Origin of the sequence: Corallococcus sp. AB011P (genome assembly GCF_003611605.1) — a bacterium.
Taxonomy (GTDB): Bacteria; Myxococcota; Myxococcia; order Myxococcales; family Myxococcaceae; genus Corallococcus; species Corallococcus coralloides.
Genome location: NZ_RAVX01000016.1, coordinates 1 through 57,431, shown reverse-complemented (window position 1 = coordinate 57,431; position 57,431 = coordinate 1). Strand labels below are relative to the sequence as shown.

The window sequence follows — 57,431 nt, the reverse complement described above, 5'->3', positions numbered from 1 at the left end:
CGAGCCCCCCGGAGCACGTCCTCGCGGTCCGCGAGCCCCAGCTCCGCCAGGCGCTGTTCGTACAGGTGATAGAGCCGAGCGAGAACCCGCGCGCGGGTACGGCGCTCCGGGGGCAGCACCTCCGCGGCGTCCTGGAGTTCGCGCGGGGAGAGCCGGCCGGCCTTCAGGTCCAGCAGCACGTCCGCCTCGGCGCGGGCGAAGGCGGGCTCGCGCACGTAGTCGCCGAACGGAGTGGGGCCCAGCGTGGCGCCCAGGCCGGCCACCACGGCGCGGGCCGCCATCGCGGGACAGGGCCGCCGGTTGAGCTCGCGCGCCCCACCCAGCGCGTGGACGAAGTCGTCCCACGTGAGCAGGTGGGTCCCCACGGCGATGCCCCGCGCACGCCGCTCCGTCCGCAGGGCAGCCTGGCGGCGCGCGGCATCAGGGAAGACGTGGAGTGTGCGGCCAGGGCGGGGCATGCGGGGCGAGGACTCTAGAACGGCCAGGGGCGCCGTTTTCATGCTCCTTTCTGCGCATTCCCACACCCTGGCCCGTTGTCCGCTCGCCTGCCGCCCTCGGAACCCGGGAAGTCCAAGGACGCGAGCCTTTCCGCCCGACCCGCGACAGCGCCGCTCCGGCTGGAGGCGCCCAGGGCCCTGAACCTGTCGGACAGTCGGACAGGTTCTGGAACACCGAGGCTGGCGCCATGGCGCCGGGGAAAACGGGCCGATGACACGCGGAGGACCAAGCCGGGGCGCGATGAGCCCACGCTACCCGGATTGCGGGAAAAGGGCGGAGCGCCCTTATGCTCCTCCGCCCCATGCTTGCTTCCTACCGGCCCCTCGCCACCTTCTGCCTGCTCCTGCTGGCGCCGCTGTCCCCCGCCGCCGCGCAGGACACCTCCGACGCGCCGCGCGCGCTGCGCTTCAACTGGACCCGCGACGGCATCATCACCGGCACCGCGGGCGCGCTGTGGATCTCCAGCGAGTCGGTGTTCAAGGACAACCTGGCCCCGGCGCAGTGCCGCTGGTGCGACCGTGCTCCGGACGGCACCGACCGGCTCAACCGCCTGGACCGCTGGGGCCGCGGCATCGCGGGCAACACGGAGGCGTCCCGCAAGCGCGCGGACACCTGGAGCAACATCATCGGGTTCGCGGGCGTGCCGCTGGGCCTCCTGGGCACCCAGTACGCCGTGGGACGCAGCAGTGGCGCCTCCACGGAGTTCTTCGCCCAGGACGCCACCATCATGGTGCAGAGCGCCGTCCTCGCCTCCGTCGCCAACCAGGCGGTGAAGTTCGCCGTGGGCCGCGAGCGTCCCTTCGTCCACGTCCTCCCGGAGGAGGAAAAGGGCCTCACCGCGCACCCCAGCGACAACAACCTGTCCTTCTACAGTGGCCACACCAACCTGGCCTTCTCCCTGGCCGTGTCCGCCGGCACCGTCGCCGCGATGCGCGGCTACAAGCACCAGGCCGTCGTCTGGGGCGTGGGCCTGCCGATCGCCGCCTCCGTGGGTCTCTTGCGCATGGGCGCGGACAAGCACTACCTCTCCGACGTGCTCACCGGCGCCGTGCTGGGCACCGCGTTCGGCGTCGCCGTCCCCCTGCTCCTGCACGGCCGCGTGGATGACACCGCGCCCGCCACCGCGCGGGCGTCCTCGGTGTCAATCAACCCAATGCTCGGGACCCAGATGGTGGGCCTGTCCGGCGCCTTCTAGTCACGCCTCGCCAGAAGTTCGCGAACACATCCTTCGCGGCAAAAGGCACGGACGGATGCAGCCGCGGCCCCCCGGAGTTCGCGCTCCTCTTCAGGGGGCCGGGGCGCGCTTCATGAACGACAGTGAGCGTGAAGGCCTGTCGTCGCTCGCGAAGCAGAGGAGCCTGGGGAATGGGCCATGAAGCGCCAGAGGCGCACTGCGCAGCGCCCCAGGGAAGCCCAGGAGTCCATGAAGCGCCTCGCCCACGATGCGAAATGCCCCGCGGAAGTATCTGCGGGAGCCGGTGGATGGAGCCTCACGCTGCGGGAGCCCCCCTCCGGAGACGAGGCGCCAAAACCTGTCCGACTGTCGGACAAGTTTCCCCAGGCAGCGCCCACCACGTCCCGCCCTGCGCACTCCCCACCGGCCCCACAGGGAGCAAGCCCCGGCTTGGATGACGACGCCAACTGCCCGCTTTCCAGCTCAACACGGAGGGCCTGCGCATCGAGGCATGGTGCAATCCCAAGTGGCCCGGTGTCTCCGGCGATGGGCGTGAGGCAGCAGAGGCCATGAGCATCAACGCTTGGGCGTACCTGTAGCGTCTCGTCCGGCTCGTTGGTTGGCGCGGGAGCGCCGAAGCCACGACTCTCCCCGCTGGGGTGTGCATCCGGCGCATCATCCAGCTCGGTGGCTGACGCGAAGCTTTCGGCGCCGCGCACCTCGACGCAAGGGCGTGCCTCCAGCGCCTCGGCTTGCGCGGTGGTGCCGGAGGCACGCTCCCCATCGCAAGGGCATTCCCCCTGCGCTTCGTCTTGCGTGGTGGCTGACGCGGAGGCGCTGGCGCCACGCTCCTCAACGCAAGGGCGTACCACCGGCGCGTCCTCCAGCCCGGTGGCTGATGCAGGCGCACCGAGGAGCCCTTCTTGAGTGAGGTGGGACGCAGGGGACGCAGGGGACGCAGGGGACGCAGGGGACGCAGGGGACGCAGGGGACGCAGGGGACGCAGGGGACGCAGGTACTTTGGGGGAGGGGGCAAACGCGTCCAGCACGCGCTCGTCGCACGCCTTCAGCAGCGCCGGCAGCTCGTGCTGAATCGCCCGCAAATTACGCTCCGAAAGGGCCCCCATCGCGAGGAAGGCCCACTCGCGCAGCGCCTCTCCGCCTATGAGCGGCAGCAACTGGGCGGCTCCTCCCAGGAAGGCCCGCTGCAGGGACTGAACGAGGAGCACGTGCCCCGGCCGCGCCGCCACCCGCGCTGCATGCCGCAGCAACTCGAATTCCGCCTGGGCACAGGTTGCACCCGACTCCCAGCGCGCCGCGTCCTGGAGCTGGAAGCATGTGCTCCCCAGCCGGTCCAGGTCGAGGTCCGAGGCCCTCGCGCAGCAGTCGGCCAGCAGCTCCACCAGCACCTGCCGCTTGAGGCTGAAGTAGCCCTCCAGCAGCCACCGGGCATCCGGGTTGCTCGCGTCATGCAGCGCCAGCCCCAGGTTCTCCAGCGTCAGCGACTCATCCAGCGCCACCGCGAGAGTCCTTCGTCCGGGGCACTGAACCACCAGCCCCCGTGCGGCCAGCCGCCGCAGCGCCTCACGGAGGGTTCCCCGGCACACGTCATAGCGGCGCGCCAGCTTCGCTTCGGAGCCGAATTGCCCGCTCGGGTGCAGCCGCCCCAGCGCGATATCGCGCTCGATTTGCGCCTCCACATAGGCCACGAGTCCTCCCCGTCCCATCCCCATTCCCCCTCCTCGTCCCAGCATCGCCATCCAACCACAGGGGTCTGACATGGATGTGCGGGCCCACCCTCCGCGTCGCTTGCCGGGCCAGCGCGCCCCCGGGCCGCATGGGGCGAAAACCTGTCCGACTGTCGGACAGGTTTTGAGGCAATCGGTCCCGGGCGGGCACCCCTGTCCGTGGCCCCAACTTGGTATCCGCGCACGCATGACGTTGTGCCCCTGTCGGTCCGGCGCGGCTTCGGGCTTCATGCGGCGGAAACCTGTCCGACAGTCGGACAGGTTCTGCGGCAACCGGCCCCGGGCGGACGCATCTGCTCGTGGTCCTGTCCTGGCGCCCGTGCACGCACTCCGTTGCAGTCCGTCGCAGTGGGGCGCGCGGCTTCGGGCTTCATGCGGTTGAAACCTGTCCGACAGTCGGACAGGTTTCGCGGCAGCCGGGCCCGGGCGGGCGCATCTGATCATGAACCGGCCTTGGCACCCGCGAATGCGCACTGGTTGCCATCCACCGCTGCGCTCCGCGAGGTGCGCGTCCTCGGGCTTCGTGCGGCGCGAACCTGTCCGACTGTCGGACAGGTTTCGCGGCAACCGGGCCCGGGCGGTCGGCTCTACCCGTGCCCCACCTTGGGGCTTCGCGCGTGAACGACGTCGCGGGCCACGGACACTCCTCGATGCGCGTGTCCGCTTGGGGAACTTCGGGTCGCGGCCTGGGTTGACGAACTGCTGGCACCCTCGCGGGCCACGACCCTTCGCCGGGCGCGCACAAGGCGACACTTCGGCGCCTCGGGTCCCGGACGTACCCTGCTGACATGGTAGTCAATCCGTTCACCTTCGTCGGACGGGTTCGTTCCGTGGGCTCCATCCTCACTGCTTCCCTTCCGTGCGTCCCGGGGCGGTGTCCTTGAGTCCGGCCCACGTGAAGGACGCTCCGCGCATCGAGCGCTTCGGGCCGGCGCTGCCCCCTTCCACGTTCACCGGCTTCGACGTGGCGGTGCTGGCCGTGCTCGCCATCGCCCTGATCTCCTACCGCACCCTCAAGACGCGCGCGGCCACGGGCCAGATGGTGACGCATACGATCACAATCGCGGCGAAGCTGGCGGAGGTGCTGTCCACCGTGAAGGACGCGGAAACGGGCCAGCGCGGCTTCCTCCTCACGGGCGCGGAGAGCTACTTCAGCCCCTATACCCTCGCGAAGAAGACGCTGCCGGAGAAGCTCGCGGAGCTTCGCGGGCTCATCGCCGACAGCGCCGTGCAGCAGCAGCGGCTGGAGCGGCTGGAGCGGCTGGAGCGGCTGGAGCGGCTGGAGCGGCTGGAGCGGCTGGAGCGGCTGGAGCGACTGGAGCGACTGGAGCGGCTGGAGGGTGCGGTCACGGAGAAGCTGGCGGAGCTGCAGGAGACCGTGGACCTGCAGCTGCGCGGTGAGGGCCGGCAGGCCATCGCCGTGGTGAAGGAGGATCGCGGCATGGCCGCCATGCGTACCATCCGCGCCACCGTGGAGGAGATGGCGCTGGAGGAACGCTCGCTCCTCACGAGCCGCTACGGGGAGTTCCAGGCGTCCGCCAACCTGTCCCTCGCCGTCACCCTGAGCGGATCCGCGCTGCTGTTCGCTCTGCTGGGCATCGCCGCCAACACCGCCGCGTACGGCGGCGCGGTGTTCGACCGGTCGCTCAAGGGGCACATCGTCTTCTCGGACCACAGCCTGGCCACCGACAGCCTCTTCGCAGAGGTGCAGCTCCTGTCGTGCCGCAATGTGCTCATCTACTTCAACCGCGGGCTGCGGGAGCGCGCGCTGGGATTGTTCGAAGAGTCCCTCTGTCACAAGGGGTTCCTGGGCCTGGGTGCGCGCGAATCGCCGCGCTTCTCCTCGCACGAGGCCTCGTTCACCCCCGTCGTCCCCGAGGACCGGCTCTACCAGAAGCGCTAGGGAGGACCCACCCGCCATGCCCACTCCGCGCCCTGCTCCGCCCGCTGGCCGCGTCGACGCCATCGTCATCGGTGCGTCCGCGGGAGGGGTGGATGCCCTGACACAGCTGCTGCCCGCGCTGCCCACGAACTTCCGGCCCGCGGTCCTCGTCGTCGTGCACCTGCCTCGGAGCCTCCCCAGCCTGCTGCCAGAGGTCTTCACCTCCCGGTGCACGCTGCCGGTGCATGAGGCGAGGGACAAGCAGCCCATCCAGCCCGGGACCCTCTATTTCGCGCCCCCGAACTACCACCTGCTCGTGGACCGGGACGCGAAGAGGCCGTCGCTCGCGCTGTCCGCGGACGCCCCCGTCCACTTCTCCCGCCCCGCCATCGACGTGCTCTTCGAGTCCGCCGCGGCCGTCTATGGCCCGCGCCTGGGCGGCGTCATCCTTTCGGGCGCCAACGCGGACGGGGCGCTGGGGCTCCAGGCGGTGAAACGCCGGGGCGGCGTCACCCTGGTGCAGGCGCCCGATACGGATCGCTCGCCCACCATGCCCCAGGCGGCGCTCGCGGCCGGGCCGGTGGACTTCGTGCTGCCTCTTGAACAGATGCCCGCCGTCTTCCGGGCATGGGGAGATGGCGGTGCTATCTGACCTGTCCGTCCTCAGCAAGGAGCCCCTGCCCGTGGCGTTCCGGGTGAAGTGCCTGCTCGTCGATGACCTGGAGGAGAACCTCCTGGCGCTCTCCGCCGTGCTGCGGCGTGACGACGTGGAGGTGTACTGCGCCCGCTCCGGCGCGGAGGCACTGGAGCTGCTGTTGCGGCACGAGTTCGCGCTCGCGCTCTTGGACGTGCAGATGCCGGAGATGGACGGCTTCGAGCTGGCGGAGCTGATGCGCGGCTCCGAGCGCACCCGCGACGTGCCCATCATCTTCGTCACCGCGGGCGGGGGCGACCCCTGGCGCACCTTCAAGGGCTTCGAGGCCGGCGCGGTGGACTTCCTCTTCAAGCCGCTGGAGGCCCACGCGCTGCGCGGCAAGGCGGAGGTCTTCTTCCAGATGCACCGCCAGAAACAGCAGCTGGCGCAGCAGCTGGACACGCTCGCGGAGACCCTGCGCCTCAACGAGATGTTCACCGCGGTGCTGGGCCACGACCTGAGAAACCCCCTCTCCGCCATCCTCACCGCGGCGGACCTGCTCCAGCGCCGCTCGGACGATGAGGCCGTGAAGAAGACGGCCACGCGGATGATGGCCGCCGGCAAGCGCATGGGCCGGATGATTGAAGACGTGCTGGACCTGGCGCGCGCGCGGCTGGCCGGCGGGATTCCGCTGCGCCGGGGGGAGACGGACTTCGGACAGCTGGTGCAGCGCATGGTGCAGGAGCACCAGACGGCGTGGCCGCGCCACCGCATCGAGGTGCGGCAGGACGGCGACCTCGTGGGGGACTGGGACGCGGACCGGCTGGCGCAGGTGGCCTCCAACCTCATCGGCAACGCGCTCCAGCACGGCGACACCGCGGAGCCGGTGCGCATCCTCGTGGACGGCACTCGCGACGACGCGCTGCACTTCACCATCACCAACGTGGGCGTCATCCCCGCCCACCTGCTGCCCTTCCTCTTCGACCCGTTCCGGGGCGGCCAGCAGCGCCGGGGCCGGGGAGAAGGCCTGGGCCTGGGGCTCTACATCGTCCAGCAGATCATCCACGCGCATCAGGGCGGCGTGGAGGTGCTCTCCGGCACCGGGCCCTACACGGAGTTCCGCGTGGAGCTGCCGCGCAAGGGCGTGGACGTCGTCAAGCTGTAGCGCCGTTGTCCGCGGGCACGCTGCCCGGCCCGTCCGACTCCTCCAGCGGCGGCAGCGTGTGCAGCCCCCAGCGCTGTCCCACCTGCCAGGAGACAACGCCGGAGACACCCCAGCCGGCGCGCTGCGCCTCGCGCCCCTCGAACTCCAGCCAGAAGACGGCGGTGTCCGGCCGCGCCGCCTGATCCAGACACGCCACGCGCGACAGCGTGCGCCCGTGCGAGTCCAGCGCCACGGCGAAGGGCTTGTGCGAATGGCCACAGAGCACCCACTTCGGGTGCACCGTGTCCACCAGCTTGCGCGTCACCGGATTGCCAATCCACGGCGAGGGCAGCGGGCGCGCGGTGGCCAGCCGTTCGTCGCGGGCCTTCTGCACGATGCCCCGGGGCCACTCGTGCACCAGCAGCAGGTCCACGTCCCGCAGCGCGGACACCTGCTCCACCTCCGGCGTGCGGAAGTAGCCCGCCTGCTTCGCCGTATCCAGCGACGTGGGCCGCTTCAGCGGCTGGTCGATGAAGCGCGGCGCGTGGATGCCGGACAGGTACGCCACGCGCAACGGGCCCAGGGTGCGCAGGCCCGCGCGGCCCAGGTAGTGGACGTCCGGGGCCAGCTCCCCTCCGTCGGGCAGGTCGTGCAGCGCCTCGAAGTCCTCGTTGTTGCCGCCAATGAAGTACAGCGGCCGCTTCACGCGGCGGATGCCGTCCGCGTACCCGGCGAACTCGGCGGGCATGGCGCGCTTGGCGGCCTTGCGCCGGTGGTCGTCCGCGTGGCGGAAGGCCTCCACGTCCCCCACCGCCAGCACCAGGTCCACCCTCCGGCCGCGCGCCTGCTCCAGCGCATCCAGCCACGCCTCCACCCGGTGGAAGCGGCCATGGATGTCACCCAGCGCGGCGACGAGGAGGGAGTCCTGCGGCATGTCCTTCACTCAAGGCCTCCCGCCCCGCCCTGTCGAGTCATCCGCCCCGGTCACTTTCCAGTGACGGACGTATGGCCGCCCCGGCTACGGGCAACCCAGCGGATAGGTGACCTCCACCACCGCACCCGGGGCCGGGGCGCGCAGCCGGTCGAAGACAACGGCGTTGGCTCGCGCGTCATGGGACCAGCCATCCGTCACGGGCAGCCCGTCCACCCGGACGACGATGGCGCCGGGGTCTTCCGGCAGCTCGGACAGGGGGAAGGCGCGGTTGGGCCCGAAGGCGCTCTCCGACAGCTTCTCCAGCGACACGGCCCAGTTGGGCGTGCAGATGCTGTCCACCACGCCGTTGAGCTTCCGGGCCAGCTCCATGTACCGGCTGCCGGAGCTGCTGGAGGTGGTGCAGGTGGTCAGGTCCTCCGGGCCCACCACGGCGTTGAAGCTCACCTTGGACGGGTCGTTCCCCTTCAGGGCCAGGAGGTAGGTTTCGTAGAAGGACACCGGCTGGGCGCTGAAGTCCTCCTCGTCCGACAGGACGATGATGGCCAGCTTCGCCTCCTCGCGCAGGAAGCCGCCGTTGCCGTCGTTGGCCTGGGGCGTGCGCGGGTCGTCCAGGCCGTAGAGCAGCGGATCCGACAGCGCGCGGTACGTCGCGTCCAGGCCCTGCTCGTTCCAGTGGCACACGCCCACGTGCGTGTTGGTGGCGAAGACGCCGGCCGCGTTGGGCGTCTCCGGCGTGATGATGCGCGGGCTGGAGCCGTCCACGGGGAACAGGCGCCCGTTCTCACCGCCCAGCGCGCCGCCGGGGCACTCGGACCAGCCGCCCGGGGACGGGTCCAGGCCGGTGGTGGTGACGCCGATGCGGTAGTCCACCTGCGCGGCGGTGGCCGCGGACAGGAAGGCCGCGAAGTTATCCCCCAGGCTCTGCTGCTCCTCCATCATGGAGCCCGAGTTGTCCACGACGAAGAGTACGTCCACGCGCGCCTCCGACTGCTGGACGAAGCGGTCCGTCTGGTCCGTCTTCGCCAGGCCCCGCCCCACGAGCCCCGCGTTGTAGACGGCGCCGTCCTTCAGCGTGAAGCGCACCGTCGCCGCGTCCTCGCCCTCCTCCACGGGCGCGTACTTCGCGGTGAGCTTCACGCGCCCGCCCGCGGGAATCGTGGCCGGCAGCGCGCCGGACACGGCGAACTCCTGGCCCGGCTGCTCCAGCTTCATGCCCGTCACCTTCACGTCCCCCGGGCAGTCGTTGTAGGCCATGAACTCGCGGGTGCGCGGTCCGCACGCCAGCCGGCTGATGCCGAAGTCCACCGTGGTGGGCTGCACGGAGAAGCACCCCTGCACGCCCCTGCCCACCAGGTTCACCAGCGGGTGGCCGCGCGTGGGGTGGCTCACCCAGCCCTCCGCGAGCCCCTGGAACTCCCCTTCGCTGGACGGGTGGAAGCGCACGAGGAGCGTGGCCTTCTTGCCGGGCTCCAGCACGCTGTTGGCTACCGTCGTCGCGCGGAAGGCCGGGTCCGACCCGGACGCGAGCTGGAGCCCCGCCAGGAAGCACGCCTGCGTGCCGGTGTTGCGCAGCGTCACCCCCAGCGCCACCTCCGAGCCCACCGGCACCTGGCCGAAGTCCAGCACCGACGGCAGCGCGTACTCGCACGGCGCGAAGTTCTTCCCCTCACCCGACAGCGTCACGCCGTCCGTGGCGCTGGAGGTGCGCTGGGTGGACGTGACGGCCAACTGCCCGCTGCTCGCGCTGCCCACGCCCGCGCGAGGGCTGAAGGTGATGCCCACCGTCAGCGTGCCCCCCGGCGCCACCGGCTGGCTCGACGGCGGCTGCGCGAGCGTGAAGTAGCCCCCGGCCTGCGTGGTGAGGTGGAGCCCGGTGACGGTGGTCTCCTCGCGGCAGCGGTTGTGCACGGTGGCGTCGCGCGTGGCCGTCATGCCGAAGGCCACCGGCCCGAAGTCCAGGTGCGCGGGCGTCACCTCCACGCACGACGCGCCGCCCTCGCCCGTCAGCGTCACCTTGGGACCGGGCGACGTCGTCTTCGGCTTGCGCACGGACACCTCCACGCGGCCGTCGCGCACCCGGCCGGCCGCCGCGGGCGTGAAGGTCACGCGCAGCTCCACCACCGCGCCCGGAGTCAGCACGTCGTTGGGGAGCGCGGGCGCGCTCACCACCTTGAACACACCGGACGGGTCCTCCAGGAGCGACGCGCCCTTGTAGCTGAGCGGCTCGGAGCCCAGGTTGCGCACGGTGATGCGCTCCTCGGCGGTGGCGCCCACCGCCACCCGGCCGAAGTCCACGCGCAGCGGCGTCACCTCCAGCGCGCCGGCCACGCCCATCCCCGTCAGCTTCACCACCGCGGGCTCGCAGCCGTCGCACACGGCCACGTGCAGCGCCGCCTCCGCGTTGCCCAGCCGCACGGGGCTGAAGGCCACCGGCACCTTGCGCGTCTCATGCGGCGCCAGCGTGGACGGAATCCCCGCGCCCGCGGAGAACTGATCCTTGTCCGCGCCCTCCACCGACACCACCAGCGGGCTCTCCACGTCGGAGGGGTTGCGCACCGTCACCTCGCGCATCTCCACCAGCCCCAGGTTCACGTTGCCGAAGTCGAGCGCCGTCTCCGGCACCTCCACCAGCGCCTGCACACCGCGCCCGCTGACGGGCACCTGCGTCGCCGCGCCGCCGGACGCGTCCGTGAACAGCTCCAGTTGCCCCTGCACCGCGCCCTCCACGTCGGGCGTGAAGCGCACTTCAATCTCGTGCTCCGCGCCAGCCGTCAGCGTGAAGGGTTCGAACACGGGGACGCTGACGTTGGGCAGCGACGAGCGCGCCCCCTCCACGCGGTACGACGCGCGCCCCTGGTTCGCCAGCCGCAACGTCATCGTCTTGGTGCGCCCCACCGCGGCGGGGCCGAACTCCAGGAGCTCCGGCCTCGCCGCGAAGCCAGTGCGTGCCTGCTGTGAAGTGGGTCGCTCACACGCCGCCGCCGCCGCCACCACCAACGCCAACACCAGCCATCGGAGTCCACGCATACAGAGTCCCATCCTTCCTACACGCGGCACCGGAGTCCCCCCACACAGCGCTGCACGTGGCTCCGGTCGGCTTGGAAAGGTGCAACCCTGGTGCCTGGACGTCCCAACGAGGCGCCGTCACACCGCCAACACGGCAAACGGGCGCCCACGCAGGGGAACGGCATTTAACGGGTAAAGCAGGAGATTCCACGTTTCGTGGAAGCGACTGCAAAAGCTTCACAAACGGTCGATGCCACACCGACCCCTTACCCTCGGGGGCCGTGCGACTTTCAGAGGGGACGAGTGGAGCGCGCAGGACGGCCGGGGTGCCCGTCTGGCTGTGGGGATGCGGGCGGAGGTCTGGGGTGTTTCTGCTGAACTTCTCCGGGCGTGCGCCTTTGCGTGCACCGGAACACCCTTTCAGTGATAAAGCGCGCCTCCATGTCCGAGCCCGACGTCATTTCCATCCGTGGTGCCAGGGAGCACAACCTCAAGACCGTCTCCCTGGACATCCCGAAGAAGAAGCTCGTGGTGTTCACCGGCGTGTCGGGCTCCGGCAAGAGCTCGCTCGCGTTCGACACGCTCTACGCCGAAGGGCAGCGCCGCTACGTGGAGAGCCTGTCCTCCTACGCGCGCCAGTTCCTGGGGCAGATGGAGAAGCCCCGCTACGACACGCTGCGAGGCCTGTCGCCCACCATCTCCATCGAGCAGAAGGCGGCCAGCAACAACCCGCGCTCCACGGTGGGCACCGTCACGGAGGTGCACGACTACCTGCGCGTGCTCTACGCCTCCATCGGTGTGCAGCACTGCCCCCAGTGCGGCCGCAAGGTGGGCAAGCAGAGCGCGCAGCAGATCGTCGATGAGATCATGAAGCTGCCCGCGGGCACCAAGCTCCAGGTGCTGGCGCCCATCGTCACGAACCGAAAGGGCGAGCACAAGGATTTGCTGGCGGAGGCGCAGAAGCGCGGCTTCTCCCGCGCGCGCGTGGACGGCAAGGTGCGTGAGCTGGAGGAGCGCATCGAGCTGGACAAGAAGTCCAAGCACGACATCGCGCTCATCATCGACCGGCTGGTGTTGAAGCCGGACCTGCGCACGCGCCTGACGGACTCCGTGGAGACCGCGCTGCGCGAGGGCAAGGGCACGCTCATCATCACGGACGAGAAGGGCACACTCGCATCCGACCGCGTGATGAGCGAGTTGAACGCGTGCCCCGCGTGTGGCCTGTCCTTCGGGGACCTGACGCCGGCGTCGTTCTCCTTCAACAACCCGCTGGGCATGTGCACGGACTGCAACGGCCTGGGCACGCGGCCGGAGATGGACGCGGACCTGCTGGTGCCGGACCAGACACGCAGCATCCGCGACGGCGCGATTGAGCCGTGGGCCAGCGGCATGAACCGCGGCGAGGGCTGGACGGCGGACTTCGTGGAGAGCCTGGCGTCCGCGTTCAAGATTGATCTGGACGTCCCGTACGCGAAGCTGACCAAGCGGGAGAAGGACGTCCTGATGAACGGCGCGAAGGGCAAGTCCTTCACCGTGCAGTGGGGCGACAACGGCCAGTACGACATGGAGTGGGAGGGCCTGCTCGCCCGCACCATGCGCAACTTCAAGACGACCACGTCGGAGGCGCGCAAGGCGGAGCTGCAGAAGTACTTCAGCGACAAGCCCTGCCCGTCCTGCAAGGGCGAGCGCCTGCGTCCGGAGAGCCGCGCGGTGAAGGTGCATCAGCGCACGCTGGTGGACCTGAGCCGGATGACCATCACGGAGGCGCGCACCTTCCTCACGCAGATGGGCCTGAGCGCGCAGGAGGAGAAGATCGCCCAGGAGCTGCTCAAGGAGATCCGCAGCCGCCTGTCCTTCCTGGTGGACGTGGGCCTGGGCTACCTCACGTTGGACCGCACCGCGTCCACGCTGTCCGGCGGTGAGAGCCAGCGCATCCGGCTGGCGTCGCAGATGGGCAGCGAGCTGACGGGCGTCATCTACATCCTGGATGAGCCCTCCATCGGGCTGCACCAACGCGACAACGGCAAGCTGCTCACCACGCTCAAGCGCCTGCGGGACCTGGGCAACTCCGTCATCGTCGTGGAGCACGACGAGGAGACGATGGAGGAGGCGGACTACCTGGTGGACTTCGGCCCCGGCGCGGGCGAGCTGGGCGGGCAGGTGGTGTCCCAGGGCACGCCCAAGCAGGTGATGGCGGACGAGAAGAGCCTCACCGGCGCGTACCTGTCCGGCCGCCAGGAGATTGAAATCCCCGAGTCCCGCCGCCCGGTGAACTCCAAGCATCAAATCTCCATCGTGGGCGCGACGGAGAACAACCTGAAGAACGTGGACGCGGACATCCCGCTGGGCATCTTCACGGCGGTGACGGGCGTGTCCGGCGCGGGCAAGTCCACGCTGATCAACGAGATCCTGTACCCGGCCCTGGCGCGCGCGCTCTACGAGAGCCGCGAGCCCATGGGCAAGCACAAGTCCATCAAGGGCCTGGAGCACCTGGACAAGGTCATCGACATCGACCAGCGGCCCATTGGCCGCACGCCGCGCAGCAACCCGGCCACGTACACCAAGGTCTTCGACGCCATCCGTGAAGTGTTCGCGATGACGCCGGAGGCCCGCACCTTCGGCTACGGCCCGGGCCGCTTCAGCTTCAACATCAAGGGCGGCCGCTGCGAGGCGTGCGAGGGCGACGGCGTGAAGCTGGTGGAGATGCACTTCCTGGCGGACGTCTACGTCCCCTGCGAGGTCTGCAACGGCAAGCGCTTCAACGAAGCCACGCTGCGCGTGCGCTACAAGGGCAAGAACATCGCGGAGACGCTGGACTTGAGCGTGCGCGAAGCGGTGGACCACTTCGGCGCGCACAAGGACATCATGCGCGTGCTCACGACGCTCACCGACGTGGGCCTGGGCTACCTGCGGCTGGGCCAGCCCTCCCCCACCCTGTCCGGCGGCGAGGCGCAGCGCATCAAGCTCGCCCGCGAGCTGGCCCGGGTGGCCACCGGGCGCACGCTCTACATCCTGGACGAGCCCACCACGGGCCTGCACTTCGAGGACATCCGCAAGCTCTTGTCCGTGCTCAACCGGCTGGTGGAGGCGGGCAACAGCGTGCTCGTCATCGAGCACAACCTGGACGTCATCAAGAGCGCGGACTGGCTCATCGACCTGGGGCCGGAGGGCGGCTCGGGCGGCGGCAACATCCTGGCCATCGGGACGCCGGAGGACGTGGCGAAGGTGGAGGCCAGCCACACCGGGCGTTACCTCAAGCACGTGCTGGGCAAGGCGCGCCGGGCCCGCATTGGCAAGCGCGTGGACGCGGCCTGAGGGGGCCCGGTAGGGTGGGGGCATGGCCGAGACCTCGACCGCCCCCACCTCCCAGCGCTTCCCGCCCCAGATTCCCTACATCATCGGGAACGAGGCCTGTGAGCGCTTCAGCTTCTACGGGATGCGGAACATCCTCGTGGTGTTCTTCATCGACTACCTGCTGCGCAACCACGTGCCGGAGTCGGGTGCGCGGGAGGCCCAGGCGAAGTACCTGATGCACCTGTTCATGGCGGGGGTGTACTTCTTCCCGCTCCTCGGCGGCTACCTGGCGGACCGCTTCTTCGGGAAGTTCCACACCATCTTCGTGCTGAGCCTCGTGTACTGCGCGGGGCACGCGTGTCTGGCGCTCTTCGAGGACAACGCCACGGGCTTCTACACGGGCCTGACGCTCATCGCGATTGGCTCCGGCGGCATCAAGCCGTGCGTGTCCGCGATGGTGGGCGACCAGTTCACGGAGACGAACAAGCACCTGGTGAAGAAGGTCTTCGCCATCTTCTACTGGACCATCAACTTCGGTTCGTTCTTCGCGTCGCTGTTCGTCCCCCTGCTGATGAAGAACTACGGGCCGGCGGTGGCCTTCGGCGTGCCGGGCATCCTGATGTTCCTGGCGACGGTCATCTTCTGGGCGGGCCGCAAGCACTACGTGCTGGTGCCGCCCACGGGCCCCAATCCGCACTCGTTCTTCAAGGTGCTGGGCAGCGCGTTCCGGGGCAAGGACGCGGCGGGCGGCACGTGGCTGGACAAGGCGAAGGCGGAGCACCCGGCGGAGGCGGTGGAGGGCGTGAAGGCGGTGTTCCGCGTGTCCGCGCTGATGCTGCCGTTCGTGCCCTTCTTCTGGATGCTGTTTGATCAGAAGGCGTCCACCTGGGTGGTGCAGGCGCGGTCCATGGACCCCAACGTGGGCGGCATCGTGTTCCAGCCCAGCCAGATGCAGTTCATCAACCCCATGCTGGTGATGATGCTCATCCCCTTCCTGACGGCCATCGTCTATCCGGCCTTCCAGCGGATGGGCTGGGAGCTGACGCCGCTGCGCCGCATGCCTCTGGGCCTGGTGATTGGCGCCGCGTCGTTCGTCATCGCGGGCTTCTTCCAGGTGGCCATGGAGGGCGGGACGACGCTGAACATCGCGTGGCAGCTCTTGCCGTACATCGTGCTGACGGTGGCGGAGATCCTGGTGTCCACCACGGGCCTGGAGTTCGCGTACACGCAGGCGCCCCGGGAGATGAAGGGCACCATCCAGAGCGTGTGGCTGGTGACGAACACGCTGGCGAACGTGGCGGTGGCCATCGCCGCGGCGCTCAACGTCTTCACGGGCTCCGCGCAGTTCTTCTTCTACGCGGCGCTGGCGGCCGTGGCCGGCGTGGGCATGGCGCTGGTGGCCCGCCGCTACGTGGTGCGCGACTACTACCAGACGGACGCGCAGGCCCCCATGGACGGCCGCAACCCGGGCGTCGAGCCGAAGCCGGCTTAAGGCCCCAGCTGCACGGTCGGGTCCGCCGAGGCAGACGCATGCGGCCCCCGGCGGGGCAGCTCCACCGTGAAGGTGGCCCCCTGCCCCGCCTCGCTTTCGACCCGGACCGAGCCGCCCAGCCTCTCCACCAGCTGGTTCACGATGTGGAGGCCCAATCCCAGCCCACCGTAGTGGCGCGACGACACCGCGCGCTCGAAGGCGCGGAAGATGCGCGCGTGCCGCTCCGCCGGGATGCCAATGCCCTGATCCCGGACCTCCAGGCGGGCCATCATGGCGTCCCCCTCCACCCGCACTTCAATGGGCCTACCTTCGCCGTACTTGATGGCGTTCGAGAGCAGGTTGGTGACGATCTGATCCAACCGCGACCGGTCCCACACACCCGGCATCGCCGTGCCGGCGTGGACCTGGAGCCGGGTTCCCGACGTGGCCAGCTCCGGGGCGAAGCGCGCCGCGACGTCCCGGACCAGCGCGGCCAGGTCCACCTCCTCGAACTCCAGATCGAGCTTTCCGGCCTGGATGCGTGAGACGTCCAGCAGGGTGTTGACGAGCTTCGCCATCCGCTTCGCCTGACGCTCGATGACCTCCAGCGAGTGGGTCACCGCGTCCACCCGCGCGGTCCCGAGCGCTCCTGTCCGGGCAAGGCGCGTCAAGCCCTGCACCGACAACTGGAGCGACGTGACCGGGGTCTTCAGCTCATGGGAGGCAATGGAGAGGAACTCATCCCGAAGGCCGATCGCCAGCTGGGCCTGCTGATAGAGGCGGGCGTTGTCCAGCGCCATCGCCGCGCGGCGGGCCAGCTCCTGGGCGAGCGCGAAATCCGCCGGGCCATAGCGGCCACCGCCCTCCATGCGGGCGAGCGTGAGCGCGCCGAGCGTATGGTCCCGCGCGAGCAGCGGCACCGAGATCCAGGACTGGAAATCGACGACCTCGGACAGGCCCTGCCCGTCCCGCACGCAGCCCAGCGACATGGAGGCGCACCCCTCCGGGCAGAACTCCGGTTCGCCCACGCGGAGCACCCTCCCCGGACCATGCTCGGCCTCCAGGTCGGGCAGCGCGCAGTGCATCCGCGCGGGCGCGGTGGCGCGCAGCGCCTTGGAGCGGGCCTCGGTGATGCGCTGGAAGGAATGCCCCCCGTCCAGCAGGTCCACCGCGCACCAGTCGGCGAACTGCTGGACGGTCAGCGTGGCCACGCTGCGCAGTGCGTCCTCGGGGGCGAGCGAGCCGGTGAGCAGCCCGGACGCTTCCGCCAGGAGCGCGGACCTGCCCTCCTGCTCCTCCGCGCGGGAGCGCGCCTGTTGCTCCCGCTGGAAGGTCTGATCGCGCTCCTGCTCGGTCCGGCGGTGCTCGGTGATGTCGATGCCGGTGCCGATGACGTACTCGATTGCTCCGGACTCGCCTCGCAGGACGTTGCTGGACCAGGAGATGAGGCGGCGCTCGCCCCTGCGGGTCAGCCAGTGATGCTCGGACTGCTCGAACCCCAGCCCGGCCGCGAGCACGGCGAAGTTCGTCTCGACCCGCGCCGCTTCGTCCGGTGGCAGGAGCCGCGTCCAGAAATACGCGCCGCGCAGCTCCTCGAAGGAGTAGCCCGTCACCGCCTGGCACGCCCGGTTGAAGCGGACAATCCTCCCTTGGGGATCCAGGACGATGACCAGCGCGCGGGCCGTATCCAGGACCGCCGAGCTGAAGTCCCGCTCATGTTGGAGCGCGCGCTCGCTGTCCAGGGTCCTCGCGAACAGCTGCCGGTGGACGAGCGCGGTTTGGAGCACGCCGCCGAGCCGCTCCATCATGCCCCGGTATTGCCGCGGCAGCCGCGGCTCGCGGTCGAAGTACAGCAGCATCAAGCTGGAAGGGGCCCCGGCGTCGTCGATGGGCACGGTCCACCGCACGAGCTCCGGCGAGGCCAGCTCCGGATAGGGCAGGTCTATCAACAGCGGCCCCGGAATCGGCAGCTGGCGGGAAGCCGAGGACAAGCCGCTCGCGCCCAGCAGCCCCACGTGCCCCCGCGCATCCGGATGGAGCCAGAGGGCGACCGCGCACCCCAGCCGCTCCGCGACGCGGTCCAGGAAGTCGTCGGCGGGCTTGCATGGATCGAGCAGATCAAGCGCCGCGACGGTGAGCTCCTGGAGCACGCTCAACAGCGCGAGCCGCTCCTCGGTGAGCTTGTGGTCCCCGTCCGCGCCGTGGTCCGCCATGCGCCACCTCACTCCCTCATCCAGGCAGGGCGACCACCACCGCTGTCTTGTTGTGGAACTGGGGGACCCCACCTCCCATGGCCCCCACCTCGCCCAAGGTCAGACAGCCCACGACCGGGACGCCCGCTCCAAGCGCGTCCTGGAACCTCGCGAGCTCGTCCCGGACGCCCTCCCCCAGGACGAGGTACCGGGAGACACAATCGAACACCACCGCGCCGCCCAGAGTGCCAGGGGTTGCCTCCCGGGCCAGGGTGGCGGCGCTGGCCGCGGCGTCGAGCAGGTCCGTGCGTTTGCCCTCCATCACGCGGACCAGGGAGCCGTCCGGGACCTCGGCGATGAAGCGCACCGAGCCGTCGGGTTCGACGGACAGGGGGTCGCGGATCACGAACTCGCCATTGGCCTGGGGAATCCCCAGCGGGTGGGTCATCGCGAAGCGGGGGAAGCTCCGCGCGTCCAGCGCGTCCCCCCGGCTCTCGGCCGTGTACCGGTAGACCTCGAAGGCGCGCTCGTAGTCGAGCTCCACGGCGGTCGAGCCCCGGGCCTTCGTGACCTGCGAGGGCGGACCATACGGAGACCAGCCGTGCTGGATGCCCACGCCAAACGGCTCCAGGGCATCGAAGGCAATCACGACCACCTGGTCCTGGTAGGCATGCCCTTTGGTGAACTGGGCCGTCTTCACGAACCGGACGTTGTTGCCCGCTCCGCCCCCCGCCCAACGGATGCCCGCGCCCGCCTCCTGTTGAGCCCCGCGCACGACCTCCGTCGAGTTGCCGCTCAGCGCGTCCGGCAGGACGAACAGCGTGCGCCGGTATCCGGGCGGCTTGGGAGGCAGCTTGCCGACGGCCTCGGCCACCGCCGCGCGCCCGGCCGCTCGCGGGCTCACACTGACTGGACCGCCCATGCCCACGCCGACGCGGAAGTCGTCGCCACGGAAGAGCGCGATGACCAGGCCCTGGAGCAAGAGCTCCGTTCCCGCGAAGACGCCCGCCGCGCAGCACCCGGCCCAGGGGATGTCCCCGAGCTCCGCGCCGACCGCGGACGCCAACGCCGCCGCGTCGTACTGGTCCGTGCACAGCACGAGCGCGAACGTGGGGGCGTCCGCGCCTCGCAGCGCCTCCTGGCTCGCCTCCCGCGCGGCGGTGGTGCAATCCGCCGAGCGGCTCTTTCCAATCTGGATCCGCATGGGCTTTATGAATCGATACCCACGCGGGAGCGGGCGTGCAGGGACGGCAGGGCCCATGAAAAACGCCGGAGCACCCAGGGGGCACTCCGGCGTTCGTGTTTCAGCAAGGCTGCCCTGTCCGGCTCAGGTGGCCGGGTGGACCAGGCCCTGCTGGGCCGTGGCGCGGCAGGTGTGCCCCCGGCCGACTGGGGTCAGGCATCGACGTTGAGTTCAACAGCGTCACCCTCGATCTCGATCACGTCTCCGCTCTGAACCTCGATCTCAAGTCGCTTCCGCCCATCCCGAAGGGAGAGGAGGCGGACCTCGTTGATCGACACGCTCGGGCCCCAAGGTTGTTCTCGGGGACAGCGAAGCAGCTTCGAGCCCGTGACATGAATTCCGGCACCGCGCGCAGCCGCCTCACTCAGCCGCACCCGAACGTGGGTCTCGCCCGACGCCCACTCCGTGGTCACGGCAACCAGCGTTGCATCGTGGAGCTGGTCCCACCCAATGTTCCCGATCTGCATGGCGTTCACCCTTGATGGAGCGCAGCGCGTTGAGCATCTTGATGCGCGGCCTCTACCAGACGGACGCGCAGGCCCCCATGGACGGCCGCAACCCCGCGGTGGCGCCCTTCCCGTCCTCCAGCCCGACGCGAAAGAAAAACACCGGAGCACCCAGGGGGCGCTCCGGCACCCGGGGTCAGGCCCGCAGGTGTTCGAGCACGGAGCCACGGTCCGATTCAGCGAACACGACCACCAACTCGTAGCTCTCCCCGGGCTTCCAGTCCTTCACGGCCGCATCGAGGACCTCCACATAGGTGTGGAGGTCCTTCGATGGCAGCTCAGGCAGGGCGTCATGCACCAGGACGACCCGACCCGGAGGGAGCCACGACAGGTCCCGAAGGCATTCGGAGAGCGCATCCCAGTTCCGGCCGAAGTAGTCCGGGAACCGGAGCGCCTCGGAAAGGCTCTGCATCAACTGCGCCTTGCCGACGACGCCCGCAGGCACCCTTCCCAGGTGGCTGTTCTCCAGTTGGAACCGCCCCGGGTCAACGAATCGGAAGCTCGTGGATGGCGTGCTCATGACGTCACGGTAATCCGTGTTCGGAGCGACACGCCTACAAGAAGCATCGGTTCGGAACTCCAGGGCTTCGTGGGCTGGCTGAACTGACGGACGAAAAACGCCGGAGCACCCTGGGGGCGCTCCGGCGTTCGTGCTTCAGCAAACCACCCCTGGCTCAGGTGGCCGGGTGGACGCTGCCCTGCTGGGCCGTGGGCGCCGGAGCCGGCGTCACTTCGTCCGTGCCGTGCATCATCCGCTTCAGCATGGGGGCGAGGAACAGCAGGATGACGCCCGCCAGGCCCGCGCCGATGACGATGGTGAGGAACACGCTGAACTCACCCATCTTCTCCGAGTAGCCACCCAGCACGCCGGACAGCTTGTTGGCCACCGCGTTCGCCAGGAACCACACGCCCATCATCGCGGAGACGACGCGCTGGGGCGCCACCTTGCTCACCATGGACAGGCCCACCGGCGACAGGCACAGCTCGCCCATGGTGTGGAAGAGGTACGCCATGATGACCCACCACGCCGCCGCCTTGCCGTCCGCCGCGCTCTCCTTGGAGGCGCCCAGCATGAAGGCGAAGCCCACCGACAGGAAGATGAGCCCCAGGGACATCTTCACCGGGATGCTCAGGTCCTTGCCCTTCGCCGCCAGCGAGCTCCACACCGCCGCGAAGATGGGCGCCAGCGTCACGATGAAGACGGAGTTGAAGTTCTGGAACCAGGTGGTGGGCACCTCCCAGCCGAACATGGAGCGGTCCACCTTCTGGTCCGTGTAGAGGTTCATCAGGCCGCCCGCCTGCTCGAAGCCCGTCCAGAACGCCACCACGAACAGCGCGATGATGAAGATGACGATGATGCGGTCCCACTCCTGGCGGCTGAAGGCGTGGTGCTTGCCGTCCGGCGTCGTCTTCTGCGCCTCGGTGGGGCGCGGCGCGGGCGCGAGGCCCACGTTGCCCAGGAACTTGTGCGCCAGCGTCATGAAGATGATCAGGCCCAGCGTCATGCCCACGCCGGCGGAGCCGAAGCCCCAGTGCCAGCCCACGCGCTCACCCAGCGTGCCGCAGATGAAGTTGCCCAGCACCGCGCCCAGGTTGATGCCCATGTAGAAGATGGTGAAGGCACCGTCGCGCCGGCCGTCACCCGCGGGGTACAGCCCGCCCACCATGGTGGAGATGTTCGGCTTGAAGAAGCCGTTGCCGATGATGAGGAAGCCCAGGCCCGCGTAGAAGATGGAGATGCCTGGGAGCGCCAACAGCAGGTGGCCAATCACCATCAGCGCGCCGCCCAGCATCACCGCCTTGCGCTGGCCGATGAAGCGGTCCGCGATGTAGCCGCCCAAAATCGGCGTCAGGTACACGAGGCCCGTGTACGTGCCGTAGAGGCTCAGGGCATCCGCCGTGGACCAGCCAAAGCCACCCCGCACCTTGTCGGTGAGGAAGAGCACCAGCAGGCCGCGCATGCCGTAATAGGACATGCGCTCCCACATCTCGGTGGCGAACAACAAATACAGGCCCGGGGGATGCCCCTTGCGGGCCTCGCCCGCGGCGACGGTGCTTTGCATGCCGTGAATTCCTCGAACGGATTCTTGGGAGGGGGAACGAAAAGTCGCGCGACTGTAACAGGAGTCCCGCCCTCGGCGAGGCCAGAGGACACCCCGCGTCCTTGGGAATTCCCGCCCCCTGCGCGAGCAGCCCTTCAGCCCCCCGCGCCCCGTCCGTTCGTGGCCGGGCGCGTCAGCCGATGCGTCTCGGCCAGCGGCCGCGACTCGCACCCGTGGTGGGGGTGGAGGCCAGGGGCTCCGCCTGCGCGGGGCGCATGGGCAGCCGGACCTCCACGCGCGTGCCCTTCCCCATCTGGCTGGTGATGTGGATGCGGCCGCCGTGCTGCAGGACGATGCGCCGGCTGAGCGCCAGGCCCAGGCCCGTGCCTTCACCCGCGGCGCGGGTGGAGAAGAAGGGCTGGAAGAGCCGCTCCAGGTCCTCCGGGCGGATGCCCACGCCGGTGTCCACGATGGTGACGAGCGCCTCGTCGCCCTGCTGGGCCGTCTCCACCAGCACGCGGCCGGCGTCGCCCACCGCGCGCACGGCGTTGTCCAGCAGGTTGAGCCACACCTGGTTGAGGGTGCCCGGGTCACCCCAGATGGGCTCCGCGCACTGGTAGGCGCGCTCCACCACGACGCCCGGCGGGATGCGCCAGCCCAGCACGTTGAGCGTGGAGTCGAGCGCCGTGTCCAGCCGCACCGCCACCGGCTTCTCCGCCGTGCGCACGAAGGACAGCAGCGACTCCGCCAGGTGGCGGATGCGCTGGCCGCACTCCTCCATCACCTCCAGCATCGCGGTGCCCAGGTTGGGGTCGCCGCCCGTCTGCTTCCCCTGCATGACCTCCTTGAGCGGGATGAGCGCGTTCATCAGCCCGTTGAGGGGGTTTCGCACCTCGTGCGCGAACCCGGAAGTGAGCAGGCCGATGGCCGCCAGCCGCTCGTTCTCCGCCGCGCGCACGGCCGCCTCGCGCAGGCGCAGCTGTGTCTCCACACGCGCCAGCAGCTCGCGCGGGCTGAAGGGCTTGCCCAGGTAGTCATTGGCGCCCGCGCCCAGGGCCTCCACCTTGGCGGACACCTCCTGGCGCGCGGTGAGCAGGATGACGGGCATGTCCACCGTCTGCGCATTGGCGCGCAGCTGCACCAGGAGATTCAGGCCGGACTGCACCGGCATCATCACGTCGGACACCACCAGGTCCGGCCGCTCCTCCATCGCGCGGCGCGCGCCCTCTTCCCCGTTGGTGGCCTCCAGCACCCGGTAGCTGGGCGCGAGGATGTCCGCGATGAAGGCGCGGATCTCCGCGTCGTCCTCCACCACCAGGATGCGGGGGGCCTTCGAGTCCGCGCGCGTGTGGTCCTGCGGCTCCGTGGGGCGCTGCGCCCCGGCGACGGTGGCGGCCAGCACGGTGGCGAAGCGGCCGGAGCTGCGGCGCTCGCGGCGCGTGGGCAGGTCCGTGGCGCGGCGCTCGCGCAAGTCCTCGCGCAGATGCCAGGTGCCCTTGGGCAGCCGCACGCGGAAGCTGGAGCCCTGCCCCGGCGTGCTCGACACCTCGATGCCGCCCGCGTGCAGCGCCAGCGTCTCCTTCACCAGCGCCAGGCCGATGCCGCTGCCCCCGAAGCGCCGCGTGCCGGTCGTGTCCGCCTGGGCGAAGCGGTCGAAGATGACGGCCAGGTCCGCGGGCGCCATGCCCTGCCCCGTATCCACCACCTCCACGTGCACGTCCGTCTCGTCCTCGCGCAGCCGCACCGCGATGCTGCCGCCGGCCGGCGTGAACTTGAGCGCGTTGGAGACCAGGTTGTGGAACACGCCTTCAATGCGCTCCGCGTCCGCGTGCACCGGCGACACCGGCCCGCCCTCCAGCGTGAGGGTGAGCCCCTGCTTCTCCGCCACGGTGCGGAAGGGCAGCAGCTGCGAGGACAGGAACGCGTGCAGCTCCACCGGCTGGTAGCGCAGCCGCACCTTGCCCGCCTCCAGCTGCGCCAGGTTGAGCAGGTTGTCGATGAGCCTCAAGAGCCGCTGCGTGCTCCGGTCCAGCGTCACCAGGTGCTGCCGCACCACCGTGGGCAACGACTCCGGTTCCTTCTGGAGCGCGTCCAGCGACAGCAGGATGAGCGTGAGCGGCGTGCGCAGCTCATGGCTCACGTTGTCGAAGAACTCCGTCTTCAACCGGTCCTGCTCCCGCTGCTTGACGAGCGCCGCCTCCAGCTTCTCGTTGGCTTCGGACAGCTCGCGCGTGCGCGCGACGACGCGGTCCTCCAGCGCCACGTTGCTGCCAAACACCTCGTCGTAGCGCTGCTGCAGCTCGCGCAGCGAGCCCATGTTCGCCTGGGCCTGCGCCGCGAGCAGCTCGTCCTTGCGCTTGAGCTCGCGCCACCGGTCCAACCAGCCGCCCAGCGCGAAGCCGCCCATGCCCAGCGACGCCACGGAGAAGAGCGCGTCCCCCCAGCCCAGGTGCGTGGCCAGCAGCCCGCACACCATGCCCAGCAGCAGGCCCAGGTAGTGGCCCCAGAGCGTGGGCGGATCCGTCCAGGTGAGGTGGTAGCGGCACGCATGGCCGCCCAGCACCTGGCACTCCGTCTCCCGCACCTCCGCGGGCGCCAGGCCCCAGATGGTGGGGAAGGACGCGAACTGGCCCATGCGCAGCTCGCAGATGTTGCGGTTCTGCTCCGGGATGCTGCTGCGGTAGGACAGCTTGAGCCGCTTGTGCTCCAGCAGGTCCACCGCGAACGCCCCCACCCGGTTGTAGCTGGGGGAGAAGTCGATGGTCTGCTTGTAGCAGGCCTTGGGCGAGCCGAAGGCTCGCAGCATGTAGAAGACGAAGCCCAGCGCCTGCGGCGACGCGGTGAAGAGGCCCGCCTCCCGCATGAAACGCGAGTCGCCGGAGTCCTCGCGCAGCGCCGCCGCCACGCGCTCCAGGAAGCGCAGCGAGACGTAGTTGGTGGGCTGGCGCATGTAGTCCAGCCCCAGGCTGAACCCGTACTCGCGCCACACCCGGGCCAACCGCTCCGCGCCAAAGCGGTGCTCGAAGTAGAGCAGCAGCGTGGACGTGGCGCGGACGCTCACCTCGGGGGCGTTGTCCGCGGACACATCCAGCACCTTCACCGCCGGCAGGCGTTGGGTCACGGCTTCGTTCCTTCGGTGACCAGCGTCACCGCGTACTTCAGTCCCTCCGGGTCCTCGAGCATGGCCAGGAAGTCGGCGCAGTGCGACTGGTAGGCCTCGAGCCCGCCCAGGACCGCCGCGCCCACCGGCGCCAACGCTTCGAAGCGCGTCTTCCAGTCGCGCACGAGCCGCGCCTCGGCGGCGCCCGGGGAGAGATAGAAGGGCATCAGGTGCACCCGCACGTCCGTGAGCCCCGCGCGGCGGAACTCAGAATACAGCTTGCGGCCCACGTACAGGTCGAACCCCTGCGTCGCCAGGGCCTCCACGATGCGCTGGGTGCCCACGCGCAGGTGCTCCGGGAAGGGCCAGTTCTGGAGGCCCAGCCCGTCGATGTCGGACACCACCACCCGCCCCCCGGGCCGCGTCACGCGGATGAGCTCCGCGAGCGCCACGTCCCGGTCCGGCAGGTACTCGAAGACGTACTGGCTCCAAGCATAATCGAACGCGTCCGGGGGCAGGCCCGTGGTGCGCACATCCGCCTGGACGAACGTCAGGTTCGGGCGGTGGGCGTTGCGCGCCCGCGCCTCCGTGATGCGGCCCTCGTGCAGCTCCACGCCGGTGACGTGGCCGCCCTCCCCCACCCGCTCCGCCATCAACTCCGCGATGCCGCCGGGGCCGCAGCCGGCGTCCAGCGCGCGGTCCCCCGGCTTGAGGCCCGTGCGGAGGAGGACGTCGCGCGTGTCCTGGGACTGCTCCTGCTCCAGCAGGCGGCGGGACTCGTCCGTGGATTCCATGAGGTACATCAGCGCACCTCCTGCTTCTGGACGGACGCCGGAGCCTCTGGAGCCTGGGCGGAGGCCCGGTGCTTCATGCGCCGCATGGGCATCTGCCGTTCGAAGAGCGAGCGCCAGGCCTCGCACCAGCGGCGCACCATGGAGCGGTGGAAGGTCCACTCGGAGAAGAGGCCCTGGTCCATGAAGCCCCAGGCGCCCAGCATCGGCACGTCCAGCGCGTCCACCATGCCCAGCGCCGAACCGCGGCCCCGCTCGCGCGCGTGCGCCATGCACCGCAGCGCCAGCGCCACCACCGCGTCCTTCGCGCGAGGGTGCTCCCGGTCCGCCACCACCAGGTTGAAGCCGTTGGTGACTTCAATGAGGCTCAGGCCCGGCGTGGCCTCGTCCTGGAGCGCCAGCGCGAGCGGGCCCTCGTTCCCATCCACCACGAACATGCGCCGCTCGCGGTGCAGGCCCGCCGCGCGGAAGCGCGCGCCCAGGGCGGACTCGGGGCCCGGGTCCGCGCCCAGGTCCTCGCTGAGCAGGCGCACCATCTCCCCCCGGCGGCGCAGGTATGACTCCAGCCACTGGCGGTCCTCCGGGCCCGCCTCGCGGACGGCCGGCAGCGTGCCCGCGTCCACGGTGGGCATCTGGGACAGGTCCGCGCGCAGGTAGTGGAACTGGCGCAGGTGGCACAGCCCCTGCCCTTCCAGCACGCGCGCCAGCCACGTGCCCAGCCGGTGCGGCCACCGGTTGTCGGTGCGCCACATGTAGCGGATGAACTCCACGTCCTCCATCGCCTCGCCCACCTCCACCGCGAGCGACGTGAGCTCGCTGGAGATCTGCTCGCTGCGCCGGAAGCCCGGCATCACGGCCAGGTGCTGCACCAGCCACGTGGCGGAGTACATGCGCAGGCCGTTGACGTGCCCCAACAGCCGGTGCGCGTCCGTGAAGACGAGCGAGCGCCCCAGCTCACGCGAGCGGCCCAGCCGCTCGTACGTCGCCTCCAGCACGGGCAGGACGCGGGACTCCTCGCCGAAGGGGTGGTCCGGGTGGAAGGTGTAGCGGGCGTCCTCCATCATCCGCCAGACGTCCGGGAAGCGGAACACCGCGCTGTCGCGGACCTGGGGCGCGCGCGCGGACACGAACGCGTCCACGATGGCGTCGCGCACCGCGCGCGGCATGTCCAGGATGCGCACGCCGCAGCGGTAGGGCCGCAGGCGCTGATCATGCCGGGACTCGAAGGGGACGACGTCCACCGAGCGCACCTCCACGCGGCACGCCACCTCCGAGCCGTCCGGCAACAGCAGCATGGTGTCCAGCCGCGAGCCCACCGGCAGCACCTCGCACGACGCGTCGATGGGGAAGGCGAACCCGCCCGCGCCCAGGTCCAGCACCGCGCGGGTGATGCGCTGGCCGCTGAACGGCGAGGTGAAGCGCACGAGGAAGCGGTGCTGCGCGCTGGGGCGGAAGCGCTGCTGTCCACGCCGGTTCTCCACCGCGAGCGTGCGGGGCATCCCCAGCACCACGCCGTCATGCCCCACGTGGAGCATGCTGGTGACGCCGCGGTAGCGCTGGCCGCCCATCTCGAAGGAGAGGTGGACCACCTCCCCCACGCTCACGGGCAGCGCCGGGGACACCTTCCCACGCAGGAAGCCCCGTTCGTCGGAAGGCTCCACCGTGGCGGACTCCAGGAGGAAGTGCGCCGTCTGGCTGTCCGCCGGATGCAGCCACACGGGCAGTTCGCGCCGGAGCGCCTTGCGCAGCGCGGCCTGCACCGCCACCGCGTCCCGCAGCGTGCGCGGCGGCGCGGCGGTGGACTCGTCGTGCGCGAGCCGCCAGGAGATGCCCACGCGCAGGAACGCGTGCGTCCCCTGCTGGACGGGGGTGGCGTGGCGCACGTAGGCGCGGGCCACGTGCAGCACGGGCCGGCCGTCGCGCAGCATGGTCAGCGAGTCCAGGGGCGTGCCCGGCAGGAAGGCCGCCAGCGACGCGTCCATGGGGACCTGGAGCGCGGCGCCGAAGTGGCCCAGGTCCTGGCACTCGGCGCTGAAGGCCTGGCCGCGCAGGAGGAAGTCCACGCGCATTCCGGCATCCAGCGACACGCGTGTGGACGCGCGCAGCTGGAGGATGTCGCGCAGGCGCGTCTTCAATTCGCCCTCGGTCAGCGCGTCGTCCACCGTGCTGAAGACGTGCCCCTCCGCGGCCGTCTCCACCAGCTCCTCCAGCCCGTGCTGATCCGACCGGGCGCAGACGAACACGCAGACCGCCTCCGGCGCCGCGCGGTCCACGTGGCGAAGGAAGCGGCGCGCGTTGTCCGCGGGCGCGATGATCAATGTGGGTGCGGTCGCCTCCATGCGCCGCGTGGCTTCCAGCTGTGAGCCCACCACTGAAACCCGGTGCGTGTTCAACGCGGACTTCAGCGCGTTGCGACGCATCTCGTTAGGGTGGACGATGAGGACTTCGTGAGTCGGCACGCTCATGGATTTCCCCCGACGCGCAAGAGCCACACCAGCGCCCGTGCAAGGCGCCATTCCCGTCGACGCGGGGCTCGCACGCGCCCCGTTCCCGCCATCCGCATGTCTTGAGTGCCCGAGCCAGGTGCTCTCTCTTGTTGCCAGCGGGCCCGCGCTGAGACGCCTTCCCGGTGAGCCGCCGGCGAACAACCACCGCGTACTTTACCTGCTCCTATGGATTAGGTGATGTACGCGGGGGTGAGAGGACTTTTCGGAATAGGTTAAAGACACGCAGTCGCCTGGGACCCCTTGGTGGGTAGGGACGCACGCACGAGGGCCGGTGGAGCGCGCTGGCCCCGGGCCGCGAACGCCGTTACAGAATGCGCGGGCGACGAGGAGGCCCCCCATGGGCGAGACGGTGGATTACGAGGGCGGCATCCGGGAGCTGAAGCGCTCCATGAACGCGGTCATCCTGGCGCACTACTACCAGGAGAGCGAAGTGCAGGACGTGGCCGACTTCGTCGGTGACAGCTTGGCGCTCGCGCAGGCCGCGGCGCGGACGGAGGCGGACGTCATCGTTTTCTGTGGTGTGCACTTCATGGCGGAGACCGCCAAGATTCTGAATCCCAGTCGACAGGTGCTGCTTCCGGACCTCAAGGCCGGCTGCTCGCTGTCGGACCGGTGCCCGCCCGCGGCCTTCAAGGCGTTCAAGGACAAACACCCGGACGCCTTCGTGGTGTCGTACGTGAACAGCTCCGCCGCGGTGAAGGCGATGAGCGACGTCATCTGCACGTCGTCCAACGCCGTGCGCATCGTGAACCAGATTCCGAAGGACCGCCCCATCCTCTTCGCGCCGGATCAACACCTGGGCCGGCACGTGATGAAGCAGACGGGCCGCGACATGGTGCTGTGGCCGGGCAGCTGCATCGTCCATGAAATCTTCAGCGAGAAGAAGCTCGTGGGGCTGAAGGTGGAGCATCCGGACGCGGAGGTGGTGGCCCACCCGGAGTGCGAGCAGCAAGTGCTCCGGCACGCGGACTTCATCGGCTCCACCAAGGCCATCCTGGATTACGTGGTGAAGAGCCCGAAGAAGAAGTTCATCGTGGTGACGGAGGCCGGCATCCTCCACCAGATGAAGAAGGCCGCGCCGGACAAGACGTACATCCCGGCGCCGCCGGACAACGGGTGCGCGTGCAACGAGTGCCCGTACATGCGCCTCAACACGCTGGAGAAGCTCTACCGCTGCATGAAGGACCGGACGCCGGAGCTGGTGCTGCCGGCGGACCTGCAGCACGCGGCGCTCGCTCCCCTGCAGCGGATGCTTGAGTGGTCCGCCTGAGAGATGCGGGACGCGGGACTGTCGCCCGCGTCCCACGTTTGGCAACTCGCGCCTTGCGGATGGCGGTCCCAAGTGCCATGGAAGGGACGTGGCCTTCCGATTTCTCGCACTTCCCGCCCACCGGCTGGTGGACTTCCCCAAGACCCTGCCGGACGAAGAGCGCCTCGAGCCGGACCTGCCTCCGGTGCACGAGGCCGTGGAGCGTGCCCTCGCCGGCGCCGAGTTCCGCGACCTGAAAGCCCGCGACCGCCTGCGTGCCCTGCTCCAGGGGGACCGTCCCCCGGCCCTGGGCTCGCCGGGCAAGGGCTTTGGCGCCAGCGCCATCTTCGCCCAGCCGCCCCAGGACCTGCCGGCGCTGCTGCGTCTGGCGGATGAGCTGGAGCACCTGGCCCGCCTGGAGGCCGGCGAGCGCGCGCTGGTGTGGAAGTGCGGCCAATGCAGTGCCCGCTACGCGGTGCCGGTGGCCCTGGTGCGCCAGGTGTCCATCCGCTGCGAGCGCTGCGGCAACCCGGTGCAGCTGTCCTCGCAGGAGAGCCTGGGCGAGGAGGCCCTCATCGACCCGTTCCAGGGCGCGGTGAACAGCAGCCGGCACCAGCTGGCGGCCTTCTTCCGCGAGGCCATGGCGCGAGGCTGGCCGGTGCTCGTGGCCGAGGGCGGAACCCCTGCCCCGCGCGGGCGGCCTTCCAGCCCGGCGGCCTGAGCCACCTCGCTGGCGTTCCCAAGGGGGCCCTCCACGGGCCCCTTTTTCGTTTCAGATGAAGATGCCGGCGGAGGCGTCGTTGCGCGCCTCCTGGAGCTCCTGCGTGGCGGGGCGGCCGCGCAGCGCATCCGTCACCTGGCGCGGCGCATGACGGCCCGAGCACTTGGAGCACTCGCACTTGCCGCGCTTGCAGGTGCAGTCCGCCTTGCTGCCGCAGGAGCACTTCGCCGTCAGCAGCTGATCCAGCTCCTCCAGGGGGCGCGGCGCGTCGTCCTGCCTGGCCTCCGGGGCCGGCGCGGGCGTCTGGGGCGCGGTGCCCTTGGAGGCAGCGGCCGCCTTCGCGTGGGCCTCGCAGGCATGGGCGCTGGCGGGCAGAAGCCAGAGGCCTCCCAGCAGCAAACCCGCGGTCATCAACGTCGCGCTGCGTGCCATGTCCGCTCTCCTTGGCGAAGGCCCGGGGAAGGCTTGGGGAAGGCGCTCGCCGCTCCGGCCTATAGCGCAGGGCATCCCCCCTGCCAAGGCATTCGCACGCACCTTTGCCTACCCTTCAACGGAGCCCACGGTGCGCTCGCCCGGCGCGGGGGCGCGCGCGTACAGTCCGCGCCCTCCTGCCCGTGACGAACCGAACTGCTCGCATCGCCTTTGTCGCCGCGCTCGTCCTGGGGGCGCTCCCGCTCTGGGTGTCGCGCCTGCTGCCCATGGTGGACCTGCCGCAGCACCTGTACCTCATCTCGGTGCTGCACCGGCTGGACGACCCGACGACGCTCTACCCCACGCTGTTCGCGGCGCGGCACGAGCTGACGCCGTACCTGGGCTACTACTACCTCGTCAGCGCGCTCAACTGGCTCTTGCCGCTGGAGCTGGCCAACCGCGTCTTCCTCACCGCGTACGTGGTGGGGATGCCGCTGGGCATGGCCTTCCTGTTGCGCAGCCTGGGCCGGCCGTCGTGGCCCGCGCTGCTCACGCTGCCGCTCGCGTACGGAGACAGCTTCGGCTGGGGCTTCATCAACTACCTGGCGGCCCTGCCGCTGACGCTCGTGTGCTGCGGCCTCTTCGTGCGGACGCTGACGGACGCGCCGCGCCGGCCGCGCTGGGGCGTGGGGCTGGCGGTGTGTCTGGTGGCGGTGCTGCTCTTCCACGTGCAGGCCTTCGGGTTCCTGGCGTTCGGGCTGCCGTGGCTGCTGCTCACCACGCCGGTGCCGGAGGACGCGGCGGCGAAAGGCATCGTGGCCCGGCTGCGGCCGCGCGTGCCGGCGCTGCTGGGCGTGGTGCCCGGCGTGGCGCTGTTCCTGTCGTGGGTGGTGCTGAGGTTCGGCAACCCACCGGACATCCAGCCGGGCGCGCCGTGGAAGGCGTGGGGGCCCACGTTCTCGCCGCAGAACCTGGCGTGGAAGGGCTTCGAGCAGAACCGCGCGGAGTTCTTCCAGGTGCTCGCCAACACGTTCCACGACGGCTCGGACCGCTGGCCGCTCTACGCGGTGGGCGCGGTGGCGGTGGCGGGCTGGGTGCTGGGGCTCGTGGGGCCGGGGACGCGCCGCGAGGGCCCGCTGGCGCGCTGGCGGCTGTTGGGTCTGGGGGTGCTGGCGCTGGCGCTGTACTTCCTCTTGCCCTTCGACATCCGGGGGTACGTCTACTACCTCAACACTCGCTACGCGCACCTGGCCGCGGCGCTGCTGGTGGCGAGCATGCCGGCCGCGCGCGCGGACTGGCGGCGTCCGTTGGGGCTCGCGGCGGCGGCGAGCGCGTTGCTGCTGGCCTTCGTGATGGGGCGCGGCTTCCAGCGCTTCTCCCAGGAGGCCCGCGAGTTGGAGGCGCTGTCCCAACTGGCGGCGAACCGGCCGAAGGTGATGGGGCTGGTGTTCGACCCGCGCTCCAGCGTGGTGCGCTTCCCCGTCTTCATCCACGCCGCGGCGGTGGTGGCGCGCGAGCGCGGCGGGGTGCCCAACTTCACCTTCGCCACGACGCCCCACTCGCCGCTGCGCTACCGGGGGGAGGTGCCGCCCACCTTCCCTTCCGAGTGGCGGCCGCAGGAGATGAACTACTCGACACAGGGCAGCTGGTACGACCACTTCCTGGTGCGCGGGGCGCATCCGTCGCGCGTCTTCGGCGCCCGGCTCCAGTCGGAACTGGTCATCGTGGGACAGAGCGGAGGGAGCTGGCTGGTGCGGCGGCGGTAGGGCGTGAAGTAGAAACCGGCGCATGAGCCCTGCCTCCACCGAGCCCCGTCCCCTGCTGGATGCGTTGCGAGCCGGCACGCCCCTGCCCGCCTTCCCGGAGGCGGACGTCGCACAGGCCCGGAAGCTCGTGGACGACGTGGGTGGCGCCACCGCCTCGGCCGTGGAGGCCCTGCCCGAGGCCCTGGCGGGCGCGGTGCTGGAGGCCGCCGTGCTTGCGGGACAGGCGGCGCTGCCGGAGGCCCTGTCCGCTTCGTCGGTGAAGCCGCTGGCCAAGGCCGCGAAGAAGGCGCTCTACCGGCTGCGCTCGCGCGGCGTGACCCCGCAGGAAGCGCCCAAAGAAGCGCCCCCGGCTCCGGCCCCGGAGACGCTGCCCACGCTGGTGACGGTGGTGTCGTCGGCGGGGCAGTACGGCCTGCTGCTCACGCGCGTGGTGCGCGGCGGCGTGGAGCTGCTCCAGGTCATCGCGTCGGATGAGCAGGGCGTGCTGGAGCTCACCCGCACGGAGCAGAGCCGGGGGGACATCCGCCGCATCCTCAAGCACGCGCTGAAGAACGGCTTCGGCATGGAGGTCTCCCGCGAGGAGGGAGCCCGGCTGCTCGCCGAGGCCGCGGCCCTCAACCTGCGCACCCGCACGCCCTTCCCGCCGGACCTGGAGGCCGCGCTGCGCCACCACGGTGTCCAGCCCCAGGAGCCCGAGCCCCTCCCCGCCCCCGAGCCCGACGACGTGCGCCGCGCCCTGGAGGGCGATCAGCTCCACGCGACGCCGGAGATCGCCGAGTGGGTGCCACCCGACGCGGAGGTGCGGGGCCTGATGGAGCAGGTGCAGGCGCTGGCCGGAAGCCCGCTGGCGTTGAGCGGGCCCCAGCGCCAGGAACAGATGCGGCAGCGCGTGCTGGACGCGGCGAGGGCCTTCTTCACGCCGGAGGTACGCCAGCGCTACGCACGCCGCCTGTGGCGCATGGCGGCCTTCTTCGACACGACCGGGCGGGCTCTCCAGGCGGACATCGCCAGGGGCGAGGCGCGGCGCCTCTTCCAAGGGCTCGACGAGCCCTTCTCACTCTTCGCGGAGACACTCTTCGCCAAGGTCCTGGTCCTGGCCGCGGCGGGTGCCCAGGCCCAGGCGGCGCAGGGCGCCCCGGCACCCGACGCGCCTCCTGCCGCCCCCACGGGCGAGCGGCGCAGCCCTGGCGGCCTCATCCTGCCCTGACGGTGCCCCTGAGCCGTCAGGAGAGGGCCCGCGCCCCGGACGCCTCGAAGGCGCCCCGGGAGCGGGCCCGCGTGCTTCAGAGCTGCTCCGTGCGGGCGCACAGGAGCAGGTCCAGGTTCTCCCGCTCCCAGGCGAGCGCCCGCTGGTAGTCGTGGAAGCGCTTCTCGTGCTCCATCAACTCCGGCGGGTGGATGCAGCGCCGGCCGTCCTCGCCCCGGCGGGCGCGGTAGACGTGGTGCAGCATCTCGTGGAAGACGATCCACTCCACGAAGTACCGGGGCACCAGCGGCTGATCCAACGCCGGGTGGATGCGGATGACCTTCGAGTCCGCCGAGTACGAGCCCATCTTGATGCTCTTGCGAGGCCCCTTCACCCGGGGCGCCGGCCCGTAGGTGATGGCCGCGTCGATGCGGCTCTGGAAGTAGCGCTCGTTGAGCCGCTCATAGATGCGGGCCAGGTCGTGGTAGCGCCCCACCGGGGACAGCCGCAGCCGCTTGCGCATCTGCGCCGGGGACAGCCGGCGGATGAAGATGCGGTTGCGCTCGATGTAGCGGTCCAGGAGCGCGCTGGCGTCCGGGTCCCCCTTGCGCACGAAGCTCGCGAGCGCCTGGAGCACGTCGTCCGGCGCCGCCAGGAACATGTGGTGCAGCCTCAGCCGCCACAGCGCCCGCTGGCGTTGGAACGTCAGCATCGTGTGGGTGTTGTCGTGGATCTCCACCGCCACCTTCCCCCGCAGCCTCGTGCGCAGCCGGCGCTCCAATACGCGCCGCCACACCTTCACCAGTCGGTTGGGCTCTGGGGCGACCGGGAGCTGCCGGGCCACCCTCCCCGCGGGGTAGGTCCTCTGTCGGATGATGTTCTTCTGCTTCTTCGCGCGAGCCATAGAGGGGCCGGAGTCTACGGACCCCTCTGACATGTGTAAACGCGCCCGCTTGGTGGAAAACCAAGGAATTCCAACGACTTAAGGGCACTCAAGCGTACCCGGTCCTACGTGTCCTCCGGGGGGTGCGGATGCCGCATACGCGTAAGTCGCCGTGCCAATTAGCGTCGCCTGCGGCATGGGACCCGGAGCGTCTGGAGTTCCCCGGTTACAGGTCGGACATTGTAGGTCTCAATACCCCGAGGTGCACGTCTTCCCGGGCAGGTGTACTGGACGCGAAGCGGGCCGGGAGCCAGGGCGACCACCTGGTTGATGGGCAGCTTTCCGCCCCCCGGCCGGCCGAGCACGGTGCGCACCGGGGCCTCGAAGCGGACCTCCACGGTGGCGGGGGGTGGGGGCTCGGCCGGTTTGGCCGGGGCCGCCATCTCCACGGCCGGCGGGGCCGCGGTTTCGGTGCCCGCCGCGGCCACCGCGAGTCCTGAGTCTGGCGGGCTCGCGGCGGTGTCCGCGAGGGCGGGTTCAACGGGCTGCCGCGCGGCGGTGTCCGCGAGGGCGGGTTCAACGGGCTTCGGCGGCGCGGCTTCGGCCGGAACAGGAGCGGGTGGCGTGGGCGCCTTCACGGGGGCCGTTCCCTGGGGACCGGGCCGCGCCGGGCCTCCCGCTGGAGGCCCCCTCATGGGCGCGGGGGGTGCCTGCGCTTCCGGACTGAAGAGGCCCATCATCCACGCGAGCCCCAGGCCCAGCACGGCCACGAGCACCACGCCCGCCACCACCACGATGGCGCGCGAGCGCCGGGGCGACCGGGAGGCGTCGAGCGTGTCGGGCCCCGCGTCGTCGTAGTCCTCGTCCTCGTCGACGGGCGCGCGCACGGCCCGCCGGGGCGGCGGCCTTCGCGGCGCCTGGAACCCGATGGTGGACTCGTCGTCGTCCGGGTCTCCGGTCGTGACGGGCGTCGGGTCCGTGAGGCTCACCCCGGAGGGTCCCGGGTCGGTGTTGAAGCGCTCGTCATCTTCGGGTGACGGCCGCGGCGGCGGGCGGACGTTGCGAGCCCCGGAGTTTCCGGACGGGGCGGAGCGGTTCGCGTCGCTGGACGCGGAGCCGCCCCGGCGCGGGCCCGGAGGCTGGGACACGCGTCCGTCGTCGCCCATGCGGCGGGGGACGGAGGACAACGGCTCGGAGCGTCCGTCGTCGCCCATGCGACGGGGACCGGAGGACAGCGGTTCGGACCGGCCGTCGTCTCCCATGCGGCGGGGACCGGAGGACAACGGTTCGGAGCGGCCGTCGTCTCCCATGCGGCGGGGACCGGAGGACAGCGGTTCGGAGCGGCTGTCATTGGCGGACGCCATGCCCGGCCGGCGCGGGCCAGGGGGCGGCGTCGTGGCGCGTCCCTCCGGCGTGCGACGCGCGGTGGGCGCGAACGGATCATCCCCAGCACCCGCGCCACGAGGCATGGCCACGCCGGACGATGGACGCCGCGAACGGTCTCCCCCGCCCCGCTCTCCCGACCCGGAGCGCGCGGTGACCTCCGGAGGGCCGCGCCGCGCCGGTGCGGGCGTGGGCGCGACGGGCCGGGGACGGCGCGCGCGCAGCGGCACGGTGGAGTCACCCTCGTCATCCTCCTCCTGCGCCTCCTCCTCGTCCCAGGCTTCCGCCTCGAACACGGGCTCCAGGTGGCGGCGCGGCGAGGGAGCGCCGGGCATCGTCCCGACCGCGGTGGACTCGCCGTCATCGTCGTCGTCGTCGTGGCCCGAGGGCAGGTCGCGCGGCCGCGCCATCTGCGTCTCCGGCTCCCCTTCTTCCGCGTCCCAGGCGCGCAGCGCCGCGGCCTCCGCCGTGGGCCTGCGCGCGGGAGGCCGGGCCACCAGCCCCACGGGCGTCAGCGCCGAGGGCCCCCGGGGCTGCGACGCAGTCCCGCCCAGCGGCAGGGTGCGCGCGCCCGTGTCCTCGTCGAGCGGCGACGTGCGCGACGACGTGTCCTCCACGTCGGACAAGGGCAGCGTGCGCGCGGCGGTGTCCTCCGCGTCGGCCAGGGGCAGCGTGCGCGCGGCGGTGTCCTCCGGCAAATCCGGCACCGGAGGCGGCAACGGCGTGCGCAGGGACGGCAGCGGCAGGGTGGCTTCGTGCCGGCCCGCGCGCTTCGCCGGGGGGATGTGGAGCACGGTGCGCTCCTCCTTCTCCCCCAACAGCCGCGCGATGTACTGCGCCACGTCCAGGCTCTGCTTGAGCACGCCGGACGCGAGGAACGCCGCCAGGTCGTCGCGCACGTCGGAGGCGCGCTGGTAGCGAAGGGTGCGGTCCTTCACCAAGCACCGCATCACGATGCGCGACAGCGCCTCCGGATAGTCCGGGCGCACCAGGTGCGGCGGCGTCGCCTCCTCGTAGCGGATGGCGTAGAGGATGCCTTCCGTGGTGGGGCGGTGGAAGGGCTGCTTGCCGGTGGTGATTTCGTAGAGCATCACCCCCAGGGCGTAGATGTCCGCCCGGTGGTCCAGCCGCTCCTGAGAAATCTGCTCGGGGGAGAGGTAGAGGAACTTCCCCTTGATGACGCCCGGCTTGCTGCGCTCCATGAACGCGCCGGCCTTGGCGATGCCGAAGTCGACGAGCTTCACGCGCCCGTCGTAGGAGATCATCACGTTCTGCGGAGAGACGTCCCGGTGGATCAGCTCCAGCGGGCGCCCATCCACGCCGCGGCTGAAGTGCGCGTGGTCCAGGCCCGCGGCGATGGCCGCGCAGATCTTCGCCGCGACGCCGTACGGCATGGACGCGCCGAACTTGAACTCCTCCGCGAGCACGCGGCGCAGGTCCACGCCCTCCACGTACTCCATGCAGATGAAGATGTTGTCCCCCTCCTTCCCCAGCTCGTGCACCTGCACGATGTTGGGGTGGTGGAGCTGGGCGGCGATGCGCGCCTCGTCCAGGAACATCTGGACGAACTCCGGCTCCTCGGAGAGGTACGGGAGGATCCGCTTGATGACCACCAGCGTGGGGTCCGGCGGCTTGTGCGCCAGGAACAGCTCCGCCATCCCGCCCAGCGCGAGGCGCTTGATGAGCAGGTATTTGCCGAACGGGGTGGCCGTCTGGGGCGAGCTCAAGGACGTGGAAGGTGTGGGCCGCGGGTGGAACTTTGAAGCGTGTCCGGAGCCTACCTGCATTCCCGCCCCGGGGGGAGCCGTCCGACCCGCCCGGCGTCGGACTCTAGGCAGGCCCTGCGGGGCACGCGAACTTTCAGGCCCCTGAAACACGACCGCCCCCCAGGGCATGAGGGCCCTGGGAGGCGGAGGGTGAAAGCGTCAGGCGGAAGGCGGATTACTCGGGGGCCGCCACTTCGCCCGGCAGGTCTTCGCAGCCCTGCGGGATGATGGTGTAGGTGTAGCGCTGGTTGGTGCCCGGCACGCCGCTGTCCCGGTCGTTGTCGCCGCAGCCGGTGATATCGGAGCTGCCGTTCGTGCAACCCGCGAACGTGTAGGTATCCCAGACACCGGAGATGCCGTTGGGGAACGTCACCGCGCCGCCATCCAGGGCCGCCTTCTGGAAGTCGCAGCCTTCGAACGTGCCGCCGTCGCTGAAGGTCCGGGAGCGGGTCTTGTCGTGGTAGACGAGGATGCCGCCGGTGACCTCGAAGCCGTAGTAGAGGGTGCCTGCGTCCTCGTTGTCCAGGCGCTGGAACTGGGTGGGCTGCGGGTTGGTCAGCGTGAGCGGACCCGCCAGGTGCACGCGCGTGCCCAGGTAGGCCGCGCTGTTCTGGGCCGCCGCGAGCGACGCCTGCAGATCCTCCGCCGTCACCTCGTTGGCCGGCGGCCGGGCGTCGACGCCCGCGTCAACGGTCTTGGGCGTGATGGCGAGCGGCACCGCAGGGTCACGCTGGTTGGCCAGGCGGTGACGGCGGCCGGTGAACGGCTCGTAGTTCGCCTCCGTGCCGAAGTAGCCCACGATGTCCACGGTGTCGCCGACCTGCGGGTGGTACGTGTTCGGCGTGTCCGTGTAGAACTTGTGGATGAAGAGGCCCTCCTTCGGGGCGGCCGGATCCGTCACCCAGAAGTACGAGCGCCACTCCGCACCGGTGCCCAGCTTCTCGTAGTGAACGCCCGAAATGACCACGTCTCGCAGCGTCGCCTTGTTTCCGAACGACAGCTTGCGCGCCGCGGCGATCTGGTTGGCGGTGCCCGCGTCGCCGGTGCCCGCGTCAGTGCCCGCGTCAGAGCCCGCGTCGGTGCTGCAGACGCCCGTACAGCCGGCGTCGGGGGTGGGAGTGGGGTTGTCGTCGTCACGACCGCCACAGCCGGCCGCGGTGGCCATCGCCGCGGCAGCCAGGAGGGCCGCAGCGCCCAGCTTCGTGCGCAGTTCCATATGAAATTCTCCGGGGGGTGAAGGGCGCCGAGGTGGTTGAGTTCCGACGCCGGTCGGGCTGAGGATTCAGGCCTTTATACCGGTGGGTCAGTAGGGCCGGCAAGGAACGGACCGAGGCCCTGTCCGTGACATCGTCGTCAATTCAGGAATAGGTGGATCATGCTGCCGCGCGACACATTTCTTAATGGGCTGAAGCCCACGCTCCACATCGCGCACCGCGGCGGAGCGCTGCTCGCGCCGGAGAACACGCTGGAGGCCTTCCAGCGCGCCGTCCACACGCACCGCACGGACATGCTGGAACTGGACGTGCACCTGTCGCGCGATGGCGAGGTCATCGTCGCGCACGACGACACGCTGGAGCGCTGCACCGACGGGGAAGGTCCGCTCGCGGCGCTGACGCTGGCACAGCTGCGCAAGCTGGACGCGGGCCACCGCTTCACGCCGGACGAAGGCCGCACCTTCCCCTTTCGCGGCCAGGGCGTGCGCCTGCCCACGCTGCGCGAGGTGCTGCGCGCCTTCCCGGCCCTGCGCCTCAACGTGGAGCTCAAGCCGGACGTGCCGGGCGCGGAAGCCGTGCTCGCCCGCCTGCTCACCGAGGAGGCAGCCCTGGGCCGTGTCTGCCTGGGCAGCGAGCAGGACGTCATCGCGGAGCGGCTGCACGAACAGCTGCCCGACGCGTGCCACTTCTACCCGCGCGACGCGCTGGCCGCGTTTGTCCTGGCGCTCAAGGCGGGCGAGGCGCCGCCGGAGGACGCGCGCTACAGCGTGCTCGACATGCCGCTGTACTTTGGCGAGGTGCGGCTGGTGGACGACGTGCTGCTGAAGGCCGCGGCCGAGCGCGGCAAGTGGATCAACGTGTGGACGGTGGATGATCCGGCGGAGATGGACCGGCTGATTCAGGAAGGCATTGGCGGCATCATGACCGACCGGCCGGACCTGCTCCGCCAGCGAATGGACGCCTCTGGAAAGCCGGGTTAAGCCTTCGGGCTCCATGCCCCGCTCCACCGCCCGCGCGCGTCCGGCGACGTCCCGCACCGAGCCCTCGACCAAGGCGCCGCCCCCGGCCGACGCCGCAACGAAGCCCGCCGCCCGCAACACGCTCAAGGTGAAGGTGCCGCGCGCCAAGCGCTTCGTGGCGCTCGCGGGCAACATCGGCGCGGGCAAGACGACGGCCGCGAAGCTCATCAGCCAGGGCTTCGGCTTCGAGCTCTTCGACGAGCCCGTCATCGACAACCGCTTCCTGCGTGACTACTACGGCGACATGTCGCGGTGGTCGTTCACGCTGCAGCTGGAGTTCCTCATCCGGCGCGTGGAGCACCACGAGCTCATCCACTCCGTCCGGAAGAGCTGCGTGCAGGACCGCACGCTCTACGAGGACCCGGAAATCTTCGCCAAGTACCTGCACGGCCTGGGGCACATGACGAACGCGGAGCTGGACCTGTACTACGAGTACTTCCAGCGGCTGTCGCGCCACATCGTGCGGCCGGACAAGGTCATCTGCTTCGACGTGCCGTCGGAGGAGGTGCTGCTCCAGCGCATCCGCACGCGCGGCCGCGCGGAGGAGAAGGGCATCGGGCGGCCCTTCCTCAAGGGCCTCAACGGCTACTACGCGGGCTTCCCCCAGGTGCTCCAGGAGAAGTACGGCGTGGAGTGCCTGGTGGTGGACGTCTCCAAGTCGGACATCCGCAAGGGCGCGGGCCGCGAGGAGTTCATGGACCGCGTCTCCGCATTCCTGGCCTGACGCGGCGCCAACTCTCGTGCGACGCTCGGCGGCGCCATGCACGACCTCAGCCCCAAGAGCCCGCGCGACTCCGAAGTGGTGATGACGCAGCTCATCCTCCCCCCGGACGCCAACAACCTGAACGCCGCGTTCGGCGGGAAGGTGATGCAGTGGATCGACATCTGCGGCGCCGTGGCCGCCCAACGCCACTGCCGTCAGGTCGTGGTGACGGCGTCCATGGACGACCTGCGCTTCCACGCCCCCATCCGCGTGGGCTGGATTGCCCTCCTCCACTCGCGCGTGCTCGCGGCGTTCCGCACCTCGCTGGAGGTGGGTGTCACCGTGCACGCGGAGAACCCGCTCACCGGTGAGCGGCACCTCACCACCAGCGCGCTGCTCACCTTCGTGGCGCAGGGCCAGGACGGCAAGGGCGTGCCCGTGCCGCCGCTGCTCCTGGAGTCGGAGGCGGAGCGCCAGGCCTTCCAGGAGGCCGAGGCCCGCCGCGCCCAGCGCCGCAACCGCGGCCAGGGGGAGCAGAACTGGATGAAGGTGATGAAGCCCGTGGCCGGCGCCTGAGGGCTGAACGCACGAAGGGCCGGGGGCACGCCTGCCTGGCGTCCCATCCCGGCCCTTCATCCATCCTGAATCAGCGACAGCGGCTCAGGTGGTGAACGACGTCCCGCAGCCGCAGGACGACTTGGCGTTGGGGTTCTCGAACTTGAAGCCCGCGCCGGTGATGCTGGTGACGTAGTCGATGTGCGTGCCCGCGAGGTACTGGGCGCTCAGCGCGTCGGTGGCGATGGTCACGCCATCCTGCTCCCAGGTCTGGTCGCCGGCCTTCGTCTCCTTGACGAGGTTCAGGTCGTAGCCCAGGCCGCTGCAGCCGGAGGGCACCACGCGGATGGAGAAGAAGTAGCCCTGGAAGCCCTGGGCCTGGATGACCGTCTTCACCTGGGCGATGGCGGCGGCCGTCAGGACGACGGACGCGGAGGCGGCGGGCTGGGAGGCCGGCGTGGAGCCGGTGACGGCGGTAGAAGTATCCATGTGCTTCAATCTCCTCGTAGACGGCGCCTCATAACGCCCTGGCGCCTGAAAAGCCAAGGGACCTGACGGGCCCCTTCCCGGCTCAACAGAAGATAACCCTCATGCCCATCCCTGAAATCACCCCCGCCGAGCTGGCCCGGCGCCTGGCCGGCCCTCCCGAGTCACGCCCCGTGCTGGTGGACGTGCGCTTCCCGCACGAGCACGAGTGGGTGGCCCTGCCCGGCTCGGTGCTGATGCCCCTGCCGGAGCTGGAGGACTTCCACGAACAGCTGGAGTCCTTCCGGGGCCGCCCCGTGGTCGTCTACTGCCACCACGGGGTGCGCAGCCTGGACGGCGCCGCGTACCTCATCGACCGGGGCCTGGAGGCCGTGTCGCTCCAGGGCGGCATCGACCTGTACTCGCGCACCGTGGACCCTGCCCTGCCGCGCTACTAGAGCGCGGAGGCCAGGTCCAGCGGCAGGTCCGTCGTCTCGTCGGCCTTGATGGTGGCCTCGAAGGCGACGGGCTCCTTGAGCTGCTTGCCTCGCAGCTCCAGGCGCTGCTTGCCCTCCATCAGCTTGAGCGTGGTGCTGGCGCTGCCCATCATCTGGTTGTTCCGGTACACCGTCAGGCCCGGGGTCATCCCCTTGGGGGTGATCTTCAGCTTGAGGGTGCCTTCCTTGAAGCTGCGCTCGAAGGTCTTCAGCTCACCGGGCTGGCCGAACGCGAGCTCCTCCGAGTCCTCCAGGTAGATGCCCTGGGCGTCGTTCTCCAGGATGAGCGTGTCCTGCAGGTGGGCGCCCTGCACGCGCGTGAGCGGCGCGGTGCCAAGCATCGTCACCGGCTCCGGGCTGTTGCAGCGCTCCGTGTGCCGCACGGACACCTTCACCGGCTGGTTGGTGTTCACCGTGAGCCACACGCCCTGCGCGTCCGCGGCCTTGGACGTGAGCGCCAGCATGATGGGCTCGCGGAAGAGCACGCCCATCGCGAGCAGGCCTACGACGAGCCCCACCGTCACCAGTGAGCGCACGCTGCCGCCCCTGGGCTTCACCGGCTCCGGCAGCGCGGGGCCGCTGGAGCGCGACGGACGGCGCTCGCCGGAGTCCTCGTCGTCCACCGGCGGGGCCACCGGGCGCGCGCGCGGAGCGTCCACGCGGCTGGAGGTGCGGCGGCGCGGCGGCTCCACCGCCGACTGGCTGGTGCTGGTGCGGCGGCGCGGGGGCGGCGGCGCGGGCGCGGGCTCCGTCTCCGGATCATCGTCCGGCGGCGGCAGGCGCGTGCGCTCGTCGTCCTCCAGGTCCATGCGGTGCACGCCCGAGCGCGAACGCATGGGCTGCTCCGACACCGGCACCGCGCGCGACGCCGTGCGCCGGGGCGGAGGGACGTCGTCCACGGACTGGCTGCGCAGGTCCGAGCGCGAGTTGGTGCGGGCGATCTGCGTCGCGTTCGGGTTGCTGGCGGACGTGCCGCGCCGGACCGCCGGCTCCGACACGCTGGAGCGGCGCCGGGGCTGCGGCTCCACGCCGGTGAGCGACGGCGCGTCGTATTCGTTTGGATCATCCGCCAGCGCGGGCGACATGCCCGTGGCGCGGCGGGGCGCGGCGCCCGTGCGGGTGGCGTTGCCTCGCGAGCGCTCGCGCGACTGCGAAGGCGACTCACCCGGCGGGGCTTCCCAGTTCATGTCCGGGGGCGGCCGGGGCGGCGCGGTGTTGGAGTCCTCTCCCACGGGCACGAACTGGCCCTGCTGGAGCTCCTCGTTCAGACGATCCGCGAAGAGCGTCTTCATCAGCTCCGAAATCTGTCCGGAGGTGACGAGCCAGCGCTCGTTGACGAGCAGCTCCTCCAACGCCGTCTGGAACTCGCGCGCGTTGTCGTAGCGGTCATCCGCGCTCTTGGCCAGGGCGCGCATCACCACGTGGTCCATGTCCCGGGGCACGTCGGCCACCTCGGACGGGGACGGGATGGAGCACTCCATGGCCGCCTGCAGCGTGGCCAGCTCCGAGTCCTTCTTGAGCGGCCGGTGCCCGGTGAGCATCTCGTACAGCACCAGGCCAATGGCGAAGATGTCCGCGCGCCGGTCCAGGTGCTTGCCCGCGGCCTGCTCGGGCGCCATGTACGCGAACTTGCCCTTGATGGCGCCGGACTTCGTCATCGAAGCCTGGTCCGCGGCCTTCGCGATGCCGAAGTCCACCAGCTTCACCGAACCATCGAAGCTGATCAGGATGTTCTGCGGGCTGATGTCGCGGTGCACCACGTTGAGCGGCTGGCCGCGGTCATCGTTGCGGCTGTGCGCGTAGTAGAGGCCTTCACACGCGGACGCGACGATGCGGATGGCCAGCGGACGGGCGATCCACTGGTTCATCCCGCTGGCCTTGCGCATGACCCGGCCCAGGTCCTCGCCGTGGATGAACTCCATGGCGATGTAATAGGTGCCGTTGGCCTCGCCGAATTCGTAGACCTGCGCGATGTTCGGATGGTTGAAGCGCGCGGCGATCAGCGCCTCGTTCTTGAACATCTCCACGAACTCGCGGTCCTCCGCGAGGTGCGGAAGGATGCGCTTGACGACAAGCTCCTTCTGGAAGCCCTCGATTCCGGTCTGACGCGCAAGCCAGACTTCGGCCATGCCGCCCGTGGCGAGCTTCTTGAGGAGCTGGTATTTCCCGAATGCTTGAGGGTTCATCCCGGGGACTCCCCGGGGGGAGCAAGCTTGGTGGAAGGTGACAGGGGAGCGCATCTTAGGGGACAGCCGCCCATGAGGCAAAGCCGCACGACCACCTTGCTGGGGTGGGTCGTCATGACCTGCCTGCTGGCCCTGCATGCCGCCGCGGCCCCCGCGTCGGATCAGATCCAGGTGGAGCGGCGCGGCGAGCTGCTCTCCCTGTCCTGGCGGGACGCGGAGGACCAGCTGAACGGCGTCCTCACCCCCGCCGTCCCCCGCCCCGGTGAGCCCCTGCGGCTGACGCTGTCGGTGGGAAACCTCCAGGGCCCTCCCTTCCAGGGCGCCGTCACGGTCGCGTTCTCCCGCGAGGGCGTGCCGGGCCAGGTGACGCGAACGCTGACGCGCGACGCCGTGGGCTGGAGCACCGAGTTCGTCCCCGACGAGGCCGGCACGTGGGACGTGGACGTGCGCTTCCTCACCACCCGCCCCAAGGCGGCCCACGCGCGCTTCACCGTGAGCGAGCCTCCGGTTCCACCCATGGTCTGGCGCGTCCTGCTGCTCCTCGCCGGAGGGCTCCTGCTGGTGCGGGTGCTGTACGCCGTCACGCGGCGAGGGGTGACGCCGGAGCACCCCATCCCTCCCCTGCCCCAGGCCGCGCCTGTGGAAGCCACGCCCGTGGAGCCCGGTGCCGCGACGTCGGAAGCCCCTGGCGCCGCCGCGACGTCGGAAGCCCCTGGCGCCGCCGCGCCGGTGGAGCCCACCGCCCCTCCGGCGGATCCGCCCGCTGATCGGTAACACCGCCCTTCTTACAGTCCGGCGTTACAGCCATGCGGGGCCCCGGGAGGGAAAAAGTCTTCCCAGGTTGGGTCTCGTCACGGCCACGTCACGAGGCATCCGCCCCGCGCGCCGCTTCCGGATGTCCGGCAGTGCACGTCCCTGCCCTGGGCACCGGGGTTGCACAGGGGAGCAGGCAGCGGGTCGGAAGGCGTCGGGCATTACCGGGGCGGGGAGACATCGGGCATGGGCGGGACGGGGCTGGAGGAGAAGGGGTGGCGACGGGGACTGCTCGTCGCGGTCCTCCTGGGCCTGCCGGCGGTCGCGGGCGCGGCGCCGGAACCGGACGAGGACTCGGCGGCGGAGGGAGTGGACCGGCCGCTCGAGGTGTCCGGGGACGACGACGCGGCGAAGCCGCGGGACGGAACAGGTGACGCGCTGGAAGGCGCGGTAGCGCAGGCGATGCCCACCGGCTCCCAGGGGCCCGTCATGGGCGCGCCGGAGCAGGTGACGGAGCCGGGCGCGCCGGTGCCGGACGCGGCGGTGCCGGGCAAGAAGAAGAAAAAGGACACGGGCCCCAAGGCGGACACGCTGGGCGAGGCGCCGGACGAAGCGGACAAGGTGGACGACAAGGGCGGGCCCCAGCAGCGGATCCGCGTGTTCGGCCGCGTGTTCGCGCGCGGCGCCGCGGACGAGCGCCAGAAGTACGAGCGCGACCTGGGCATCGAGTCGGCGCGCGTGGGCGTGGCCGCGTCGCTGTCCAACCTGGAAGCGGAGGTGAGCGCGGATCTCGCCTCCAAGACGATTCTGAAGGACGCGTTCGTGCGGCTGGCGGACGACGGCAAGCGCCTGCGGCTGTACGCGGGCCGCTTCAAGTCGCCCTTCCTGCAGCGCTCGCAGGAGTCGGCGTGGCGCCTGCCCATCCAGGAGCGCGGGCTGGTGGAGGACTACCTCACGGAGACAAACGCGCTGGGTGGGCGGCGCCTGGGCGTGATGGGCGAGATGCGCCTCAAGGAGGCGTGGGGCCTGAAGTTCTCCGCGGGCCTCTTCGAGGGCGGCGAGGACGCGACCGGGAAGCGGCTGAGCGAGGACGGCTCCGCGCGGCTGAGCATCCGCCCGTTCAAGTTCCTCACGCTGGGCACGAGCACGTACCTGACGCAGGTGATTGACGGGACGAAGCAGTACGCGACGGCGGCGGACGCGGAGCTGAACCTCTGGGGGCTGTCCGTGACGGGTGAGGCGGCGGTGGGACGGCTGGCGTTGGGGCCGTTCCAATCGCAGTCGGTGCTGGCCTACTGGACGGTGCCGGTGGGCCACGAGGGGTGGGCGGTGCAACCGGTGGTGGGGGCGGAGGCGCTGCAATTGCAGGGTGGCATCCAGGCGGAAGGGCATTCGGTGACGGGGGGCTTCAACGTGTTGTTGGCGGATTCGTTCAAGGCGCAGGTCCAGGCGGAGCGAGCGCTCCGGCCGGGGGACGTGGCGCCCGCGCTCGAGCTGTCGGTGCAGCTCGCCACCCGCTTCCGTTGAGGAGACACCTGGAGATGATCTCATTCGCTGAAGGGGAAGTGACGAAGCTGCGGCGTGAGTTCAAGCGCGTGCTGGAGGCCCCGGACGCCAAGGCGGTCTGCGCACGGCTGTCGCAGGAGCTGGGCGGGTACCTGCCGCCGCCCACGCGCATCGTGTCGGTGTACTTCGACAAGCCGGGCCATCCGTTGGCCCAGCGCGCGCTGCTCACGCCGGACGACTGCCTCAAGGTGAGGACGAAGGAGTACTCGCCGGACGTGGGCGCGGCGGGGCGCGAGCGCGTGGTGCTGGAGGTGAAGCTCGAGCGCGGCGGACTCACGCGGAAGCGGCGCGTGTGGGTGCCTCGCGCGGAGCTGGGCCGGGCCATCAAGGGCGGCGTGAGCCTGTTGCCGCTCATCGCGGGGGGCAGCCTGTCGCCGGTGCTGGCGGTGACGTACCGGCGGCACGTGTACCAGGTGTCGCAGGAGTGGCGCGTGACGGTGGACCGGGACATCGGCTTCCACGCCGTATCGCCGGAGCTGGCCCTGTCGCCCGTGTCGCTGACGGTGGAGCGGCTGGGGCTGCCCGTGTGGGAGGACTCGCGGGTGGTGGTGGAGGTGAAGCACCTCGGGGCGGCGCTGCCCGAGTGGCTGTCGGCCCTCAATCCAGGGGGCGCGTCGGCGTACAGCAAGTTCGCGGAGGGCATGGCGCGGGTGCATGCCTTCACATCAGGTGGCGTTGGGGTCGTAGGGGGTTAGGGCACCGTGTTCATCGATTTCGAAGGCATTGACGGCAGCGGCAAGACGACGCTGTCCAACCTGCTCGCGTCCCGGCTGAAGCGGCTGGGCTACAAGGTCGCGCACGCGCGCGAGGGCGGCGAATTGCAGTCGCCCACCGCGCGGCGCATCCGCGACCTGACGCGCGACGCGCGGCTGCTGGAGATGGGCCCCCGCGCCGAGTTCTTCCTGAACCTGGCCCGCGACGCGCAGCAGTTGGAAGAGGTCATCGCGCCCGCGCTGAAGCGGGGCGAGGTGTGCATCACCGACCGCTACCTCTACTCGCAGCTGGCGCTGACGGGCGGTGGGCGGGGCCTGAAGGAGGAGCAGCTGCTGCCTTCCTGCGAGCTGGCGTCGCAGGGGCTGTGGCCGGACCTGGTCATCCTGGTGGACGTGGACCCCGACCTGGCGCGGCTGCGAAAGCGGCTGGGCAAGGTGCAGAGCGGCAAGGTGAACGACGCGGACAGCCGCAAGGGCCTCGTCGGCGCGGGGCTGGCGGTGCGCGTGCGCGAGGCGTTCCTGGCGCAGGCCCGGAAGGACCCGGCGCGGTGGATCATCCTGGAGAACAATGATCAGCCGCTGCGCGTGCTGGAGCAGCGCCTGGTGGACGCGGTGGTCGCGCGGCTGGAGGGCCGTGAGCAGCCGGTGCAGCGGCTGGTCCCCGCCCCTCCCCCGCCGACGCCGGGCGCGGTGTGCGTGGACGACGTGGAGGAGCGCTTCTTCCAGGCGGTGGACGGCCTGGAGGCGCGCGAGCCGCAGCTGGCGGCGTGGCTGCTCAACGGCATCCCGGGCCTGCCCGCGCACCAGCGCCGGTTGGCATACGCGGAGCGGCTGCCGGGGCTGGTGGCGCGCAGCCTGAACGGGCTGGATGACGACACGGCGTGGACGCTGCGCGACGTGCTGTCGGCGAGCGTGCCGGCGGACGTGGCGGAGGGCCTGGGGTTCGTGACGTCCCCGCGCTCGCACGCGCTGCGGCAGCGGCTGTACGCGCAGGCGCCGGCGGCGGTGTTGGAGGGGCTCAAGCGCCAGGACTCGCCGGAGGCGTGGGCGCTGCGCGAGCGGGGCCTGAAGGACGGCCACCTGGCGGCGGTGCTGCTGGGCCTGGTGGGCGTGGACGGCGAGGAGTCCTGGGTGGTCCGCGAGGCGGGCATGCAGCGCAAGCTGTACTCGGAGGTGGCACGCAGCCTGGGCGGCCTGAGTACGGAGCGCGCGGAGGCGCTGCGCGACGCGCTGATTCCGCACGACCGGCTGGCGGTGCTGAAGAGCACCACGGGGCTGGAGACGCCGGTGGCGGTGGGCCTGCGCGAGCAGTTGGAGAAGGGCGCGCTGAAGCTGGTGCTGCGTTCGCTGACCGGCGTGGACACGCCGCGGGCCTGGGCGATGCGTGAGCGGGGCGCGCAGTCCACCAAGGAGGCGCTGGACTCCGTGGACGGGATGGACTCGTCGGCCGCATGGAAGCTGCGGGCCTCCGCGGCGCGCCGGTGGCCGGCGACGGTGGTGTCGTCGATGCGCGGGCTGCCGCTGGTGGCGGAGACGCGGGCGCTGTTGGAGCGCATCCTGGAGGAGCAGGCCGGGAAGCTGCCGGTGCTGCGCAACGCGTACGCGGTGGTGGCGCACGCCCGCGCGCTGGAGCAGGCGCAGCGGCCGGCGCGGGCGCTGGCGGAGACGCTGGGAGTGGACGCCGGGCGGCAGGAGGCATGACGCCCATGGAGGGTCCGTTCGGTGCCCTGTTCCAGGACGTGGAGCAGGAGCTGCAGGCGCTGTCGATGGGGGCCATCCTCCCCCGGCTGGTGGCGTCGGCGCTGATTGGCGCGGTGTTGTCGTCGCGGCCCTGGCGGGTGGTGCTGGGCAAGCCGCTGCCGAAGGTGGAGATGGTGCAGGCGCAGATCCTCCTCTGCGCGGCGGCGGCGGTGATTACCGCGGTGATTGGCAACAGCGTGGCGAAGGCCTTCGGTCTGGTGGGCCTGGGCGGGTTCGTGCGGTTCCGCTCGGGGCTGAAGGACCCGCGCGACGCGGCCATCCTGTTCCTGGTGATTGGCCTGGGCATGGCCTGCGGCCACGGAAACCTGGTGCTGGCGTTCGTGGGCACGGGGTTCGTGGCGGTGCTGCTCTTCGTGCTGGACCTGTTCGAGAAGAAGGCCGTGGCGACGAAGGAGGCGAAGCAGCGGCTGCTGGTGTCCGCGCAGGCGGATGACCTGGTGCGAGCGGAGGCCACGCTGAGGACGGCGCTGGGGGAGCGCAACGTGCTGGTGAAGAGCTGCGCGATGGATTTCTCCGCGCGGCGCGTGGAGCTGGAAGTGGAGGAGCCGGAGCCTGGAAGCCTGGCGGCGGCGTTGGGACGGACGGAAGGGGCGCCCTTGCGGGGCCTGCGGTGGACGGCGGTGAGCGCGAAGGGCGCGCGGGAGGAGACGGTATGAAGTTCAGGAAGCTGGCGGTGCTGTTCGCGGCGTGCGGAGCGTTCGCCGCCTGTGGTGGCGGGGGCAGCCTGCCGACGGGGAATGATCCGGGCGCGCCCACGACGAACCCTGACGGCACGGTGGACCTGCCGGGCAACGCGGTGGACCCGGGCACGGGCGGCGGCACGAAGCCGGATCAGCAGGCGGAGCTGACGACGCTCTGGCCGCTGACCACGGGCACCACGTGGACCTACCGCATCACGGATGACGTGGAAGGCGTCTTCGACAAGGTCGTGACGGTGCAGGGTCCGGAGACGGTGCCCGGCACGACGATGACGGCCGTGAAGGTGCACAGCCGGCAGGACCGCACGAAGTCGGGCACGGTCTACGAAGAGAACTCCTGGCAGCTGGAGCTGACCAACGGCCTGGTGGTTCGCCTGCGCGAGGAGGACGTCACGGACGGTCTGGCTTCCAAGGCGACGACCTGGTCCCCGGCGATGATGAAGTCCCTGGCGGCGACGCCGGCCTCCGTGCCCTGGGAGCACCAGGACAAGGTGCGCGAGCTGATCACCTACGCGGCGGGCGGAACGGAGGGGAAGGATCCGACGTACGTCTGGAAGGTGCTGGAGAAGGACGTCACGGTGACGACGCCCGCGGGCACGTTCACGAATGCCATCAAGGTCCAGCGCGACAAGCTGAACAAGAACGGCGAGGTGAAGGAGGAGAAGCAGCGTCTGTACTGGCTGGTCCCCGGCGTTGGCAAGGTCCGCGAGGAGGGAGAACGCCTGGAGGAACTGGTGTCCTACGACGTGAAGAAGCCGTAGGCCGGTTCATCTGGATGGGATTGGAGCCCGGGTTGGCGCGAATGGATGCGCTGGCCCGGGCGTTTCATTATCACCAGCCCAACAGCTCGTCCCCGAGAGACGAAACCAGCTCAAAACACAACGAAGGCATCATTCCTGAAGTAGAAACTCAACGCCTCAACAAGCCCAGCAGCATCGACATCCGGCCGCTGAAGGCGAGCATTATTCACAACCTGAAAAACGTGAGACGCCGACAGAATATACCTCAACCCATTACTGGCCGCCGCTTCAGGGAGATCTCCCGAATAGACATCCCGCTCCAAGAACATACACTCAGCATCTTCCGACCAAGGCGGACCGCCATGCATATACAACGCATACCCCCAGATCCTATCCTCATCCACCGCAAGCAACACTCGCCCCAACGACTCAAACTGCGCACCACTCATCGTCGACCTCCCCAATTTTCCATGCCTCCCTTTTAGCCGGGATGCAGCACATGCGGAACCAGCCCCGCGGACTCCGGTAGACACACGTCCCGTCAGGAGCCCTGGCCCTGCTCCAATTGGAGGCGCTGTCCACAGGAGAGGTGGCGCGAGCCATTCCAGCGGTCTTTGTCGGCGAGACTGAAGGCCTTTCCACAGAACGGGCAGACAACGTAGCGATCTGGCCGGACGGGGGCAGTCAACGCAGGGTGGTCCCATGCGGGCGGCGGTGGACGCGACTCCCTTGGATCCCGCCTTGGGGGCGAGGGGGCCACTTCAAAGATTCGAAAGTCGGACTGGATGACCCCTGGGCGGTTCACTCTCAGGTAAAACTCGAGAGGAACGTCTCCCTCCTCGCTCGGGGATAGGAATAGGAGCAAGACCTGCACGCCGTGCACCACCCATACCTGACTGGTCGAGTCGCTGATGGGCCCAAAACCGAAGCGGTGTGCGAGCGAGTGAACGCAGGGGCGAACATCCACCCCATCTCCATCATCATAGACTTCTGTAAGAACAGCAAAATCAACCCCCCGAGAACCGAAGAAGAAGTATCCGTTCACCCCCACGCCGCCGGCCCCCTCCAGGATGTTCGGAATGACGAGAGGTGCGCCGACTCCTGGTCGGCGCTGGATTCTGGCCTCTGGAAACAGGTCCTTGAGAGTCGCCTCGTCGTCGCCCCATCGGGTCTTGCCAATGCCCTCGGCCAGACTCTCAATCACTGCTCGCCTGGGATTCACCATCACGGCTTCCCGCCACATCCATATTGAAGAAGAGCCGAATCAAACCAGCTCGCCTCGACCCTCACGCTCTCCGGATCTCCAATCCCCCGAGCATGCTCAACAGGCTTCAACTCACCACACATTCGCCTGGCGCAAGTATACGCCAATCCCCACACCCGACTCGGCCGGGTGCGATCATCAACGAGTCCCTTCAGCACACGAAGCACATCACATCGAAGTCCCTCATGATTTCGACCCATGTGCGCGATCGCCATGATCGAAAGATCAAGAACGTCTTCATCGTCTTCCTTCCCTATCAATTCAATCAACAAGGGGAGCGAGGGAGCATACGACCAGTGAAGGGAAACACTGAACACCGACTGACGCCTCCACTCAGAGTCGAAGTACCGAAAATACCCCATCGCCAGGTCCAAGACATCGTCGGCAGGAGTAAAATCCACAATCCCCCCCAACTCCGCGAGTCCCTTGAGAACCACGAACTCATCGTCTGACCGAAGTTTCTTTCGAAGTGACTCATCACTCACCATCGCAGCTCCCTGTCAGCGGACACCGTCCCTCCCGCGACGATGTCGTTGAAGTCCGCAATCCTGGGGCGATCATGCTCAACCATTTCCAACCTCCGCTGACGTGAAGAAGCCAGCGGCCGCGCGCTCACCTGGGTAGGGTTGGGGCCCGGGCTCTTCCATTCCGCGGCCATATCGCATGGCTTTCGATAGGCACGAGTATCAATCCGCGAGTCCTTGCTCGATCTTCCGGCGCTCTTCGCGTGCTTTTTGCACTGCCGTACTGAGGTCACCCAAGCCCGTATCCCTGTACCAATCACGCACACACTCAAGACAACTTCCACTCATGGAGTAATCCGGCTCAGGCTCTGGTCGAGTTCCCTGTCGACGAAATGCCTTCGTCAAGGGCTACTGCCACATGTCGCCAAGCACTACCTCGTAGTAGCCCCGTTCCACATCTACTTCGGGTGACCGAACCCGACACCTACCGGCAACTTGCATTGAGCCTCCCGTGGCTGGGCGCGTTCGAAGCAAACCCCTCAGTCGAGGGTCTCAAGGCCAGTCCACTCTCCATAGACATCCGCCTCCCACCGCCGGGAGTTCCAGCGTCCTTTTTCCCATTGAAGCGTCAAGAAGCACTGGCCCGCGGGGGCCACACGCCGCTTCTCCACGAAAAAGAAAACAAGGGCCCAGACCTCAACTTCGCCACCCTCCACCTGAGCCACTTGCAAATGCACCACATGTTCAATCACGCCTCCAGGGCGCGACGGTGACATGGAGTCCCGGACCGTAGCGCTGGCCGCGTCGTTTCCGACGCGCTCACTGCCCTGGACAAGCTGAAGCGTTGCGCCCAGGAAGTCGGACAGTGCGAGGAGGCACACCTCACGCGACGACCAAACATCCGCGACCTGCATGTCCCAATTCTCCATTCAATCGACCCAGCGCCCTACTCAGTACGCTTTCCCGACGCTCTCTTCTTTATCCCTTCAGCCCATTCCCGGTAGCACTTCCGGAGCAAGGGCCGCACCGGCTCCTCGCTCAGTGCCATCAAGGCATCCGCCAAGGCCATCGAGTCACTCGCATCCATCCACAACTCAACAGCATTGTAGACATCATGCGCATACTTCCGGCCCGCCAAAGGATAAAGCCTCGCCATCAAATATCCCGCGACACGCGGCTCCACATCCATGGCAGCCTCGAGAAGCAACATGAGGCGTCGCACGAGTTCGTAGTCTTCTGCGTGAAGCCCGACCTGCTTCCTCAGCGCATCGAACAGGGACGCTCCGTCCCCTTCGTCAACAATCTGAGCAGCCGCCGCTAACACGTCGGAGCGGTGTGGACCCTCAACCCACTCAGAGACTACGAGCCGAATGTAGTCCCGGTCTTCAGTGCGCTTGCCCATCACTGAAAAGGCTCCGGTCTATGCCAAGAAGGCGCTGGATAATCATGTGACGGTGTCATCCGTGACGCCCACCTCGACGACAGTCCCTGCTGGCACTGCGCTTCCATGCAGATACCAAACGCCACGCCAGAACACCCAGGGCGAGTTGAAGTACATTGACCACTGAACCGGGCAAGCGCGATAGACCTCCCAGCTCTCTCGGGTGAACGACTGGCCATTGGGCAGAACCATCAAGAGGCATCCCTCCGAGACATCGTCGCCCCGAACCCGATGCGTAGGCGTCCATGAACGTGTCCGATCGTCAGCGGGATAGCCCGGTTCGGTTTGACGAAGTTCCTGCTCATGGCGGAGCCGCTCGATCCAACGCACCTGGGCCTCCGCCGCCTTCTCCATGGCCGCATCCTGCTCTTCCGCGGGGATGTGATCGAACCCGGGAACAAAGACCCCATCCAGAGAGTCATCCGGAGGCATCTTGGCACCACAGGCGGAGCACGACTCATTATCGTCGGACCAGGCGCCACACACTCCACACGGGAATTCCACACCGGGGATTCGCACGCATTCGTCCCTTACCGGCGGTATTTTGCCGGACCTTGCGCCTCTGGCCCGACTTCTCTCACCTCGACCGGTACATTCGCCTCAAAAGTCAATGCCGGCCTTTGCCTTCAAGATTTGCGTCTCGACGACATCCAACTCCAGTGCGGGAAGGCGGAGAATGACCCTCTCGATAATGAAGCGACGTCCTCGCCCTTTCAACACGGTCCAACGGACGCACTCCTCCTCCATCACTGGGTAGTACCCTTCGTCGATACGCGCTCCCCGCTCGCTTGCGACCTGCTCAGAGAGGCCGCCCCGTTCCATCATGACACCGCGGCGAAAGTAACACTGAAAGACCCTGACAGCCGCCACGACATCCGAACTGAATGCTCGACGGAGGTCGATCCCCTTTTCTCCGCAAAACAGCGACAATTCACGCGCTGTCTTGAACAGGAAAACATCCGGATCCGACAGCTTGAAGTATTCAGCAAACACCCGTTGCGGCTCGCTATAGGCTCTCGGCCGATCTTCAACGTCAATGCAATATGCCAGCGTCCACTCATCCCAGCAGACCTGCCTGAGTACTTCGGTCTTGATCTTGATGACGCGGTCTCCCAGTAAGATTCTGTGGCTCGAGGGGAACAGCCCGCACGAAAGTATCCCAGCCACCCCATCCGGGTACTACCTGCGCATCAAGCAATACGTCAAGCAGCGGAGGGTCCGCGCCTTACGTCAACTGCGCCGCCTGCTCCGCAATCCATCGCATGGACGGTTCCAGCTCGCAGGTTTCGAAGTAACGACGCATCGCCAGGAGAGCCTGCGCAGTTCCTACGCACAGGTTCTTGGGGAAGATGCCTTCCTGCCCTCCAGTGGTCAAACGGACCGTCTCGCCGTCATCCGTCTCGGCTAACATCAGCGTGAAAATCTCAGGGTAACGGTGCACTGTCACCACGTACAATCCGCCACCGCCTCCGACAATCAGGTCGTTATCCTCCTCATCGGCCTCTAGCGTCAGCATGGTGTGCCGCCTGGCATCCAATGACCGAAACGCGCGTTCGACCTGTTCCCAGGTCGGCTCGTTCGTCTCTTCCTCACGATTTCGGTTTCCGGACCAGTTATCGACCGACAGCGAAATAACTCGCACATATTCTCAGCAAGTCGACACGCCCTTTCCGAACACGGCGATTGGCAACATTTCGTGTCGAGGACGCTCTAACGCCTTCAGAGCGCCCATGCAGCATAGCATCACCCCAGTAGCGCTTTGCATTCTGGGTAGAGGACCGACACGACTTCATTCCCGTCAAAAACAACAAGGAACCCGGAAGGCAGCGCGAACGCACGAAGAAGTGAAGGGCGTATCTGCAACAACTTCCAGATACAAGATACCTACGGCGACTCTGGCCGCGGCTTCGTCGCACACGTGCCCCCAGATCGCGTCCATGCGTTCGCCACTTCCGTCAGGAAGGCGCGGTCGAACTCGGAGTCCCCGACATACTTATCAATGCGCGCCAGGTTCATGGGGACACCTCGCAAGACCACCGCGACCCGTCCGAACTCGACATCTATTGGCTCCACTTCTCACGGTAGAAGTAGTTCGACTCCTCTCGAATCTGCTCCCGATATTGAGACATGGCCCCCCTATTGACGCTGCTGTGGGCGGTATCACTCACGGTTCCATCATCTTCCCAGCGGCAGTGGTCACAGATGTCGTACCCCGTTCCCACCACCGCATCGTACCGCTCCGTCAGCGTCCGGCGACCGCAGCACGGACAGGGCAACAGGAAACCGTTGGTGACGCCACGGTAAAGGACCTGGATCGCCTCCTCCACTGAGCTGGCCTGGGAGTCGTCCATCACCTCCTGCAGAGCAACCCTGTCACACAGAGCCTCTCGGGCCCGCGAGATCAGCCCAAATGCTTCACCTCTCGAAATCACTTTTCTCATGGTTCGCCCAGCGCTCACGTTGCATCAGGGTCGTCCGGCCAGAGAGCACTCATCGTCGAATCGAGATGGCGCAGGGCCTCCAGCCAGGACTTCGCCTGTCCCTCTTCAACCCGCGCACGTGCATCCAGCAGCAGCCTGGCAATCCCCTCGAGGTTCTCGCGCCAGAACCACCAGGTGAGCCCCTCAGGAAGGGGCCGGACGCTCACGTCGTCCCCACCGTCGTTCGCTCTCCCGATTTTATAGAGATACCTCCGCCCCCCACACTCCAGCTCCCCGCGCAAGCCATAAGCGGTCCGCTCTGTGTCCAGCCCATGCAGCAGGAGAAAGGCCTTCACATCATCAATGGGCGCCATCTCCACCACCTCCTGTCCCACTCGTTTTCCAAGGGTGAGGCTCGCACATTCGCCCTACGCACAAGCCGCAACAGTTTTCCATTCACGCTGGAGACATGCAGGCTTCAAGACTCGCGCCGAAGCTGAAGCCCCAACTCCATCGCCCGCCGTTCGATTTCAGGTAGCCTGTTTGGCCAGAAGCGCCCCAGCAGCCATTCGCCTTCCCTGGCCTTCTTCAGGACGGCTGAAACAGGCATGTTCGCGGCCTCTTCCGACAGCTTGCGCAATGCAACGATTTCTTCGGGGGAAGGGCTCGCTTTTTTCCAGACCACAAACATGCAAACCGGCCGCACCTCGGGCTCAGGCTCTGACACCAGAACAAAGTCCAACCCAAGCTGAAGTTCGTGAGCCTGATTCCAGAGGGCGTCAATCTGGCTTTCCATGTACTCGCCCAGCACCCACCCCTCCCGCTTTGACCGCTCCCAGATCTCACCAGCAGGGATGGCCCTCGCCTCAGGGGCAATCTTCCTCAGGCTTTCCAGCTCAGCGAAACTCAAGATCTCGTCTTTCCACCGTATGACCGCTCGGAACCGCCGTTCCGGCCCGAGGCGCGGCGTTGATAGCGCATGGACGTCATGTCCACACCCCAAGCACCGGAAGTGGTCCGTGCCTCTCGTCACGCCGACCAAGGCAAGCTCACCAGTGCACTCCGAGCACGTCATCACTTCCTCATTTCCGGATTGCTCCGCCTCACGCCTCGACACCGTGCGCGGCGAACCGTGTCCAGCCCGCTGCTTCAATCTCTTCACGGCTCGCCAGCTTCGCGTCGGCCTCATCCTCCAAGGTCAGGAAGCCGGCGGTCACGTCCCCCACGGTCGCCGGTTCCCTCCAGCCCCACTCACACTCTTCGCAATGGAAATAGAGCGTGCCGTTCTTGAGTTCCCGCATGGTAAGCGTTCACGGGTGGTGCTCGCCTGGGGGGGCAGTGAGGCAGCGAACGGTGGGCCTCACCACACTCGACGTGGGCTGGGGGTGATTAGAAATACTGGGACGTGGCCACGCCCGACCCGAGAGATGCGCGTATCGCG

At 69.3% G+C, this 57,431-nt stretch carries 47 protein-coding genes and 1 pseudogene (1 of these 48 running past the window's edge); 20 read left to right on the top strand and 28 right to left on the bottom strand.

What is annotated here, in order from left to right; all coding sequences use genetic code 11:
* Positions 1-458 carry the 5' end (the start) of a PD-(D/E)XK nuclease family protein gene (locus D7X30_RS30175; RefSeq protein ID WP_120566435.1) on the bottom strand. Its footprint begins 2,788 nt before the window's first position, so only the first 458 of its 3,246 coding nucleotides appear in the window; it begins with the start codon at positions 456-458; its stop codon lies off the left edge, out of view.
* Positions 459-799: 341 nt separating this feature from the next.
* On the opposite strand from D7X30_RS30175, the gene D7X30_RS30170 reads away from it, so the two are divergent.
* On the top strand, positions 800-1,693 hold the full coding sequence (locus D7X30_RS30170) for a phosphatase PAP2 family protein (protein WP_120566551.1): 894 nt from the start codon (positions 800-802) through the stop codon (positions 1,691-1,693).
* Positions 1,694-2,666: 973 nt separating this feature from the next.
* On the opposite strand, the pseudogene D7X30_RS30165 reads toward D7X30_RS30170, so the two are convergent.
* Positions 2,667-3,405 (bottom strand): annotated as a pseudogene (locus tag D7X30_RS30165) (FadR/GntR family transcriptional regulator); the annotation flags it as partial.
* Between the two features lie 910 nt (positions 3,406-4,315).
* Here D7X30_RS30165 and D7X30_RS30160 point away from each other — a divergent pair.
* The 3 genes from D7X30_RS30160 to D7X30_RS30150 are packed head-to-tail and all read left to right on the top strand — an operon-like array spanning position 4,316 to position 7,101.
* The gene (locus D7X30_RS30160) at positions 4,316-5,323 is read left to right on the top strand and encodes a CHASE3 domain-containing protein (RefSeq protein WP_233591872.1); all 1,008 of its coding nucleotides are present in this window, start codon (positions 4,316-4,318) and stop codon (positions 5,321-5,323) included.
* Positions 5,324-5,339: 16 nt separating this feature from the next.
* Positions 5,340-5,954 (top strand): chemotaxis protein CheB, encoded by a 615-nt coding sequence (locus D7X30_RS30155; RefSeq protein ID WP_120566433.1) that lies wholly within the window; start codon positions 5,340-5,342, stop codon positions 5,952-5,954.
* Positions 5,938-7,101: a hybrid sensor histidine kinase/response regulator gene (locus D7X30_RS30150; RefSeq protein WP_233591871.1), complete on the top strand. Its 1,164-nt coding sequence runs from the start codon at positions 5,938-5,940 to the stop codon at positions 7,099-7,101. The genes D7X30_RS30155 and D7X30_RS30150 overlap by 17 nt, the downstream gene beginning before the upstream one ends.
* Here the strand turns inward: D7X30_RS30150 and D7X30_RS30145 are convergent.
* Together D7X30_RS30145 and D7X30_RS30140 are read right to left on the bottom strand one after the other, a co-directional pair.
* The gene (locus D7X30_RS30145) at positions 7,091-8,014 is read right to left on the bottom strand and encodes a metallophosphoesterase (RefSeq protein WP_120566549.1); all 924 of its coding nucleotides are present in this window, start codon (positions 8,012-8,014) and stop codon (positions 7,091-7,093) included. The two genes, D7X30_RS30150 and D7X30_RS30145, sit on opposite strands and share 11 nt — an antisense overlap.
* An 84-nt stretch (positions 8,015-8,098) precedes the next feature.
* Entirely contained in the window at positions 8,099-11,041 is a 2,943-nt protein-coding gene (locus D7X30_RS30140; protein WP_120566432.1) for a choice-of-anchor D domain-containing protein, read from the bottom strand.
* A gap of 420 nt (positions 11,042-11,461) precedes the next feature.
* On the opposite strand from D7X30_RS30140, the gene uvrA reads away from it, so the two are divergent.
* A complete protein-coding gene (gene uvrA / locus D7X30_RS30135; protein WP_120566431.1) occupies positions 11,462-14,335 on the top strand; it encodes an excinuclease ABC subunit UvrA in 2,874 nt (957 codons plus the stop codon).
* 22 nt (positions 14,336-14,357) lie between these two features.
* Positions 14,358-15,806 (top strand): POT family MFS transporter, encoded by a 1,449-nt coding sequence (locus D7X30_RS30130; protein WP_120566430.1) that lies wholly within the window; start codon positions 14,358-14,360, stop codon positions 15,804-15,806.
* On the opposite strand, the gene D7X30_RS30125 is transcribed toward D7X30_RS30130, so the two are convergent.
* The 8 genes from D7X30_RS30125 to D7X30_RS30090 all read right to left on the bottom strand — a co-directional run bounded on the left by D7X30_RS30125 (position 15,803) and on the right by D7X30_RS30090 (position 28,124).
* Positions 15,803-17,998 carry an ATP-binding protein gene (locus D7X30_RS30125; RefSeq protein WP_120566429.1) on the bottom strand — a complete coding sequence of 732 codons (2,196 nt, stop codon included), beginning with the start codon at positions 17,996-17,998 and terminating at the stop codon, positions 15,803-15,805. The two genes, D7X30_RS30130 and D7X30_RS30125, sit on opposite strands and share 4 nt — an antisense overlap.
* Before the next feature lie 16 nt (positions 17,999-18,014).
* Entirely contained in the window at positions 18,015-19,181 is a 1,167-nt protein-coding gene (locus D7X30_RS30120) for an FIST signal transduction protein (protein ID WP_120566428.1), read from the bottom strand.
* A 191-nt stretch (positions 19,182-19,372) separates the two neighbouring features.
* Complete coding sequence (locus D7X30_RS30115; protein WP_120566427.1) at positions 19,373-19,687, bottom strand: hypothetical protein; 315 nt, start codon at positions 19,685-19,687, stop codon at positions 19,373-19,375.
* A gap of 175 nt (positions 19,688-19,862) precedes the next feature.
* Positions 19,863-20,246 carry a barstar family protein gene (locus D7X30_RS30110; protein WP_120566426.1) on the bottom strand — a complete coding sequence of 128 codons (384 nt, stop codon included), beginning with the start codon at positions 20,244-20,246 and terminating at the stop codon, positions 19,863-19,865.
* A gap of 154 nt (positions 20,247-20,400) precedes the next feature.
* Positions 20,401-21,789, bottom strand: coding sequence for a peptide MFS transporter (locus D7X30_RS30105; RefSeq protein WP_120566425.1), 1,389 nt, complete (start codon positions 21,787-21,789; stop codon positions 20,401-20,403).
* 172 nt (positions 21,790-21,961) lie between these two features.
* Complete coding sequence (locus tag D7X30_RS30100) at positions 21,962-24,889, bottom strand: ATP-binding protein (protein ID WP_120566424.1); 2,928 nt, start codon at positions 24,887-24,889, stop codon at positions 21,962-21,964.
* Positions 24,886-25,671 (bottom strand): methyltransferase domain-containing protein, encoded by a 786-nt coding sequence (locus D7X30_RS30095; RefSeq protein ID WP_199724584.1) that lies wholly within the window; start codon positions 25,669-25,671, stop codon positions 24,886-24,888. The genes D7X30_RS30100 and D7X30_RS30095 overlap by 4 nt, the downstream gene beginning before the upstream one ends.
* On the bottom strand, positions 25,671-28,124 hold the full coding sequence (locus D7X30_RS30090; protein WP_120566423.1) for a PilZ domain-containing protein: 2,454 nt from the start codon (positions 28,122-28,124) through the stop codon (positions 25,671-25,673). The genes D7X30_RS30095 and D7X30_RS30090 overlap by 1 nt, the downstream gene beginning before the upstream one ends.
* A 379-nt stretch (positions 28,125-28,503) precedes the next feature.
* On the opposite strand from D7X30_RS30090, the gene nadA reads away from it, so the two are divergent.
* Positions 28,504-29,436 (top strand): quinolinate synthase NadA, encoded by a 933-nt coding sequence (nadA, locus tag D7X30_RS30085; protein WP_120566422.1) that lies wholly within the window; start codon positions 28,504-28,506, stop codon positions 29,434-29,436.
* An 88-nt stretch (positions 29,437-29,524) separates the two neighbouring features.
* Positions 29,525-30,136 carry a hypothetical protein gene (locus tag D7X30_RS30080; protein WP_120566421.1) on the top strand — a complete coding sequence of 204 codons (612 nt, stop codon included), beginning with the start codon at positions 29,525-29,527 and terminating at the stop codon, positions 30,134-30,136.
* Positions 30,137-30,187: 51 nt separating this feature from the next.
* Here D7X30_RS30080 and D7X30_RS30075 read toward each other — a convergent pair whose 3' ends face one another.
* On the bottom strand, positions 30,188-30,568 hold the full coding sequence (locus D7X30_RS30075; RefSeq protein ID WP_120566420.1) for a metallothionein: 381 nt from the start codon (positions 30,566-30,568) through the stop codon (positions 30,188-30,190).
* 182 nt (positions 30,569-30,750) lie between these two features.
* On the opposite strand from D7X30_RS30075, the gene D7X30_RS30070 reads away from it, so the two are divergent.
* Positions 30,751-32,313, top strand: a complete 1,563-nt coding sequence (locus D7X30_RS30070; protein ID WP_199724583.1) for a hypothetical protein — start codon at positions 30,751-30,753, stop codon at positions 32,311-32,313.
* Positions 32,314-32,335: 22 nt separating this feature from the next.
* Positions 32,336-33,520, top strand: a complete 1,185-nt coding sequence (locus D7X30_RS30065; protein WP_120566418.1) for a hypothetical protein — start codon at positions 32,336-32,338, stop codon at positions 33,518-33,520.
* Between the two features lie 76 nt (positions 33,521-33,596).
* On the opposite strand, the gene D7X30_RS30060 is transcribed toward D7X30_RS30065, so the two are convergent.
* From D7X30_RS30060 to D7X30_RS30050, 3 genes are all read right to left on the bottom strand, one after another.
* On the bottom strand, positions 33,597-34,403 hold the full coding sequence (locus D7X30_RS30060) for a hypothetical protein (RefSeq protein ID WP_233591869.1): 807 nt from the start codon (positions 34,401-34,403) through the stop codon (positions 33,597-33,599).
* Positions 34,404-34,561: 158 nt separating this feature from the next.
* Positions 34,562-37,492, bottom strand: coding sequence for a serine/threonine-protein kinase (locus D7X30_RS42420; protein ID WP_199724582.1), 2,931 nt, complete (start codon positions 37,490-37,492; stop codon positions 34,562-34,564).
* Positions 37,493-37,706: 214 nt separating this feature from the next.
* Positions 37,707-38,747, bottom strand: a complete 1,041-nt coding sequence (locus D7X30_RS30050; RefSeq protein WP_120566417.1) for a hypothetical protein — start codon at positions 38,745-38,747, stop codon at positions 37,707-37,709.
* 159 nt (positions 38,748-38,906) lie between these two features.
* On the opposite strand from D7X30_RS30050, the gene D7X30_RS30045 reads away from it, so the two are divergent.
* From D7X30_RS30045 to D7X30_RS30035, 3 genes are read left to right on the top strand one after another with little or no spacing between them, the layout of a single operon-like run.
* The gene (locus D7X30_RS30045) at positions 38,907-39,725 is read left to right on the top strand and encodes a glycerophosphodiester phosphodiesterase (RefSeq protein WP_120566416.1); all 819 of its coding nucleotides are present in this window, start codon (positions 38,907-38,909) and stop codon (positions 39,723-39,725) included.
* A 13-nt stretch (positions 39,726-39,738) separates the two neighbouring features.
* Positions 39,739-40,488: a deoxynucleoside kinase gene (locus D7X30_RS30040; protein WP_120566415.1), complete on the top strand. Its 750-nt coding sequence runs from the start codon at positions 39,739-39,741 to the stop codon at positions 40,486-40,488.
* Between the two features lie 36 nt (positions 40,489-40,524).
* Positions 40,525-41,043 carry an acyl-CoA thioesterase gene (locus tag D7X30_RS30035; protein ID WP_120566414.1) on the top strand — a complete coding sequence of 173 codons (519 nt, stop codon included), beginning with the start codon at positions 40,525-40,527 and terminating at the stop codon, positions 41,041-41,043.
* A gap of 84 nt (positions 41,044-41,127) precedes the next feature.
* Here the strand turns inward: D7X30_RS30035 and D7X30_RS30030 are convergent, their stop codons facing one another.
* A complete protein-coding gene (locus D7X30_RS30030; RefSeq protein ID WP_120566413.1) occupies positions 41,128-41,511 on the bottom strand; it encodes an iron-sulfur cluster assembly accessory protein in 384 nt (127 codons plus the stop codon).
* 101 nt (positions 41,512-41,612) lie between these two features.
* Between D7X30_RS30030 and D7X30_RS30025 the strand changes: the two genes are divergently transcribed.
* A complete protein-coding gene (locus D7X30_RS30025; protein ID WP_120566412.1) occupies positions 41,613-41,945 on the top strand; it encodes a rhodanese-like domain-containing protein in 333 nt (110 codons plus the stop codon).
* On the opposite strand, the gene D7X30_RS30020 is transcribed toward D7X30_RS30025, so the two are convergent.
* The gene (locus D7X30_RS30020) at positions 41,942-44,170 is read right to left on the bottom strand and encodes a serine/threonine-protein kinase (RefSeq protein ID WP_120566411.1); all 2,229 of its coding nucleotides are present in this window, start codon (positions 44,168-44,170) and stop codon (positions 41,942-41,944) included. The two genes, D7X30_RS30025 and D7X30_RS30020, sit on opposite strands and share 4 nt — an antisense overlap.
* A gap of 72 nt (positions 44,171-44,242) precedes the next feature.
* On the opposite strand from D7X30_RS30020, the gene D7X30_RS30015 reads away from it, so the two are divergent.
* From D7X30_RS30015 to D7X30_RS29990, 6 genes are all read left to right on the top strand, one after another.
* Complete coding sequence (locus D7X30_RS30015; protein ID WP_147443362.1) at positions 44,243-44,944, top strand: hypothetical protein; 702 nt, start codon at positions 44,243-44,245, stop codon at positions 44,942-44,944.
* A 225-nt stretch (positions 44,945-45,169) separates the two neighbouring features.
* Positions 45,170-46,450, top strand: a complete 1,281-nt coding sequence (locus D7X30_RS30010; RefSeq protein WP_120566409.1) for a hypothetical protein — start codon at positions 45,170-45,172, stop codon at positions 46,448-46,450.
* 14 nt (positions 46,451-46,464) lie between these two features.
* Positions 46,465-47,184, top strand: a complete 720-nt coding sequence (locus D7X30_RS30005) for a VTC domain-containing protein (RefSeq protein WP_120566408.1) — start codon at positions 46,465-46,467, stop codon at positions 47,182-47,184.
* Between the two features lie 6 nt (positions 47,185-47,190).
* Positions 47,191-48,903, top strand: a complete 1,713-nt coding sequence (gene tmk / locus D7X30_RS30000; RefSeq protein WP_120566407.1) for a dTMP kinase — start codon at positions 47,191-47,193, stop codon at positions 48,901-48,903.
* 5 nt (positions 48,904-48,908) lie between these two features.
* Positions 48,909-49,619: a DUF4956 domain-containing protein gene (locus D7X30_RS29995; RefSeq protein WP_120566546.1), complete on the top strand. Its 711-nt coding sequence runs from the start codon at positions 48,909-48,911 to the stop codon at positions 49,617-49,619.
* Positions 49,616-50,422 (top strand): hypothetical protein, encoded by an 807-nt coding sequence (locus D7X30_RS29990; protein ID WP_120566406.1) that lies wholly within the window; start codon positions 49,616-49,618, stop codon positions 50,420-50,422. Before D7X30_RS29995 ends, D7X30_RS29990 begins: the two co-directional genes overlap by 4 nt.
* 110 nt (positions 50,423-50,532) lie before the next feature.
* On the opposite strand, the gene D7X30_RS41755 is transcribed toward D7X30_RS29990, so the two are convergent.
* From D7X30_RS41755 to D7X30_RS29950, 10 genes are all read right to left on the bottom strand, one after another.
* Complete coding sequence (locus D7X30_RS41755; protein WP_147443361.1) at positions 50,533-50,850, bottom strand: hypothetical protein; 318 nt, start codon at positions 50,848-50,850, stop codon at positions 50,533-50,535.
* A gap of 1,818 nt (positions 50,851-52,668) precedes the next feature.
* Complete coding sequence (locus D7X30_RS29985; RefSeq protein ID WP_120566405.1) at positions 52,669-53,043, bottom strand: hypothetical protein; 375 nt, start codon at positions 53,041-53,043, stop codon at positions 52,669-52,671.
* A 32-nt stretch (positions 53,044-53,075) separates the two neighbouring features.
* Positions 53,076-53,531, bottom strand: coding sequence for a hypothetical protein (locus tag D7X30_RS29980; RefSeq protein WP_120566404.1), 456 nt, complete (start codon positions 53,529-53,531; stop codon positions 53,076-53,078).
* Between the two features lie 42 nt (positions 53,532-53,573).
* Positions 53,574-53,924 carry a hypothetical protein gene (locus D7X30_RS41750; protein ID WP_147443360.1) on the bottom strand — a complete coding sequence of 117 codons (351 nt, stop codon included), beginning with the start codon at positions 53,922-53,924 and terminating at the stop codon, positions 53,574-53,576.
* A gap of 246 nt (positions 53,925-54,170) precedes the next feature.
* The gene (locus tag D7X30_RS29975; protein ID WP_147443359.1) at positions 54,171-54,737 is read right to left on the bottom strand and encodes a hypothetical protein; all 567 of its coding nucleotides are present in this window, start codon (positions 54,735-54,737) and stop codon (positions 54,171-54,173) included.
* A 58-nt stretch (positions 54,738-54,795) separates the two neighbouring features.
* The gene (locus D7X30_RS29970; protein WP_120566402.1) at positions 54,796-55,212 is read right to left on the bottom strand and encodes an Imm1 family immunity protein; all 417 of its coding nucleotides are present in this window, start codon (positions 55,210-55,212) and stop codon (positions 54,796-54,798) included.
* Positions 55,213-55,630: 418 nt separating this feature from the next.
* Complete coding sequence (locus D7X30_RS29965; RefSeq protein ID WP_120566401.1) at positions 55,631-55,921, bottom strand: CPCC family cysteine-rich protein; 291 nt, start codon at positions 55,919-55,921, stop codon at positions 55,631-55,633.
* Between the two features lie 104 nt (positions 55,922-56,025).
* Complete coding sequence (locus tag D7X30_RS29960) at positions 56,026-56,364, bottom strand: hypothetical protein (RefSeq protein WP_147443358.1); 339 nt, start codon at positions 56,362-56,364, stop codon at positions 56,026-56,028.
* Positions 56,365-56,468: 104 nt separating this feature from the next.
* Positions 56,469-56,900, bottom strand: a complete 432-nt coding sequence (locus D7X30_RS29955) for a hypothetical protein (RefSeq protein WP_147443357.1) — start codon at positions 56,898-56,900, stop codon at positions 56,469-56,471.
* Positions 56,901-57,093: 193 nt separating this feature from the next.
* Positions 57,094-57,291: a hypothetical protein gene (locus tag D7X30_RS29950; protein WP_120566398.1), complete on the bottom strand. Its 198-nt coding sequence runs from the start codon at positions 57,289-57,291 to the stop codon at positions 57,094-57,096.
* Positions 57,292-57,431 lie beyond the last annotated feature (140 nt).

Bases quoted from the DNA above. Each gene is read 5' to 3' on its own strand.
- D7X30_RS30120 (WP_120566428.1), bottom strand. From the start codon at position 19,181: ATGCGGATCCAGATTGGAAAGAGCCGCTCGGCGGATTGCACCACCGCC.
- D7X30_RS30020 (WP_120566411.1), bottom strand. From the start codon at position 44,170: ATGAACCCTCAAGCATTCGGGAAATACCAGCTCCTCAAGAAGCTCGCC.
- D7X30_RS30010 (WP_120566409.1), top strand. From the start codon at position 45,170: ATGGGCGGGACGGGGCTGGAGGAGAAGGGGTGGCGACGGGGACTGCTC.
- D7X30_RS30155 (WP_120566433.1), top strand. From the start codon at position 5,340: ATGCCCACTCCGCGCCCTGCTCCGCCCGCTGGCCGCGTCGACGCCATC.
- D7X30_RS29950 (WP_120566398.1), bottom strand. From the start codon at position 57,291: ATGCGGGAACTCAAGAACGGCACGCTCTATTTCCATTGCGAAGAGTGT.
- D7X30_RS30090 (WP_120566423.1), bottom strand. From the start codon at position 28,124: ATGAGCGTGCCGACTCACGAAGTCCTCATCGTCCACCCTAACGAGATG.
- D7X30_RS30065 (WP_120566418.1), top strand. From the start codon at position 32,336: ATGAGCCCTGCCTCCACCGAGCCCCGTCCCCTGCTGGATGCGTTGCGA.
- D7X30_RS30050 (WP_120566417.1), bottom strand. From the start codon at position 38,747: ATGGAACTGCGCACGAAGCTGGGCGCTGCGGCCCTCCTGGCTGCCGCG.
- D7X30_RS29960 (WP_147443358.1), bottom strand. From the start codon at position 56,364: ATGGCGCCCATTGATGATGTGAAGGCCTTTCTCCTGCTGCATGGGCTG.
- D7X30_RS30005 (WP_120566408.1), top strand. From the start codon at position 46,465: ATGATCTCATTCGCTGAAGGGGAAGTGACGAAGCTGCGGCGTGAGTTC.
- D7X30_RS30110 (WP_120566426.1), bottom strand. From the start codon at position 20,246: ATGAGCACGCCATCCACGAGCTTCCGATTCGTTGACCCGGGGCGGTTC.
- D7X30_RS30170 (WP_120566551.1), top strand. From the start codon at position 800: ATGCTTGCTTCCTACCGGCCCCTCGCCACCTTCTGCCTGCTCCTGCTG.
- D7X30_RS29990 (WP_120566406.1), top strand. From the start codon at position 49,616: ATGAAGTTCAGGAAGCTGGCGGTGCTGTTCGCGGCGTGCGGAGCGTTC.
- D7X30_RS30045 (WP_120566416.1), top strand. From the start codon at position 38,907: ATGCTGCCGCGCGACACATTTCTTAATGGGCTGAAGCCCACGCTCCAC.
- D7X30_RS41755 (WP_147443361.1), bottom strand. From the start codon at position 50,850: ATGAGTGGTGCGCAGTTTGAGTCGTTGGGGCGAGTGTTGCTTGCGGTG.
- D7X30_RS29995 (WP_120566546.1), top strand. From the start codon at position 48,909: ATGGAGGGTCCGTTCGGTGCCCTGTTCCAGGACGTGGAGCAGGAGCTG.
- D7X30_RS30105 (WP_120566425.1), bottom strand. From the start codon at position 21,789: ATGCAAAGCACCGTCGCCGCGGGCGAGGCCCGCAAGGGGCATCCCCCG.
- D7X30_RS30060 (WP_233591869.1), bottom strand. From the start codon at position 34,403: ATGGCTCGCGCGAAGAAGCAGAAGAACATCATCCGACAGAGGACCTAC.
- D7X30_RS30140 (WP_120566432.1), bottom strand. From the start codon at position 11,041: ATGCGTGGACTCCGATGGCTGGTGTTGGCGTTGGTGGTGGCGGCGGCG.
- D7X30_RS30015 (WP_147443362.1), top strand. From the start codon at position 44,243: ATGAGGCAAAGCCGCACGACCACCTTGCTGGGGTGGGTCGTCATGACC.
- nadA (WP_120566422.1), top strand. From the start codon at position 28,504: ATGGGCGAGACGGTGGATTACGAGGGCGGCATCCGGGAGCTGAAGCGC.
- D7X30_RS30030 (WP_120566413.1), bottom strand. From the start codon at position 41,511: ATGGATACTTCTACCGCCGTCACCGGCTCCACGCCGGCCTCCCAGCCC.
- D7X30_RS29965 (WP_120566401.1), bottom strand. From the start codon at position 55,921: ATGGACGACTCCCAGGCCAGCTCAGTGGAGGAGGCGATCCAGGTCCTT.
- D7X30_RS30040 (WP_120566415.1), top strand. From the start codon at position 39,739: ATGCCCCGCTCCACCGCCCGCGCGCGTCCGGCGACGTCCCGCACCGAG.
- D7X30_RS30125 (WP_120566429.1), bottom strand. From the start codon at position 17,998: ATGGCGGACCACGGCGCGGACGGGGACCACAAGCTCACCGAGGAGCGG.
- D7X30_RS29985 (WP_120566405.1), bottom strand. From the start codon at position 53,043: ATGCAGGTCGCGGATGTTTGGTCGTCGCGTGAGGTGTGCCTCCTCGCA.
- D7X30_RS41750 (WP_147443360.1), bottom strand. From the start codon at position 53,924: ATGGAGAAGGCGGCGGAGGCCCAGGTGCGTTGGATCGAGCGGCTCCGC.
- D7X30_RS30025 (WP_120566412.1), top strand. From the start codon at position 41,613: ATGCCCATCCCTGAAATCACCCCCGCCGAGCTGGCCCGGCGCCTGGCC.
- D7X30_RS29980 (WP_120566404.1), bottom strand. From the start codon at position 53,531: ATGGGCAAGCGCACTGAAGACCGGGACTACATTCGGCTCGTAGTCTCT.
- D7X30_RS30115 (WP_120566427.1), bottom strand. From the start codon at position 19,687: ATGCAGATCGGGAACATTGGGTGGGACCAGCTCCACGATGCAACGCTG.
- D7X30_RS30095 (WP_199724584.1), bottom strand. From the start codon at position 25,671: ATGTACCTCATGGAATCCACGGACGAGTCCCGCCGCCTGCTGGAGCAG.
- D7X30_RS30145 (WP_120566549.1), bottom strand. From the start codon at position 8,014: ATGCCGCAGGACTCCCTCCTCGTCGCCGCGCTGGGTGACATCCATGGC.
- D7X30_RS30130 (WP_120566430.1), top strand. From the start codon at position 14,358: ATGGCCGAGACCTCGACCGCCCCCACCTCCCAGCGCTTCCCGCCCCAG.
- D7X30_RS30035 (WP_120566414.1), top strand. From the start codon at position 40,525: ATGCACGACCTCAGCCCCAAGAGCCCGCGCGACTCCGAAGTGGTGATG.
- D7X30_RS30075 (WP_120566420.1), bottom strand. From the start codon at position 30,568: ATGGCACGCAGCGCGACGTTGATGACCGCGGGTTTGCTGCTGGGAGGC.
- uvrA (WP_120566431.1), top strand. From the start codon at position 11,462: ATGTCCGAGCCCGACGTCATTTCCATCCGTGGTGCCAGGGAGCACAAC.
- D7X30_RS30150 (WP_233591871.1), top strand. From the start codon at position 5,938: ATGGCGGTGCTATCTGACCTGTCCGTCCTCAGCAAGGAGCCCCTGCCC.